Raw genomic sequence first — 54,502 nt, forward strand, 5'->3', positions numbered from 1 at the left:
AGTACGCCCTGCTGCCCTGCGGCGGCGCGCTCGGCCGCGGCTGCGGGCCCCTGGTGCTGACCCGTGAGGCGGGAGTGGACCTCGCGGGCAAGACCGTCGCGGTGCCGAGCGAGAAGTCGACGGCGTATCTGCTGTTCCGTCTCTGGGCGGCGGACACGCTGCCGGGCGGTGGCGTCGGCGAGATCGTGGTGCTGCCCTTCGACGAGATCATGCCCGCGGTGCGCGACGGCAAGGTCGACGCGGGCCTGGTCATCCACGAGGCGCGCTTCACGTACCAGAACTACGGTCTGCACCGCCTCGCCGACATGGGCGAGCACTGGGAGGCCACGACCGGCCTGCCGATCCCGCTGGGCGCGATCATCGCCAGGCGCTCGCTGGGCGCGGACGTCCTGCGCTCCCTCGCCGAGGCCGCGCGCACCTCGGTCCGCATGGCCTGGGACGCCCCGGAGGCGTCGCGTCCGTATGTCATGGAGCACGCCCAGGAGATGGACCCGACCGTCGCCGACCAGCACATCGGGCTCTACGTCAACGAGTTCACCGCCGACCTCGGCGAGGACGGCTACGCGGCGGTACGTGGACTCCTGACGCGGGCGGCCGCCGAGGGGCTCGTGCCCGCCCTGCGGCCGGGGGCCCTGGCGTTCCCGTGAGGGTCCCGGGGGCCGCGGCCCCCGGGGTCTCACACGTCCAGCTGGTCCGCCACCGCGCGCAGCAGGCCCGCGATCTTCGCGCCCGACGCCTTGTCGGGGTAGCGGCCCTTCTCCAGCATCGGCGTGATGTTCTCGAGCAGCGTCGTGAGGTCCTGGACGATCGATGCCAGTTCGTCCGGCTTGCGGCGCTGCGCGGCCGCCACCGAGGGTGTCGGGTCGAGAATCACCACGGACAGGGCCTGGTCGCCGCGCTGACCGGCGACGACTCCGAATTCCACACGCTGTCCCGGCTTGAGTGTGTCGACGCCGGCGGGCAGTACTGAGGAGTGCACGAAGACGTCGCCGCCGTCGTCGCGGGAGAGAAAGCCGAAGCCCTTCTCGCTGTTGAACCACTTGACCTTGCCGGTAGGCACGTGAAGTCCTCGTCCTCGTACTCGTCGTACTTCGTCTGTGCCGCTCCGCCCAGCGGAAATGGCAGGGCGAAAACGGCTCTGGATAGCACTACAGCGGGTCGCTCGACCCGCCGGACCCAAGACTATTGGTCCGGGAGCCGGTGACAAGACGTCCCCGGATTCTTCCTTCGCGCTGGGAACTACCCTGGTGGGGTGCGTGACAAAACCCAAGCGAATTCCGCCGGACCGGGCGATGGAATGGTCCGGACCGGAGCAATCATCTTTTTCGTCGGTGCCGTGGCCACTCTGGTCACGGTGGCCCCGCTGTTTCTGGGCACCGACCCCTTTCCCTCCGTCGCCTACGCGGTGTGCATGCTGATGGGAGTGGGGTTCCTCGTGGCGGCGGCCGGAGTGCTGCGCGGCGTCGCCGTGCAGCGCCGGCAGGCCAGGTCCGCGGCCGGGGCTAGCTAGCGGCGGCGCCCGTGGTGTGGGCGGCGAGCCAGGCGGCGAACTCCGTCAGGTCGCCGAGGACCACGTCGGCGCCCGCTTCGCGCAGTTCCGCCGCGTCGCACGGCCCCGTCGCCACGGCCACGGAGAGCGCGCCCGCCGTACGCGCGCCGCGTACGTCGCCGGTGTGGTCGCCGACGTACACCGACGCGTCGTGCTCGCGCAGCGCCACCGCCTTCGCCTCCGCCCAGAGCGAGCCGATGACCGCGTCGGCCTCGATGCCCAGGTGCGCCAGGTGGAGCTTCGCGTTGGGCTCGTGCTTGGCGGTCACCACTATCGTGCGCCCGCCGGCCGCCCGGACCGCCGCCACGGCCTCGCGCGCGCCGGGCATCGCGAGCGTCGGCTCGATGGCGTATGTGGGGTACATCTCACGGTAGCGGTCGGCGGTCTCCGCGATCTTCTCCTCGGGGAACCAGTGCCGCAGCTCCTGCTCCAGGGGCGGTCCGAGCCGGGTGATGGCCAGGTCGGCGTCGATGTGGGTGCCCGTCTCCGCGGAAAGGGCCAGGAAGGCGGCCCTGATGCCGGGGCGGGAGTCGATCAGGGTCATGTCGAGGTCGAAGCCGACCGTCAGCGCGCGAGAAGTCATGCCCCCATTCTGCCGAGGACGGGTGTCCGCGCCGCGCGGTGGCCCAGGTGGCGATACGCCCGCGGGACGCGCCCGCGTCAGCGGCGGTGCCGCTGGGAGCGCCACAGGAGGAACAGCGCGGAGGCGATGGCCGCGGCGCGCACCACCCAGGGCCAGGTCTCGGCGATGGCGTCGCTCATGTGGCCGTCCCGGATCTCGTCGCCCCAGTGACGCTCGCCGCGGCCCCACAGCCAGGTGAGCCCGGCGGCCACCGTGAGCACCGGGATGCCGATGGCCGCCGCTTTCGCCTCGACGCGGGAGAGCCTGCGGGAGGCGTAGGCGATGAGCCAGCCGACGCCGAGGGCCAGCCAGTTGCCGATGACGGCGCCCACGACGAGCAGGGCGGCGGCGAGCAGGAGCAGCGGGTTGCTGAACCCTCCCCCGGCGGCGGGCCGCAGCCGGGGCCGCCACCGCCGGCGCCCGCCCGCCTCCACGGCCTCTTCCTCGTACTCCTCGTGGTCCTCCTCGTCCTGCGCGGGCGCGGTCGCCGCGCGGGCGTCCGGGTCCTTGGCGAGGCGGGGGCGGGGGACGTCGGCGGGGTCGTCCGGGGAGCGCGGGGGTTTCAGGAGCTCGGGGATCTCCACGCCCCCGACGAAGCCGGGGACGCTGTCGGCGACGCCGAAGGGGCTGCTGTCATGGCGCCACCAGTCGGGCTCGGAGCCGCTGGGCCCCAGCTCGTCGGTGCCCGCGAGGTGCGGGGGCGAGGCGTACGGGCCCGCAGGGCCCTGCGGCGGCTCGTCCGGCTCCGCCGGCTCGGCCGTCCGCTTGCGGAGCTTGGGGCGGCGGCCGGTCCGCTGCGTGGGCACGGCCGGCCTCGCCGCACTCGCCTGCGCCTGCGCCCGTGTCGGTACGTCGTCGGGGGCATCGCCCGCCGCTTCGACGATCTCTTCCGGGGTGCCGAGGCGGGTCAGGATGCGGCGGATGGCCGCGGGACTCTCGACCACGGCCTTGGAGCGGCTGCGGTCGATCTCGTTCCGCAGCTCCGAGACCAGGCGCATTCTCGTGCCGGACGGCAACTGCCGCTGCTGGGCCAGGTCTCCGACCCTGCTCAGGTAGTCGTAGACCAACTGATCACTTTCGATCCCCACGGACCGACCGTACCGGTTTTCCGGGCTTTCCGGGCCGCCGCCCGGCGGTGGAGGCCCACCACCGGCCGCCCATTCCGTCGCTCTTGTCCACTAATGTCGCGCGCGTGACACCACGGACCGCGTTCAGCCGCTCACTTGTCGGGGCCCCCGCCGCATCCTTCGTCCTGCTGGCCGTCTCGCTCGGCGCCATGGCCACGCTCTGCGTCGTCCAGCACGTGCCGATGGCCGACACCCTGGTCTACCGGGCGGAGGGCGCCGCCGTCGCCGACGGCGGCGATCTGTACGGGTTCACGGTCACCGAGTGGGAACTGCCCGCGACCTACCCGCCGTTCGCCGCGATCCTCTTCGTGCCGACCACCTGGCTCCCGCTGGCCGCCCTGAAGGCCGTCTTCCTCGCGGGGAACGTCGCCCTGCTCGCGCTCCTCGTACGCCTCTCCTGCCGCCTCGCGCACCACCCGGCCCGCGCGCCGCTCGTCCGCACCGCCACCGCGCTCGGACTCTGGCTCGAACCCGTCTTCCAGACCGTGCTGTTCGGCCAGATCAACCTCGCCCTCGCCTGCCTGGTCCTCTGGGACCTCACCCGGCCGCCGGGCGCCGTCGGCAAGGGCTTCGCGGTCGGTGTCGCCGCGGGGATCAAACTGACCCCCGCGTTCTTCATCGCGTATCTGCTGCTGCGGGGGCGGGTGCGCGAGGCCGGGACCGCCGTCGCCGCCTTCGCCGGGACCGTGCTGCTCGGCGCGCTCGTCCTGCCGTCCGCCAGCGTCGACTTCTGGACGCGGCGGCTCTTCGAGACGGGGCGGGTCGGCAAGGCGTGGATCGTCGACAACCAGTCGCTCCAGGGCCTCGTCGCGCGGGTCCTGCACGATCCGGAGCCGGGGCTCGCGTGGGCCGGTGCGGCGGCTCTGGCGGGCGCGGCCGGGCTGTGGGCGGCACGGCGTGCCCGCCGCGAGGCGCACGGCCTGCTCGCGGCCGCGCTCACCGCCCTGCTCGTCTCCCCCATCAGCTGGTCCCACCACTGGGTGTGGTGCGTACCGCTGCTCGCCCTGCTCGTCGCCGACGGCAGGCCGCGCCTGGCGGCCGCGGTGGCCCTGCTGTTCACGGCGCGCACCTTCTGGCTGCTGCCGCACCAGGGCGACCTGGACCTGCGCCTGCCGTGGTGGCAGCAGCCGCTGGCGTCTCCGTACGCACTCCTGGCACTCGCGCTGCTGCCGTACCTCGCCCTGTCCGGCGCCCGCCCCCGGGCACGCGACGGCGCGGTGCCGCCGCCACGCGGGGAGAGCGGCGGACCACGCGACGGGAGCGGGTATCAGCCCCCGGCGAGCAGCTCGTCCGCGTCGACGATCCGGTAGGCGTACCCCTGCTCGGCCAGGAACCGCTGGCGGTGCGCGGCGAAGTCCTGGTCGATGGTGTCCCGTGCCACGACCGAGTAGAAGCGGGCCTCGTGCCCGTCGGCCTTGGGCCGCAGGACGCGCCCGAGCCGCTGCGCCTCCTCCTGCCGGGAGCCGAACGTGCCCGACACCTGGATGGCGACCGTGGCCTCGGGCAGGTCGATGGAGAAGTTCGCGACCTTGGAGACGACGAGGACGGAGATCTCGCCCTGCCGGAACGCGTCGAAGAGCTTCTCGCGCTGCGCGTTGCTGGTCTCACCCTTGATGACGGGCGCGTCCAGGTGCTCGCCCAGCTCGTCGAGCTGGTCGATGTACTGCCCGATGACCAGGGTCTGCTCACCGGCGTGCTTCCTGACCAGCGCCTCCGTCACCTTCCGCTTGGTGGCGGTGGTGGCGCAGAAGCGGTACTTCTCCTCCGCCTCCGCGGTGGCGTACGCGAGCCGCTCGCCGTCGGTGAGGTTGACCCGCACCTCCACGCAGTCGGCGGGCGCGATGTAGCCCTGCGCCTCGATCTCCTTCCACGGGGCGTCGAACCGCTTCGGCCCGATGAGCGAGAAGACGTCCGACTCGCGGCCGTCCTCCCGTACGAGGGTCGCGGTGAGCCCGAGGCGGCGGCGCGCCTGGAGGTCGGCGGTGAACTTGAAGACGGGCGCGGGCAGCAGGTGCACCTCGTCGTAGATGACCAGACCCCAGTCGCGCGAGTCGAACAGCTCAAGGTGCGGGTAGATGCCCTTCCGCTTCGTCGTGAGCACCTGGTACGTGGCGATCGTGACGGGCCGGATCTCCTTCCTGGTCCCGCTGTACTCGCCGATCTCTTCCTCGGTCAGCGAGGTGCGCTTCACCAGCTCGTGCTTCCACTGGCGGGCCGAGACGGTGTTGGTGACGAGGATGAGCGTCGTGGCCTGGGCCTGCGCCATGGCACCCGCGCCGACCAGCGTCTTTCCTGCACCACAGGGCAGCACGACGACACCGCTGCCGCCGTGCCAGAAGCCCTCGACGGCCTGCTGCTGGTAGGGCCGCAGGGACCAGCCCGCCTCGTCCAGGTCGATCTTGTGCGCCTCGCCGTCCACGTACCCCGCGAGGTCCTCGGCGGGCCAGCCCAGCTTCAGCAGCGTCTGCTTGACCTGGCCGCGCTCGGAGGGGTGCACGGCGACGGTGTCCGGGTCGAGCCGCTCACCGACGAGCGGCTGGACCTTCTTGGACCGCAGGATCTCTTCAAGGACCGGCCGGTCGGTCGTGGTGAGCACGAGGCCGTGGGTGGGGTGCTTGGAGAGCGTGAGCCGCCCGTACCGCGCCATGGTCTCGGCGATGTCCACGAGCAGCGCGTGCGGCACGGGGTAGCGGGAGAACTCCACGAGGGCGTCCACGACCTGCTCGGCGTCGTGCCCCGCGGCCCGCGCGTTCCACAGGCCGAGCGGGGTGACGCGGTAGGTGTGGATGTGCTCCGGGGCGCGCTCCAGCTCCGCGAACGGGGCGATGGCACGCCGGCAGGCCTCGGCCTGCCCATGGTCGACCTCCAGCAGGAGAGTCTTGTCCGACTGGACGATGAGGGGACCGTTCACGCAAGCGCCCTTTCAAGAGGCCAAACACCCAGTGTGCCGCATCCGGCGCCGGTGGGCGTCCTGGGCCGTTTGCGGGAAAGTCCCGGCGACACGCCGCACGCCACGGCGTGTCGCCGGGACTTTCGTGCGACGGCCCGCGCGCCCCGGCGTCCGGGCGGGCGTGGCAGCGGGGGGTCTGTGGCGGGGGCAAGCGCTAACGTGGGCCGGATGAGCACCGACGAGCCGCAGCCCACGGACAGCGCCAGCGCGAGCGTGACCGCACCGCCGCGCGCCGCGGACACGCCCCGTTCCCTCGCCGAAGCGCTCCGTTCACGCGGCGACGAGCAGATCGCCGCGCTGCTGCACGCCCGCCCCGACCTGCTCAGCCCCGTCCCCACCGACCTCACCCAGCTCGCCGCCCGGGCCGGGACCCGCGCCTCCGTGGTGCGCGCCCTTGAGCGGCTCGACCGGTTCTCGCAGCAGGTCGCGGAGGCGCTCGCCGTGGCCCCGGAGCCCGCGGCGTACGGGGAGGTGCTCGCGCTGCTGGCGGGGGACGACGGCGACCCCGCCGTCGAACCGGCCTTCCGGCGCGCCCTCGCCACCCTCCACGAGCAGGCCCTCGTCTGGGGGACCGACGAGCGGCTCCGCCTGGTGCGGACCGCCCGCGAACTGCTCGCGCCGGCCCCGCAGCACCCCTCGCCGACCGGGCTCGGGCCCACCGTCGCCGAGGCCACGTCGGGCATGTCGCCGACCCGGATCCAGGACATCGTGGCGGCCGCCGGGCTGCCCACGACGCACGACCCGGTGTCCGCAGTGCGGTCGCTGACCGCCCTCTTCACCGACCGGGAGCGCATGTCGGCGCTCCTCGACGAGGCGCCCGCCGAGTCCGTGGAGGTGCTGTCGCGGCTGGTCTGGGGTCCGCCGTACGGGCAGGTCACCGCCGAGCCCGCCCGGCATCTGCGCTGGCTCATCGACCGGGGGCTGCTGCTTCCGACCGCGCCCGGCACGGTCGTCCTGCCCCGCGAGGCCGCGCTGCACCTGCGGGCGGGGCGCGCGCACCGCGTCCTCGTACCGGAGCCGCCCGCGGTGGGGGTCGCGCGTGAGCACCGTCCACAGGTTGTGGACGCGACGGCGGCGGGGCAGGCGTACACGGCGCTCGCCACCGTCGAGGAGCTCCTGAAGGACTGGGACGAGGGCGGTCCCGCGGTGCTGCGCGCGGGCGGGCTCAGCGTGCGCGACCTCAAGCGGACGGCCGCGGCGCTGGACCTGCCGGAGCCGCTGGCCGCGTTCTGGGTCGAACTGGCCTACGCGGCGGGGCTCCTGGCCTCCGACAACGAGGCGGACGAGCGGTACGCGGCGACTCCCGCGTACGACGACTGGCAGGCGCTTCCCTCGGCCGAGCGCTGGGCCGCCCTGGTCACCGCCTGGCTCCCGGCGACCCGCACGGCGGGGCTCATCGGCGGGCGTGACGGCAAGGACCGCACGCTGTCCGCGCTGGGACCGCACCTGGACCGCTCGGTGGCCCCCGAGGTGCGCCGCCGGGTGCTCACCCTGCTCGCCACGCTCCCCGAGGGCGCGGCGCCGGACCCCGACACCCTCCTGTCCCGCCTCCGCTGGGAACGCCCCACGGCCTCCCGCCGCCCCGCCGACACCTCGGAGCCGGAAGACCTCCGCTCCCGCATCGCCCGCTGGACCCTGAACGAGGCGGAACTCCTCGGCATCACGGGCCGCGGAGCGCTTTCCTCGCATGGGCGGATGCTGCTGGGGGCGCCGGGGACGGCTGCTGCGGCTGGCGCTTTCGCAGCCGCGGGCGGCGCTTCCGGAGCCACGGGCGGCGCGAGCGGCGCTTCCGCAGCCGCGGGCGGTGCTTCGGGAGCCGCGAGCGGCGCTTTCGGAGCCGCCGGGAGCGCTTCCGCAACCGTAGGTGACACGGGGGACGCAGCCGCAGCCGGCGCGAGTGGTGCCTTCGGAGCCGCCGGTGGCTCTCGTGCTGCCGTCGAGTCCGCCCCCGTGGCCGTGGTCACGCCCGCCGAGCAGGCCGTCCTCGCTGCCCGTGCCGCCGGGCTTCTCGCGCCGCTGCTGCCCGAGCCCCTCGATCACGTACTCCTCCAGGCGGACCTCACCGCCGTGGCGCCGGGGCCGTTGGAGCGGCCGCTGGCCGAGGCGTTGGCCGTCCTCGCCGACGTGGAGTCGAAGGGCGGCGCGACCGTCTACCGGTTCACGCCCGGCTCCGTGCGGCGCGCGCTCGACTCCGGGCTGTCGGCCTCCGACCTGCACGCCTTCCTCGCCGCCCACTCCCGCACCTCCGTCCCGCAGCCGCTGGCCTATCTGATCGACGACGTGGCGCGCAGGCACGGGCACCTCCGTATCGGCGCCGCGTCGGCGTACGTACGCTGCGACGACGAGGCGCTGCTCGACGAGATCCTGGCCGACAAACGCGCCCAGAGCCTGCGGCTGCGCCGCCTCGCGCCCACCGTGCTCGCCGCGCAGGCCGACCCCGGCTCGCTCCTCGAAGGGCTGCGGGGCATGGGCTTCGCGCCCTCGGCGGAGTCCCCGGAGGGCGATGTCCTGATCACCCGGGCCCACTCCCACCGCACCCCGCCCCGCTCGGCCCCGGAGCCCGTTCCGGAGGGCCCGCCGGTGCCCGACGCCACGCTGCTCGGTGCGGCGGTGCGGGCAATCAGGGCGGGCGACCTGGCGTCCACGGCACCCCGGAAGGCGGCGCCCGCGGCCAACGGTGAACTGCCGCGCACGACAGCCGCCGAGACGCTGGCCACGATGCAGGCGGCGGTCCTGACGGGCGAGGCGGTATGGATCGGCTACGTCAACGCCGAAGGCACCGCGAGCCAACGCGTGATCGCCCCCGTCCGCGTGGAGGGCGGCTTCGTCACGGCCTACGACCACACGGCGGACGAGGTCCGCACGTACCCCTTGCACCGCGTAACGGGCGTAGCAGAACTGGCCGACGACTGACCCACCGCGCCCGACGCGACAGGACAACCGGCCCACCGATCACGCCGGGCATACCCGACTCACGCGGCCGACCCTGCGCCCCCCACCGCCCGGCGTGACCGGCGTGCCCCGCACACAGGACGCGACCGGCCGCCGCACGGCACGGCCGGCCGACGGGACAACCGGCCCGCCGAGCGTGACGGACACGGCCGGCCCACACGGCACGACTGGCGCACCCGACGAACCCGCCCCGCCCCGCACGGCCGACCGCACAGCAAAACCCAGCCCACCCGCCGAACCCGGGCTGCCGCCTGCCCGGCGTGCCCCGCACACAGGACGCGACCGGCCGCCGCACGGCACGGCCGGCCGACGGGACGACCGGCCCGCCGAGCGTGACGGACACGGCCGACCCACGCGGCACGACTGGCGTACCCGGCGAACCCGACCCCACGGCGTGACCGGCCCGCACGCCTCCCCGGCGTGCCCCGCACACAGGATGCGACCGGCCGCCGCACGGCACGGCCGGCCGCCGGGACAACCGGCCCGCCGAGCGTGACGGACACGGCCGACCCACACGGCACGACTGGCGCACCCGACGAACCCGACCCGCCCCGCCTGCCCGGCGTGACCGGCGAGCCCCGCACACAGGACTCAACCGGCCGCCGCACGGCACGACCGGCGCACCCGCCGAACCCGCCCCGCCCGGCACGGCCGACCGCACAGCAAAACCAGCCCACCCGCCGAACCCGGCCTGCCCCGCCTGCCCGGCGTGCCCCGCCCCCCGGCGAACCCGCCCCCCACGGCGTGACCGCCCCGCACGCCTCCCCAGCCTGCCCCCCCACCCCGACGCGAACGGCGCGCCCCGCCTCCCCCCGCGAAAACCATTCGCCCCGCCCCGCCCCCCGCGCCTAAGATGCCTCCTTCCCCGGCCTCCCTCGTGGAGTGCCGCTGCCCGGACGGGAACCGGGTGGCCGCAAGAGGCAGGGTCGAACAGTCGTGGCGGTGGACCGCAGCGGCGGCTGTGGCGGCCCGCGCCACGACACCGCAGAACCGCCGGAGGCATACGTGTACGCGCACGACCAGACCGACCCCCTCGCCCGCGAGCGGGGTCACCTCGACGCGTCCCGTTCCGCGCTGCGCGCCATGCGCGCGGACGCCGAGGCCCTCGACATCCGTGACGTCACCGCGAACTGGGTGAACGCCGCCGTCCTCGAAAGGCAGATCGAGGACCGCATCAAGTCCCTCGCCGACCTCGCCCACACCCCGCTGTTCTTCGGCCGCCTCGACTACCTGCACGCCCCGGGCGCCGAGCAGGCGGAGGGCGCGGGGGGCGAGCGGTTCTACATCGGGCGGCGCCACGTGCACGACGCCGACGGCGACCCGATGGTCGTCGACTGGCGCGCGCCGGTCTCCCAGCCGTTCTACCGGGCCTCGAAGAAGGCCCCGATGGACATCGCGCTGCGCCGCCGCTTCGGCTACACCGGCGGCGACCTCACCGCGTACGAGGACGAGCACCTCAGCGACGCCGACGAGGTGGAGCGGACCAGCGCGCTGCTCCAGCGCGAGATCGAGCGGCCCCGCGTCGGCCCGATGCGGGACATCGTCGCCACCATCCAGCCCGAGCAGGACGAGATCGTGAGGAGCGGGCTGAGCGGCAGCGTCTGCGTCCAGGGCGGCCCCGGCACCGGCAAGACCGCCGTCGGCCTGCACCGCGTCGCCTACCTCCTGTACGCCCACCGCGAGCGGCTGGCCAGGACGGGGACACTTGTCATCGGGCCGAACGCCTCGTTCCTCCACTACATCGAGCAAGTGCTGCCCGCGCTCGGCGAGTTGGAGGTCAAGCAGGCCACCGTAGGCGACCTCGTCTCGCACGTGGAGGTGCGCGGCGCGGACGAGCCCGCCGCAGCCGTCGTCAAGGGCGACGCCCGCATGGCCGAGGTGCTCCGCAAGGCCGTGCGCTCGCACGTCTCCTTCCCCACCGAGCCGGTCGTCGTGGTGCGCGGCTCACGGCGCTGGCGCGTCCCCGCGTACGAAGTGGAGGAGCTGATCCGGGAGTTGCTGGCGCGCGACATCCGGTACGGCGCCGCGCGTGACGCCCTGCCGCAGCGCATCGCCCACGCCGTCCTGGTCCGCATGGAGCAGTCGGGCGAGGCCCCCGACGACCGCGTGCAGGACGCCGTGGCGCGCAACCCGGCGGTGAAGGCGGCCGTCAAGGCCCTGTGGCCGCCGGTCGACCCGGCGAAGCTGGTCCTGCGGCTGCTGTCGGACGCGGAGTTCCTCGCCGCGCACGCGGACGGGGTACTGACGGAGGAGGAGCAGCGGACGATCCTCTGGGCCAGGCCCGCGAGGAGCGTGAAGTCCGCCAAGTGGTCGGCGGCGGACGCGGTGCTCGTCGACGAGACGGCCGACCTGGTCTCGCGCACGCACTCGCTGGGCCACGTGGTGCTCGACGAGGCGCAGGACCTCTCCCCCATGCAGTACCGCGCGGTGGGCCGCCGCTGCACGACGGGGTCGGCGACCGTGCTCGGCGACCTCGCGCAGGGCACGACGCCCTGGGCGACGCGGAGCTGGGCCGAGGCGCTGGGCCATCTGGGCAAGGGCGACGCGGTGGTGGAGGAGCTGACGGCCGGTTTCCGCGTGCCGCGCGAGGTCATCGCGTACGCCTCCCGGCTGCTGCCCGACATCGCGCCCGGCCTCGCCGAGGTCAACTCGGTGCGTGAGTCGCCGGGTTCGCTCGTGGTGCGGCGCGCCGACGGTGCCGGGGCGCTGGACGCGGCCTGCCTCGCCGCGTGCGAGGAGGCGCTGCTGCGGGAGGGTTCGGTGGGCCTGATCGCGGCGGACTCCCGGGTGCCGGCGCTCGCGGAGGCGCTGAAGGCGGCGGGGGTCACGCCACTGTCGCCCGGCGAGGAGACGACGCCCGACACGCGGCTGACCCTGGTGCCCGCCTCCCTCGCGAAGGGCCTGGAGTACGACTACGTGGTGCTCGACGAGCCCGCCGCCGTCGTCGACGGCGAGCCCGACCAGCGGACCGGCCTGCGCCGCCTGTACGTGGCGCTGACGCGTGCGGTGTCCGGGCTGACCGTCGTGCACGCGGCGGACCTGCCCGCGCAACTCGCCTAGGAGTCCCGCTTGCCGCCGTCCGCCGGGCCCGCGGCGGACGGCAGGTGGGTCACGAGGAGCACCAGGCCGGCCAGGGTCACGACGCGGGTCGCCGAGTCCAGGCCGTTCCAGTCCTCCGACTGCCACATGGAGAACCACTCGCCGCCGATGCCGATGAACCCGGCGCCGAACAGCAGCAGCACCATCAGCAGGCCGAGCGTGCCGAGGCGGCGGGCGCGCGGGTAGCCGGAGCGGCGCCGCAGGGCCCCGGTCCACAGGGCTGTCGCGGCGATGAGCACCAGCGCGGCGACGGTCTCCCAGACGATGATCGCGACGTACGCCGCGTCCTGGAGCCCGGTGGACGTCACCGCGCGCCACATCAGGTCGTCGTCCTTGAAGGTGGTGTCCATCGCCAGGACATGGCGTACGAACTGCTGGTTGGTGCCGAAGTCGGTGATGTTCCCGAAGGCGACGAGCGTGATGTAGAGCGCGACGGTCCCGGTGAGCAGGGCAGCGGCGGCGGGCAGTGCCCGGTCTGACGGTGCGGTATTCATAATTCCCCTCCCTAGGGCACCAGTTCTACCCCGAGGGCTCGGGAGGCGCCCCGCCAGGGGCGGGGCGCCGCGCTACTCCCGCCCGTCGACGGCCCGGCGCCACTGCGCCACGGCCTCCGCGGAGACCGGCGCCGTCCACCCGGAGGGCCGCGCCGCGCCGCCGATGTGGAAGGCGTCCACCCCGGCCGCGCGCAGTCCGGGCAGGTGGTCGAGGCGGAGGCCGCCGCCGACCAGGAGCCGCTGCTCGTAGCCCGGGTCGCCGCGGCGGGCCGCCTCGGCGACCAGCGTGGGCAGGCCGTCGTCGACGCCGCCCGCGGCGCCCGCGGTGAGGTACGTGTCGAGCCCCGGCAGGTCCGCGAGCTGCTTGCGCAGGGCGTCGCGGTCGGCGGCGCGGTCGATCGCCCGGTGGAAGGTCCACCGGCAGCCGTCGAGGGCGGCCACCAGCGGCTCCACGGCCGCCAGGTCGGGGGCGCCCGCCTCGTCGAGGAAGCCGAGCACGAACTCGTCGGCGCCCTCGCTCCGCAGCTCACCGGCCCTGCGTACGAGCTCGTCGACGTCCCCGGCGGCGAAGCCGTCGGCCAGTCGCAGCATGACGCGCAGCGAGATGTCGACCCGGGAGCGGATCGCGGCGAAGGTCTCACGCGAGGGGGTGAGGCCGTCCGCGGCCATGTCGGTCACCAGCTCGAGCCGGTCCGCACCTCCGTCCCTGGCGGCGACGGCGTCCTCGGCGTCGAGGGCGATCACCTCCAGCACTGCACGCTTGCTCATGGATGTCTCTTCCTTCTCATCACGGCCCGGTCCGTCTCCAGGCCCACACCGATGCACAGGTCTAGTCCAATTACCAGCCTACGCGCAGAACACCCCGGCGCGAGGCGACTCCCTCGTACCGGGGTGATCCGCTCGGCGTCGCGGCGGTTCAGACCAGCGGCTTGAACCCCCTGAGACGCAGGCTGTTGCCGACCACGAAGACCGAGGAGAAGGCCATGGCCGCCCCGGCGATCATCGGGTTGAGCAGGCCGGCCGCGGCGAGCGGCAGCGCGCCGACGTTGTAGGCGAAGGCCCAGAACAGGTTGGTCCTGATCGTGCCGAGGGTGCGGCGCGAGAGCCGGATCGCGTCCGCCGCGGCCCGCAGGTCCCCTCGTACGAGAGTCAGGTCGCCGGCCTCGATGGCGGCGTCCGTCCCCGTGCCCATCGCCAGGCCCAGGTCGGCCTGGGCGAGGGCCGCCGCGTCGTTCACGCCGTCGCCGACCATGGCCACGCTGCGGCCCTCGGCCTGGAGCCGCTTGACCACGTCGACCTTGTCCTGCGGCAGCACCTCGGCGATGACGTCCTCGGGGGCGATGCCGACCTCTGCGGCCACCGATGCCGCGACCGCCTTGTTGTCGCCGGTCAGGAGGATCGGGGTCAGACCGAGCGCGCGCAGCCGCCGGATCGCCTCGGCGCTGGTGTCCTTCACCGCGTCGGCGACCTCGAGGACCGCCCGCGCCTCGCCGTCCCAGGCGACCGCGACGGCCGTACGCCCCGCTTGCTCGGCCTCCGCCTTGGCCCGCTTCAGCTCGGCCGGCAGGTGGATCTCCCACTCGGCGAGCAGTTGTTCGCGGCCGACCAGGACCGCGTGGCCCTCGACGACGCCCTGCACACCGAGCCCGGCGACGTTCGCGAAGTCCTCGGGGGTGGGTAGCGGGCCCGCCTCAGCGGCGGCCCCGGCGGCGATGGCCCGCGCCACGGGGTGCTCGGAGGAGTGCTCCAGTGCGCCCGCGAGCCGCAGGGCCTCGGCGGCGGTGGTGCCGGGGGCGGTGTGCGTGGCGAGCAGGGTCATGGTGCCGGTGGTGACGGTGCCGGTCTTGTCCAGGACGATGGTGTCGACCCGGCGGGTGGACTCCAGGACCTCCGGGCCCTTGATCAGGATGCCGAGCTGGGCGCCGCGCCCGGTGCCGACCATGAGGGCGGTCGGGGTGGCGAGGCCCAGGGCGCACGGACAGGCGATGATCAGCACGGCCACGGCCGCGGTGAAGGCGGCGGTGAGCCCGGCGCCGTTGCCGAGCCAGAAGCCGAGGGTGGCGAGGGCCAGGCCGATGACGACCGGCACGAAGACCGCGGAGATCTTGTCGGCGAGGCGCTGGGCGGCGGCCTTGCCGTTCTGCGCGTCCTCCACGAGCCGCGCCATGCGGGCGAGCTGGGTGTCGGCGCCGACGCGGGTGGCCTCGACGACGAGGCGGCCGCCCGCGTTGAGCGTGGCCCCGGTGACCGCGTCGCCCGCGCCGACCTCGACGGGCACGGACTCGCCGGTCAGCATGGAGGCGTCGACGGCCGACGCGCCCTCGACGACCCGTCCGTCGGTGGCGATCTTCTCGCCGGGCCTGACCAGGAAGCGGTCACCGGTCTTCAGCTCGCTCACCGGCACGGTCTCCTCGCGCCCGCCGTCGCGCAGCACGGTGACGTCCTTGGCGCCGAGTTCGAGCAGCGCCTTGAGGGCGGCGCCCGCCTTGCGCTTGGAACGGGCCTCGAAGTAGCGCCCCGCGAGGATGAAGGCGGTGACGCCGGCCGCGGCCTCCAGGTAGATGTTCCCGGCGCCGTCGGTGCGCGCGATGGTCAGCTCGAAGGGGTGGGTCATGCCGGGCGTGCCCGCGGTGCCGAAGAACAGCGCCCACAGCGACCAGAGGAACGCCGCCGACGTGCCGACCGAGATCAGCGTGTCCATGGTGGCCGCGCCGTGCCGGGCATTGGTGAAGGCGGCCTTGTGGAAGGGCCAGGCGGCGTACGTCACGACGGGCGCGGCCAGGGTCAGCGAGAGCCACTGCCAGTACTCGAACTGCCAGGCGGGGACCATCGCCATGGCGATGACGGGCACGGCGAGCAGCACCGCGGTGACGAGCCGCTCGCGGAGCTGCCGCAGTCCGTCGCCGTCCCGCGCCCCGGCCCCGTCGCCGCCCGGGTCGGCGGCTCCCTCGCGCATGTCCCGTACGGGGGCGGGCTCCTGCGCCGTGTAACCGGTGGCCTCGACGGTGGCGATGAGGTCGCCCACGGAGATGTCGGCGCCGCGGTAGCTGACCTTGGCCTTCTCGGTGGCGTAGTTGACGGTGGCCTCGACGCCGTCCATGCGGTTGAGCTTCTTCTCGATCCGCGCGGCGCAGGAGGCGCAGGTCATGCCACCGATGGCGAGCTCTACCTCTGCCGCCTCGGTATGGCCGGGGGTGGTGGTGGACATGTCGCAGGCTCCTCGTGAGACTTCGCGGCTCCGCTTCGGATACCCGGGCCGGGTACCCCTGACGAGATCCACGTTATACCCAGGGGGGGTACCCAGCGCAAGGGCGATCCGGGCTTGACTTAGTACCCCCCAGGGGTATCGTCGTCCCTAAGTCGAGCCGAGTGCCGCCGAAGAAGCCAGGAACGCCAGGGAGCCGTCATGAACACCGCGCTGAAGATCACCGCCTTCACCACCGCCGTCGCCGCCACGTTCGGCACCGCGTACGGAGTGGGCCAGGCCGTCGACCCCGTCACGGACAAGCCACCGGCCGCCGCCCCGCACCAGGAACACGGCGAGGCGGACCAAGGGAAGACAGGGGCCGACAGCACCCCCGGCGGCCTGCGGATCTCCGAGGGCGGCTACACCCTCGACCTCAGGACGACCCGCGTCGAAGCAGGCCAGAAGGAAGAGCTCCGCTTCGCCGTCGTCAAGGACGCGACCGGCCGGAACGTCACCGCGTACGAGAAGGAGAACACCAAGGAGCTGCACCTCATCGTCGCCTCACGGGACCTGACCACCTACCGCCATCTGCATCCGGAGCGCGCGGCGGACGGCACCTGGTCGACCCGGGTCACGCTCCCCGAGGCGGGCGGCCACCGCGTCTTCGCCGACTTCCACCCCCGGGGCGCCAAGGAGTCCCTGACGCTCGGCGCCGACCTGGCGGTGGCGGGGAAGTCCGCACCGAAGGAGCTTCCGGCCAAGAGCGCCAAGGCCACGGTGGACGGCTACGACGTCACGCTGAAGGGCGACCTGAAGTCGGGCAGGGCCGAGGACCTCACCCTGAGCGTGGCGAAGAACGGCAGGCCGGTAACCGACCTCCAGCCCTACCTCGGCGCCTACGGCCACCTGGTCGCCCTGCGCTCCGGCGACCTCGCCTACCTCCACGTCCACCCGAACGGCGAACCGGGCGACGGCGCGACGAAGCCGGGCCCCGGGGTCTCCTTCACGACGACGGCACCGAGCGCGGGCGCGTACCGCCTGTTCCTGGACTTCAAGCACGAGGGCGAGGTCCGCACGGCGGCGTTCACGGTGTACGCGGGGGACCACGAGGGCGGCGGCGGGGGCGCGGAGAAGAGCGACGGCGGCGGCCACGGACACTGAGGCCCCCCCGGCCGCCCCCCGGGCCCCGCGCCCCGGCCCCGCCGGCCCCGCGGTCGGCGCCTCAGCCGAAGAGGACCAGCTCGTCCTCGCTCGCCCCGGCCAGTTCGTACCGCGTGCCCGTGAGCGGGCGGCCCGCGCAGAGGCGGATCAGGGTCGGCGCGTCGCCGATGTAGCGGGCCGGGGGCCGCCGGCCGTCCGTGGCGCCGAGGGTCAGCGGCTCGTCCCGCCCGTCGATGTCGGCGTGCACCGCGAGACCCGGCCTCGCCCTGGCGAACGCACCCCTGCTGAACTGCCCGAGCAGCGGCAGCGCGTCCGCCAGCGTCGCACCCGCGTACGCGCCCGGCCTGCCCCAGGCCTCCCGTACGTCACCGGCGTGCACCCACTCCCCCAGGGCGACCCCGTCGAGCTTCCCCTTGGCCGCGGCGAGCACGGGCCCCACTTCGGTGAGGCCGCGCTCCAGCTCGTCGACGACGCGCGAGTTCGGCCAGTCGGCGCGCTCGGCGATGTCCCTCTCATTGCTCTCGGCGGAGAACACGCCCTCCTCGAAGCGGCTCTCGACCACCCGCATCAGCGCGGCACCGCAGTGCGCGAGCGCGTGCCGCACGGTCCAGCCGGGACAGCAGGTGCGGATCGCGTACGCGTCGTCGGGCGCGTCCCTCAACAGCGGTATCAGGGCGTCGCGTTCGGCGATGAGCAGCCGTCCCGCGCGCTCGGGCTCGTACGTCTCGTCGGGCGTCGTGGTCGTCATGGACCGAGCCAACCGCCCGCGGCGGCTCCTGGCAAGGCACGGTCGCCGTGGGCCGCGGCCGGTCATGGCACAGGCTCTAGGGGGTTTCTGATGGATCTCCCGCGACGCCGCGGAGATCCATCAGAAACCCCCTAAGGTCGAGGCATGGCACCCACGGCTGACCACGGCGACACCGACCTCCGCGCCCGCTGGCTCCGGACGCTGCTGCGCGCGCGGAACACCGAAGAGTGCGTCTTCGACCCGTACCGGATCGCCGACAACCTCATCGAGCGCTGGGCCGAACCGCAGCGGCGGTATCACACCACCGCCCACCTGACGGCGGTCCTCGACCACATCGACGTACTGGAGGACCACGCCGAGGACGCCGAGCTCGTCCGCCTCGCCGCCTGGTTCCACGACGCGGTCTACCTCCCCGACCGCTCGACGAACGAGGAGCGCTCCGCCCGCCTGGCCGAGCGCGCGCTCCCCGAGGCGGGCCTCACCGCGGCGCAGATCGCCGAGGTGGCCCGTCTGGTCCGCCTCACCGTCAGCCACGACCCGGCCGACGGCGACCACAACGGCGAGGTGCTCTGCGACGCCGACCTGGCGATCCTGGCGTCGGAACCGGCCGCCTACGCCGCCTACGCGGCGGCCGTGCGCGAGGAGTACGCCTTCGTGCCCGACGAGGCGTTCCGCGCCGGACGGGCGGCGGTCCTCCACCAACTCCTGGCGCTGCCACGCCTGTTCAGGACACCGCACGGGGCGGCCCACTGGGAGGCCGCGGCGCGCGAGAACCTCTCAACGGAGCTGGCCCTGCTCGCCCCGTAATTCAGAGGCCCGTCGACCCGGCCCTCCCGTACGCTGCGCGCATGCTTCTCATGGGCGGGGACCGGGTCGAGGAAGCCGTGGCGCATGCGGCGAAGGTGCTGCGTACGGTCGTGGACCGGGACTGGGACGGACCGGCGGGCGGACTCGAATGGAGCTGCCTGGAGACGGCGGAGCACGCCGCGGGCTGCCTCGTCGCGTACGCGGGGCAGCTCACCGGGCGGGCCGCCGGTGACTGGGTGCCCTTCGAGGTCTCCTTCGACGAGGGTTCGGGCCCCGAGGACGCGGTCCGGGTGATCGAGGCGACCGGGGGGCTGCTGGCCTCGGTGGTCCGCACGACGCCCCGGGGGGTCCGCGGATTCCATCCCTTCCCCAGCGGCAGTGCGGACGCGGCGGGGTTCGCCGCGATGGCGGCCGCCGAGCTCCTGCTCCACACGTACGACATCGCCTCGGCGCTCGGCGCCGAGGCGGAGCCGCCCGCACCGCTCACCGAAGCCGTCCTCGCGCACCTCTTCCCGCATGTGTCGCCCGCCGCCTCGGGGGCGAGCCCCTGGGAGGTCCTGCTCTGGGCCACCGGGCGTGGCGAGCTGCCGGGGCGGGCCCGGCGGACCTCGTGGCGGTGGCACAACGCGGCCTCGCTGGACGCGGGGCCGCTGGCGCTGCGTGAGGTCCCTCCGGCCGCCGCCGCGGATCTCGCCGAGGGCGGCACCGGTGGGCTCACGTGGATCGAGGGCGGGCCCTTCGGGGGGACGCGGGGCGCGGCGGGGAAGCTCGTGAAGGGGTACGTGTCCGGGGTGCACCGCCCCGGGTTCGGCGTCTACGCGATCGTCCGCACCGCGGACGAGGTGGCCGTCGGAGCCATCGGTTTCCACGGGCCGCCGGACGACGAGGGCAGCGTGGAGATCGGCTACGACCTCGCCGAGGCCGCGCGGGGCCGCGGCTACGCCACAGTGGCCCTCCGGGCGCTGGCCGCCTGGGCCCTGGCGCGCCCCGACGTCACGTCCCTCCTGGCCCAGGTGGAACCCGGCAACCTCCCCTCCCAGGCAGTCCTGACCCGCGCGGGCTTCACGCCCCTGCCCATGCGCGAGCCGAACCTCGCGTACGGGTTGCGTTAGCCGCCGGAACCGCCGAAGCCGCCGGGTCAGGAATGCGGCGGCTTCGCACCGCGTTGACGCCGGTTATGCCGATCTCCGCCCAGACCGCGAAGCCGAACGCCAGCGGTACCCGTATGCCCGTAGCCGTCTACATGCTCGGCCTCGCCGTCTTCGCGCTCGGCACCAGTGAGTTCATGCTCAGCGGCCTGCTGCCGCCCATCGCCGACGACATGGGCGTCTCCATACCCAGCGCGGGGCTCCTCATCTCCGCCTTCGCCATCGGCATGGTCATCGGCGCCCCCCTCCTCGCCGTGGCGACCCTCCGCCTCCCCCGCCGTACGACACTGATCGCGCTGATCACGGTGTTCGGCCTGGGCCAGGTGGCCGGTGCCCTCGCGCCGAGCTACGAGATCCTCTTCGCGTCCCGCGTCATCAGCGCCCTCGCCTGCGCCGGCTTCTGGGCGGTCGGCGCCGCCGTAGCCATCGCCATGGTCGACTTCAACCAGCGTGCCCGCGCCATGGCGGTGATGATCGGCGGCCTCTCCATCGCGAACGTCCTCGGCGTCCCCGCGGGCGCGTTCCTCGGCGAGAACTTCGGCTGGCGCTCGGCGTTCTGGGCGGTCGCCGCGGCCTCCGCCGTCGCCCTCATCGGCGTCCTCACGCTCATCCCCCGCATCCCGCTCCCCGAGGAGAAGCCGCAGCTCAAGAAGGAGCTGTCCATCTACGGCGACCGTCAGGTCTGGCTCTCGATCGCCGTCACGGCCCTCGCCGCGGGCGGCGTGTTCTGCGCGTTCTCGTACCTCTCCCCGCTCCTCACGGACGTGGCCGGCCTCTCCGAGGGCTGGGTTCCGACCGTCCTCGGCCTCTTCGGGGCGGGCGCGCTGGTCGGCACGGTGATCGGCGGCCGCGTGGCGGACGCGCACCTGTTCGGGGTGCTGCTCAGCGGCATAGCGGCGTCCACCGTCTTCCTGGTCTCGCTGGCCCTGTTCGCCGCGACGCCCGCCGCGGCGATCACCCTCTCGTTCCTCCTCGGCCTCTCCGCGTTCTACACGGCCCCGGCCCTCAACGCCCGCATGTTCAACGTCGCGGGCGCCGCCCCGACCCTGGCGGGCGCGACCACCACGGCGGCGTTCAACCTCGGCAACACCGGCGGCCCCTGGCTCGGCGGCACGGTGATCGACCTCGACTTCGGGTACGCGGCCACGGCGTGGGCGGGCGCGGCGATGACGGCGGTGGCGATCGTGGGAGTGGCGCTGTCGCTGCGCCTGCACCGCGGGGCACCGAGCCGCGTGGTCGAGACGTCGGCGGCCGTGCCGACCCCGCCCGAGGCGACACCGGCCGTGACGCGCCCCGCGTCGGAGACCGCTGCCGAACCCCGCTAGGCCGGCCGCCCCTTCGGCCTCCGCAGCCCGGCCTCCGTGAGCCTGCGCACCAGTTCCTTCGGGCCGATCTCGACGGCCCCCGCCCGCACCGCGTCCTCGTACCGGTGGGAGGGGATGTCGTAGTGGTCGCGTTCGAAGGCGCGCGGCGGCGCGCCGATGGCGGCGGCGAAGGCGTGCAGTTCGTCGTACGAGACGTCGCTGACCAGGTGCGACCACATGCGCCCGTGGCCGGGCCAGGTCGGCGGATCGATGTAGACCGTCACGTGAGCCGGCCCACGGGGGCCACGACGACCCCCGCCTTCGCGCACACCCAGTGCGGGTCGGGCCCCAGCTCCGGCTCGACGTCGAGGGCGTGCGGGTCCCCGGAGCCGCAGACGGGGCAGAGCGGCCACCGCCCGTACCGTTCGAGGAGCGCGTCCTGCACGTCCTGGGCGACGAGCCCGGCCACGTAGTCGATGCCTTCGGGCCACTGCTCGACCCACCAGCGCCGGTGCGCCACCGACTGCTCGACGAGCGAGACGACCTCGGCCTCGGCGACCTGCCGGGCCACGAGGTCGGCGAGGACGAGTGCGCGGGCGGCGTGCAACGCCTGCTCCAGTGGGTCGATCGTGTCCATGCCCTCCATTGTCGCCCCGTGGGTGGCGCACGGAAAAAGATCACGGTCGACGAGCGAGTACCCGCACACCGGAATCCGACCTCCGGGGTCTTGACCGCCCCCAGGGCTGAAAATATCTTTCAGACGTGACCAATGACGTGAAGGAAATTTTCACGGGCGCGGCACCCCCCGCCCCCGCCGCCCTCGCGGCCAAGGTGCGGACCCTGGCGCCCTCGATGACGCGGTCCATGCAGCGGGTCGCCGAGGCGGTCGCCGGCGACCCCGCCGGCTGCGCGGCCCTCACGGTCACCGGCCTGGCCGAGCTCACCGGGACCAGCGAGGCCACGGTCGTCCGCACCGCCCGCCTCCTCGGCTACCCGGGCTACCGCGATCTGCGGCTCGCGCTCGCCGGGCTCGCCGCCCAGCAGCAGTCGGGGCGCGCGCCCGCCGTGACCGCGGACATCGCCGTCGACGACCCGATCGCGGACGTCGTCGCGAAGCTGGCCTACGACGAGCAGCAGACCCTCGCCGACACGGCCGCGGGGCTCGACACGGTGCAGCTCGGCGCGGCCGTCGCCGCGCTCGCGGGCGCCCGGCGCGCGGAGATCTACGGGGTCGCCGCGTCCGGCCTGGTCGCGCAGGACCTCGCCCAGAAGCTGCTGCGCATCGGGCATGTCGCGCACGCCCACTCCGACCCGCACCTGGCGGTCACCAACGCGGTGACGCTGCGCGCCAAGGACGTGGCGATCGCGATCACCCACTCCGGTTCGACGGGTGACGTCATAGAACCGCTGCGCGTCGCCTTCGAGCACGGGGCCACGACGATCGCGATCACCGGCCGCCCGGACGGCGCGGTCTCCCAGTACGCCGATCACATACTGACCACGTCCACCGCGCGGGAGAGTGAGCTGCGCCCGGCCGCGATGTCGTCCCGTACGAGTCAGCTGCTCGTGGTGGACTGCCTGTTCGTGGGCGTAGCCCAGCGGACATACGAAACGGCGGCCCCAGCACTGGCCGCCTCCTACGAAGCGTTGGCCCACCGCCACAGCCCCCGCAACGTCCGCTAGCCCTGGCCCCTGGGCCCTGACCACTGACCCTGGCCCCTGACCACTGCCCCCTGACCGCTGGCCCTGACCGCTGGCCCTGGCCCTGGTCCCTAGACCCTGACTACTGAGCCTGGGCCCTGACCGCTAGACCCTGACCGCCGGCCCTGACCGCTGGGCCTGGCCCCTAGAGACTGCCCCCTAGGGTCTGACCGCCACGCCCCGACCACTGGGACCTCATCCCTAGACCCTGATCCCTAGACCCCGATCCCTAGTGCCTGACCGCTGGGCCCCGGCCGCTGGGCCCCGCCAGGCCCAGCCGTCGGCCCTCAGCGTCGGCCGGTCCGAGCGGGCTCGCTCGGAACGGCCAACCCCCAACCCCCCTCACCCACGAGACACGGAAGAGCCGCAGACGCCATGACCTCCACCACCGACGCCACCCCCTCCCACCCCGGTGACCGCGAGCACGGCACCTCCCGGCTCGGCGACACCCCCCGGCACGGGGACTACGGAGAGCTCCGCGCCCAGCTCGCCACCCTCACCACCGAGGCGTTCCGGCCAGAGCTCTCGGAGATCGACCGGCAGCCCACCCTGGAGATCGCACGGATCATGAACGGCGAGGACGCCACCGTCCCCACGGCCGTGGCCGAGCAGCTCCCGGCGATCGCCGCCGCCATCGACGGCACCGCCGAGCGCATGGCCCGCGGCGGCCGCCTGATCTACGCGGGCGCGGGCACCGCCGGCCGCCTCGGCGTCCTCGACGCCTCCGAGTGCCCGCCCACCTTCAACACCGACCCGGCGGAGGTCGTCGGCCTCATCGCGGGCGGCCCGAGCGCCATGGTCAAGTCGGTCGAGGGCGCCGAGGACAGCAAGGAGCTGGCCGCCCAGGACCTGGACGGCCTCGGGCTCACCGAGGACGACGTCGTCGTCGGCATCTCGGCCTCCGGCCGCACCCCGTACGCGATCGGCGCCGTCGAACACGCCCGCGCCCGCTACGGCGCCCTCACCATCGGCCTGTCCTGCAACGCGGACAGCGCCCTCGCGGCAGCGGCCGAGCACGGCATCGAGGTCGTCGTGGGGCCCGAACTCCTCACCGGTTCAACCCGGTTGAAGGCGGGCACGGCCCAGAAGCTCGTCCTCAACATGATCTCGACGATCACGATGATCCGCCTCGGCAAGACGTACGGGAACCTGATGGTGGACGTAAGGGCGTCGAACGAGAAGCTGCGCGCCCGCTCCCGCCGCATCGTCGCGCTCGCGACGGGCGCCTCCGACGAAGAGATCGAGGCCGCCCTCGCCGCCACCGACGGAGAGGTGAAGAACGCCATCCTGACCATCCTCGGCAAGGTGGACGCCCCCACCGCCGCCGAACTCCTGACCACATCCAACGGCCACCTCCGAGCAGCCCTGGACAACACCCACCCCAGCTAGCCCCCACACCAGTTCGGGCCACCACTCGATCCGGCGAAGCGCGTGACTGGAGCTCCTCACCGATCGGCATCACCGCAAGATCGAGGAGTACGCGGCCCTGCCCATCTGACGTACGACCGAGCCAAGGACGGAGACGCGAAATGAGCCACACCCGCTGGAAGCCGGCCCGCGAGAGGAAGCTCCTTGAGGGGCACTCGGAGTCACCGGAGGCCGAGACCGAACGCGCTGAGATCCGCCTCGCGATGGCCTTCGCCAGGGCCGTCTACGACCGCCGCGTCGAGCTCGACCTCACCCAGGCAGAGGTGGCCGAGCGCGCGGGCCTCACTCAGGCCAAGATCTCCCGCATCGAAGGCGCGGACGCGGTCCCCACACTGCCCCTCCTGCGCCGCGTGGCCACGGCCATGAACGCCTCCCTGAACATCGCCCTGGACGCCGACCACGAAGAGGTCAGATTCACCGGCCACCCGGCGGCCTGATCTCACCGTCAACGGCAGCCGGGCCGAATCCCCGCGCAGGTGTACACACTCCTGCGTACACTCGGAGTATGAGCGAGAACGTCACCATCCGGGAAGCCCGTGCTCACCTCGCCGAGGTCGTCGACAAGGCCGAGGCCGGCGAGGTGACCGTGCTGACGCGTAAGGGAAAGCGCGTAGCCGCCCTGGTGCCCATAGAGGTCCTGGACGCCCTGGACGAGGCCGCCGACGAGCTCGCCGCACGCGAGGCCGAGCGCCACCGTGACGACCCCACCGTCGGCATGGCCGAGCTGCTGGCGGACCTGTTCGAAGGCGATGGCAAGGACGACGGCGCCAAAGCCAAGGGCGACGCCGCGTGAAGTACGCCTTCCGCTTCACCACCCACGCCCAGCGCCAGCTCCGCTCCATCGACCGCCAACAGGCACTGCGCATCCTGACGGCCCTCGCCTCACTCGGGGACGACCCCCACCGGGACGACGCCGACACGAAGAAGCTCACCGGCCACGACGGCCTGTACCGGTTGCGCGTCGGAAGCTTCCGCGTCGTCTACGAGATCCAGGACGACGTCCTGGTCATCCTCGTCGTCCACGTCGGCAACCGCCGCGACGTCTACCGCAGCCTGTAAGCCCGGCCGGAGACCCGGAACCCCGCGCACCCGGCAGCCCGGCGCCACCGGCCACGCCACGGCCACGACCACGGCCAAGGCTGCGGAACGATCACCGCGGCCTCGACTGGGCCTGACGGTTCAGCTCCCGCACCCGTTCCCGCAGGACCTCCATCGTCGGCGCCCGCCCCACCTCCCCCGGCGGGCAGTCCCACTCCCGGCCGCCGCCGATCGGCCTGAGCTGGACGAGGCCGCCCTCACAGCCCATCACCTCGCCCACGCTGCCGTCCCTGTGGTCCACGGCGTACGTCCCCGCCTCCGGCACCTCCGGGTCCTCGCTCATCGCGCGGCCCCCTCAAGGACCGCCGCGAGCCGCAGCGCCGTGTCCAGGTTGCAGCGCCCCAGCTCCACCAGCGGCAGCGCGCCCGCCACGCTCAACGGGTCCACCCGCAGCGACGGCAACGTCACCCCGACCTCCGCGAGCCCCGCCCTGACCTGCCGGACCACCTCCTCCGCCGCCCGCAACCGCTCTTCCGCCGTCAGCGCCATGATCTCTGCCTCTCACACCCAGTGTTGCTCTTCGCTCACTTAGCGTGGCCGACTCTGCGTACGCTGAGAAGCGCAGGCCACCCAACAACCCCCCGTGTCGGATGGATAGTTGCCCATGACGCGACCCAAGGACCTGGACCCGTCCTCCAACCCCCGAGCCCTCCTCGGCGCCGAACTGCGCCACGCGCGCGAACGGGCCGGCCTCAGCCAGGAGGCGCTGGGCGCGCCGCTGTTCGTGAGCGGCTCGTTCATCGGCCAACTGGAGGCCGGGACGCGGCGGATGCACCTGGAGTACGCGGTGCACTTCGACGAGGTACTCGACACGGGGGGCTTTTTCGCCCGCAACTGCGGGGCTCTCGCCAAGTCCCGGTATCCCGACCACTTCGCCGAAGCGGCCGAGGCGGAGGCGGTAGCCACGGAGATCCGGGAGTACGCAACCACCTTGATCCCGGGGTTGCTCCAGACCGGGGCGTACGCGGACGCGGTTTTCCGCGCCTACCACCCAACAGCCCGGGGCGAGAAGATCGACACCCTCGTCGCAGCCCGCCTTGAACGTGCGTCTCTTCTCGACGACCCAACAACCCCTTTGTTGTGGGTGATCCTCGACGAAGCCGCCGTCAGGAGACGGACTGGAGGCGACGCGGTGATGGCCGAGGCCCTCCGCCATGTGGCGGCTCTCGCGCACACGCACCGCGCCATCGTGCAGGTACTGCCCTTCGACGCAGGGGCACACGCCTCCATGACCGGATCTCTGAAGCTCATGGAGTTCGAGGACGCTCCCCCGCTTTCCTTCGTCGAAGGGCCAGACATGGGCAAGCTTCTTGACGACCCGGGCACTGTCAGCCGACACACCTTGACGTTCAACCTCCTCCAGGCCGCAGCACTCTCCCCGAAGGAATCCCTGGCTCTGCTTGAGTCAGTGGCGCAGGATTACGCGCATGGAGAACTTCACCCGTGAGTACGAGTACGACCTGAGCACCGCTGTCTGGCACAAGTCCAGCTACAGCGGCGGTAGCGGCAGCGACTGCGTGGAGGTCGCCACCTGGCGCAAGTCCACGTACAGCGGCGGCGAAGGCGGCAACTGCCTAGAGGTCGCTGACGGGCACCCCGGAGTCGTTCCGGTCCGTGATTCCAAGAACCCCGAGGGCCCCCGGCTCACGTTCCACGCGACCGCGTGGTCCGCGTTCCTCGGCGCGGTGAAAGCACCCTAGGAACGGCGGACGCGTCGCGCGGGGGGCCTATTCGTCCCCGCACCCCTCCCAGAAGTCGGGAGTCCCGTGGGAGACGACAAGCCCGTACGACTCGACCACCTCGCAGTCGTGCTGCTCGACCCACTGGTAGGCCAGGACGCTCCAGACCACGGCCAGGATCACCGCCACCACGCCCGGCACGCTCCAGCGAGAGCGGGGGCGGGAGGGCCCTCCGGGAGGGCGCCCGCCGTCCCGGGGCGGCCCGCCGCCAGGTCCCTTGGGTGGTTCCCAACCCGGGCCGGTGTACCCCCGGGGCCGCCACCCTTCCTCGTCATTCGGCATGCCGCCAGTATCCAGGGACGTACGCGCAACTACACGTGTCCGGACGGGAGTTGTTCGGTCGGAAGTTGCTGGGACGCCGCCCATACGGCGGCGCCACCGAAGCTCAAGCCGCAAGCCCCGAGCCCTCATTCTGCGGAAGGGGAGGTGGGCCTCAACCCACCCTCCCTCCCCGGCCGTTGACATGGCCGCGCACATTCCGCGTTCGGCTTGCCACGCAGGGTTACGAAGCTCTAGCGTGCCCACATAACGAACAACCCCCGCCCGGTGCTGCGAACACCTGCGGGGGTCTGACCACGAAGATCGAACCCACTAGAAAAGCGATCCCATGGCTGAGCCCAAGAGTAGTACCGACCCCATCGCCCCGCATACGACCCCACACCCCCTGGCAGGACCCGGCTACGGAAAGCGCTCGGCGCCCGGCCAACTCCCCAGGACTAACCAGGACTTCCCGCACCTGCCGCCCCGCGAGGCGGCCATCGCCGCGTACGTGGACCGGCTCCCCGACGGCACGGACATCTCCGTGAAGACCCTGGCCAAGCACCTCCCGTACGGGCAGTGCGCCCTCCGCACGGCCCTCAACAGGCTCCAGGCCGCAGGCCACTTGCGGCGCGGCAGGGAGCACGTACGAGGAGAGGGCACCGCCCGCTGGATCACCCGGACGTGGTTCTCGCGTACCGCGCGGGACGACACCTGGTGGGCGGCGTTCACGCGCGGCGACGTGCCCGAGGCGGAGCCGGACGGCCCCCGGCATCCCACCAGGAGCCGCGCGTTCATCCTGCTGGCAGCCCTCGGCCGGACGGCCCCCGCGCTGTCCCTGTCGTACGCCGACTGCGTGGCACTGGAACCGCGGGTCACGCCGTGGTTCGAGCGGGGCGCGACGGAGCCGGAGATCCTGCGGGCCCTCACCAGCGGCCTGCCCACCCCCGTACACAGCCCCGCGGCCCTGGTCCGCAGCCGCCTGACCTCCAAGCTGCCCCCGGAACCACCGGTCCGCCCGCGGGCCCTGCGCGTCCTGGAGTGCTCCAGATGCGGTGCCCCTGGCAGCGCAAAGGCCCTCCCGGGCGGCACCTGCGGCCCCTGCCGAGGCAATCCGACCCCGCCCCGCACGGCCCCCCTGCCCCCCGAGGCAGTCAGGGCCCACGCAGCAGCGGCACGTACCGCCGCGGGCAACCCGAGGGAAAGGACACACGCATGACCGTTCCAACGGTCCGGCGGCACAGGTCCGGGGCACGATGGGAGCGAGGAGGCACCACCATGACCCCTGGCACCGATGAACGCCCCCAGATGTCCGCCGAGGAATTCGAGGAGCTGGCACGCCGCGCCCCGGAGGCCGTGTCGCTCGCGTTCCTCGGCGGCAAGGTGAGCGTCAAGCACGGCCCGATCAGCGTCGAGGACTTCGAGGAGCTCGCACGCGTGGCCCCCGAGACCGTCACGCTCGAACTCATCGACGGAAAGCTAGAGGTCAAACCCGTGCCGGACGGCGACCACGGCGAGATCATCATGTGGGTGCTCCGGCAGTGCATGATGCAACGCCCCGAGCTGGCCCTGTATCCGGAACAGGGCCTGCGCATCGACACGTACCGGAGGGGCTGCGTCAGGCCGGACGGCGCCCTGGCCCCTGTCGGCTACTTCGCCGGGCAGGAGGAGTGGGCCTCCGCCGACGGAGTCCTGATGACCGTCGAGGTCACTTCCGGCGACCGCGACACCGAGCGCCGCGACCGGCAGGAGAAGCCGCGCGCCTACGCTTGCGCCGGCATCCCGGTCTACCTCCTCATCGACCGCGACAACAACACGGCCGTCGTGTACAGCTCCCCGGAGAACGGCAGCTATCAGAGCCGCCACCCGTACCACTACGGCTCCACCGTCCGCCTCCCCTCCCCCGTCGCCATCACCCTCGAAACCGAGAAGCTCAAGGACTACACGACCTGACCCCGGCTCCGCTCCCGGCCCCGCCCCCGCCCGGCCCCCGGGTCCGCTTCGCGACAGACTTGGCTCGCTCCGGGGGGGGCGTCGCAGGACCGGCCGTGCGGTGAGTTGGCCGACGCGCCGCCACCGGGCGGGCCCTCCTCCGCCGCCGCCGTCCGCGCACCCCTGGCCAGGAAGCCGTACTCCCCCACGCCCCACGCGTAACCGGCCGAAGCCGCGCTGTCCGAAAGGACCTGACCGCCCGCGCGATTCGGGCGCTCGCCCTACCCCGCGTCCACCCGACGTACCAAAGATGGCACCGCACGTGACCGGCACGCGGACGTCACCGCAGCGGCACGACCGGAGGGGACCCTTCATGACCGAGTACGGCACGACTGACGAACCGCACGAGCCCACCGACCCGAGAGTCTCCGAGGCCCTGGGCTCCGCCGCCCGCATCACCCTGGCCCCCGGCCCGAGAGAAGCGAGGGAAGCCCCGGCCGAGGCACCGGCTCCGGACGACGAGTGGGCCCTGCCCGGCGGCACGGCCTGGGTGTACCTCGCCAACCCCAAGCTGGGCCTGACCCGCCCGGTGATCCTCGGCGACGGCTTCAACTCGGGACCCAGCGAGCTGGCCTTCTCCTGGGAGATCCTGGAGCGCGGCCCGTACCCGTTCCTCAGCGAGCTCCGCGCCCGCGGGTACGACGTCATCCTGCTCGGCTTCGACGAGCGCAGCGCCTCGATCCTGGAGAACGCCGACGTCGCCAGGGCCGCGATCATCGAGACGATCGCGCGGCGCAAGGGCAGCCACCCGCTGACCGTCGGCGGCTTCAGCATGGGCGGCCTCGTCACGCGGTACGCGCTGGCCAAGATGGAGCACGACGGCGGCGAGGAGAACGACCACCAGACCGGCCTGTACTTCTCCTACGACAGCCCGCACCGCGGCGCCTGGATCCCCCTCGCCCTCCAGTCGTTCGCGCACTACATCCGCAAGCTCAACGGGGCCTTCTCGAACCAGATGAACAGCCCGGCCGCCCGCCAACTCCTGTGGCAGCACATCACCGAGTGGGACGACACCCCCGAGACCGACAAGGACCGCGTCGAGTTCATCGCCGAACTGGACCGCGTCGGCGGCTGGCCGTCACGGCCCAAGAAGATCGGCGTCGCCAACGGCGTGCGCACCGGCGAGGGCAACGGCATCCGCGGCGGTGAGAAGGCCTTCCACGGCAAGGGCCTCGCCATCACCGGCACCCGGCTGCACACCCAGTCCGCGGGCGAGAACCAGCTCGTCGCACAGCTGCGGGTGGTGACCCTGCGCAAACCGCAGATCCACACCTCGGACATCCCCGAGATCGACGGCGCCCCCGGCGGCACCCTGGAGGGCTTCGGCATCCTCGCCGACGAGCTGGACAAGATCCCCGCCCTCATCGGCCTCGGCTCCCAGGCCGACATCCGCGCACACTGCTTCGTCCCGGCGGTCAGCGCGATCGCCCTGCGCGACATCGACACCCACGAGAAGCTGTACGGGCCGGTCACGGCCTCCGCCGCCGAGGACAGCGAACTGGACGAGTTCCTCTGCGCCTCCCGGAACGAGGGCCACACCCTGGTCACCGAGGAACTCTGCACCTGGCTCATGGACCGCCTGCCGTAGCGCCGTAGCGACACTCGGAAACGCCCGAAGGCGGCACCCCTTCGTGAGAAGGAGTGCCGCCCTCGGTTCGCGTGAAGCGATGAACCGCTGATCCGCGAGGGATCAGAAGTCCATGTCACCGCCCGGCATGCCGCCGCCGGCCGGGGCGGAGCCCGCCTTCTCCGGCTTGTCGGCGATGACGGCCTCGGTGGTGAGGAACAGCGCGGCGATGGACGCGGCGTTCTGCAGGGCAGAGCGCGTGACCTTCGCCGGGTCGAGGATGCCCTCGGCGATCATGTCGACGTACTCACCGGTCGCGGCGTTCAGGCCGTGGCCGATGGGAAGGTTGCGGACCTTCTCGACGATGACGCCACCCTCAAGGCCGGCGTTGACCGCGATCTGCTTCAGCGGGGCCTCAAGGGCCAGCTTCACAGCGGCGGCACCCGTGGCCTCGTCGCCCTCGAGCTCAAGCTTCTCGAAGACAGCGGCGGCCTGGATGAGGGCCACGCCACCACCGGCGACGATGCCCTCTTCGACGGCGGCCTTCGCGTTGCGAACGGCGTCCTCGATGCGGTGCTTGCGCTCCTTGAGCTCGACCTCGGTCGCGGCACCGGCCTTGATGACCGCAACACCGCCGGCGAGCTTCGCCAGGCGCTCCTGGAGCTTCTCGCGGTCGTAGTCCGAGTCGCTGTTCTCGATCTCGGCGCGGATCTGGTTGACGCGACCCTGGACCTGGTCGCTCTCACCGGAGCCGTCGACGATCGTGGTCTCGTCCTTGGTGATGACGACCTTGCGGGCACGGCCGAGCAGGTCGAGACCGGCGTTCTCCAGCTTGAGGCCGACCTCCTCGGAGATGACGGTGCCACCGGTGAGGATGGCGATGTCGCCGAGCATGGCCTTGCGGCGGTCACCGAAGCCCGGAGCCTTGACGGCGACGGACTTGAACGTGCCACGGATCTTGTTGACGACCAGGGTCGACAGGGCCTCGCCCTCGACGTCCTCGGCGATGATCAGCAGCGGCTTGCCGGACTGCATGACCTTCTCGAGGAGCGGAAGGAGGTCCTTCACGTTCGAGATCTTCGAGTTGACGATCAGGATGTACGGGTCGTCGAGCGACGCCTCCATACGCTCCATGTCGGTGGCGAAGTACGCCGAGATGTAGCCCTTGTCGAAGCGCATGCCCTCGGTGAGCTCAAGCTCGAGCCCGAAGGTCTGCGACTCCTCGACGGTGATGACGCCTTCCTTGCCGACCTTGTCCATCGCCTCGGCGATGAGCTCGCCGATCTGGGTGTCGGCGGCGGAGATGGAGGCCGTCGAAGCGATCTGCTCCTTGGTCTCGACATCCTTGGCCTGCTCGAGGAGAGCGCCCGAGACGGCCTCGACGGCCTTCTCGATGCCGCGCTTCAGAGCCATCGGGTTGGCACCGGCGGCCACGTTGCGCAGACCCTCGCGCACCAGGGCCTGGGCCAGGACGGTCGCGGTCGTCGTGCCGTCACCGGCGACGTCGTCCGTCTTCTTCGCGACCTCCTTGACCAGCTCGGCGCCGATCTTCTCGTACGGGTCCTCGAGCTCGATCTCCTTGGCGATGGAAACACCATCGTTGGTGATCGTGGGGGCGCCCCACTTCTTCTCGAGGACGACGTTGCGACCCTTGGGGCCCAGGGTCACCTTGACGGCGTCGGCGAGCTGGTTCATGCCGCGCTCGAGGCCGCGCCGTGCCTCCTCGTCGAACGCGATGATCTTGGCCATGTGAAGTGGTCCTCCCGGACAGGGGTGGCATGCTTCCGGATCGCGCCAGCGCCCGCGACGGACGGCCTGCAAGCCTTGTGGTTCCTTGCCCCACCCGGCCTGCGGGCCTCACCGACCCGATCCAAGTTCTGTCACTCTCACTGGGAGAGTGCTAAGCCCAATGATTAGCACTCGACCCCTGCGAGTGCAAGCGCCTCTCACGGTCTCGGACAGACTCCGCCCCGGAGCAGGACGCACATGAGGGGCCCGTACCCCCATGGGATACGAGCCCCTCACGATGCTTGCGTCGGTGGCCGTTCGCGCCGAGCTAGACGGCGAGCTTGACCATGTCCGCCTGCGGACCCTTCTGGCCCTGCGAGATCTCGAACTCGACTCGCTGACCTTCTTCCAGGGTGCGGTAGCCGTCCATCTGGATCGCGCTGTAGTGGACGAAAACATCCGCACCACCGTCGACCGCGATGAAGCCGTACCCCTTCTCCGCGTTGAACCACTTGACGGTGCCCTGAGCCATGCCGAACTCCCCTATTTCTGGCCCTTGCACAGGACCGCACTTCGCGGACCCGGGTCAGACCTCACCCCCCATTGATTGGGGGTGTGCGCCGGAACGCGTCGACCGCCGCTGAATGTATCTGCCCAACTGCCCTCTGCAACAGGTCAATCGGACGAGAATTCTGGGCATGACTGATCGGAGATTTGCGGAGAGTTCCCCGGATTCCAGGGCAATTCGGGCCGGGCAAAAGCCACAGAAGACCCATAAAGGCAGCACGCATTGGCTACTTCTTGTCGACTCCGGGCCGACTTCGGATATGCACTCGACACTGACGGCGAAGCGCGTTTCCCAACTGTACCGCGCTCAACCATGCTGAATTGCCCCCTCCGCTTCTCTCGCGGAGGGGGCAATTCAGCTCATGCGGGCTGTTCGGACAAATGATCAGCCACCGGCGACGGCGGGAATGATCGAGATACCGGCGCCGTCCGGGGTGGCCGTTTCGAGACCCTGCTCGAAACGGACGTCGTCGTCGTTCACGTACACGTTGACGAAGCGGCGCAGCTTGCCCTGGTCGTCGAGGACGCGCGCGGCGATGCCGGCGTGGTTCTTCTCCAGATCGGCGATGACCTCACCGAGGTTGCCCCCCTCGGCGGCGACCTCGGCCTTCCCGCCGGTGTAGGTACGGAGAATGGTGGGGATACGGACGTTCACGCTCATGGGATTCACCTCAGAGGTACGGGCCCCGTCAGGGGCGCGGGGAACTGCGCGAGGACGGACCACGGCCCGCGGCCGACAGCGGACCACGGGCCCTGCGGCGGCTATTCGGCCAGACCCGCGGCGCGAAACGCCTCAAGGCTGGGCGGAATCGTGGCGGTCGCCTGAGAGGTCTCGGCAACGGCGTCAAGCGTCTTGAGCCCGTCCCCCGTGTTCAGCACGACCGTGGTGAGGGCCGGGTCGATGAGCCCCGCCTCGACGAGCTTCTTGGTGACGCCCACCGTCACCCCGCCGGCGGTCTCCGCGAAGATGCCCTCGGTGCGGGCGAGGATCTTGATCGCCTCGACGACCTGCTCGTCGTTCACGTCCTCCACCGCGCCGCTCGTGCGACGCGCGATGTCCAGGACGTAGGGCCCGTCGGCGGGGTTGCCGATGGCCAGCGACTTGGCGATGGTGTTCGGCTTCTGGGGGCGCACGACGTCGTGCCCGGCCTTGAACGCGGCCGACACCGGCGAGCAGCCCTCGGCCTGGGCGCCGAAGATCTTGTACGGCTTGTCCGCCACGAGACCGAGCGCGATCAGCTCCTTGAGCCCCTTGTCGATCTTCGTGAGCTGCGATCCGGAGGCGATCGGGATGACGAGCTGGTCGGGCAGTTCCCAGCCGAGCTGCTCGCAGATCTCGTACGCGAGGGTCTTGGAGCCCTCGCCGTAGTAGGGCCGCAGGTTGACGTTGACGAAGCCCCAGCCCTCGCCCAGCGGGTCGCCGATGAGCTCGGAGCAGAAGCGGTTCACGTCGTCGTAGTTGCCCTCGATGCCGACGAGCTCGCCGCCGTAGACCGCGGCCATGACGACCTTGCCCTGCTCCAGGTCGTGCGGGATGAACACGCAGGAGCGGAAGCCGGCGCGGGCCGCGGCGGCACCGACGGCGCCCGCGAGGTTGCCGGTGGAGGAGCAGGAGAGCGTGGTGAAGCCGAAGGCGCGCGCGGCTTCGAGGGCCTGCGCGACGACGCGGTCCTTGAAGGAGTGCGTCGGGTTGCCGGAGTCGTCCTTGACGAACAGCTTGCCCTGCTCGACGCCGAGCTCACGGGCGAGGTTGTCGGCCTTGACGAGCTTGGTCCAGCCCGGGTTCAGGTTCGGCTTGTCGGCCACGTCGGCGGGGACGGGCAGCAGCGGGGCGTAGCGCCAGATGTTGGCGGGGCCCGCCTCGATCCGCGCGCGCAGTGACTCAGGGTCACCGAGAGGCAGGTCGTACGAGACTTCGAGAGGCCCGAAACACTCGACGCAGGCGAAAATGGGGCCGAGGGGGAACGTGGTGCCGCACTCGCGGCACACGAGGCCGGAGGCCGGTCCGAGGTCGACGGTGTGGGTCGTTTCGGTGGCGACGGTCTGAACAGCCATGGAGGCGAGGCCCTTTCTCCTCATCTTCCTCGCGACGCATCTCGCCGCGAGACGGAATTGGCACCTTCCCCGCCGTGACCTCGCGGTCGGCGGAATGGTTGCCGGGGCTTCAACGGGCCGTTTCCCTCTGCCCCTCTGGATGAGCGGTTTTCGATTATGGGTTTCAGTTGTTGGTCGGAACGCGGCGGTGACCCCGACATGCGATGGCCACCGACGTTGTTCAAGACTGTAACCGAAGCCCCGGACCCCTGAGATAGTCGTCCGAACCGCGAGATGGATCACATATGGGAGGACCCTGACCGTGCTGGAAGAGGCCGAGCGCTGGCTGAGCAGGCGTTCCTGGTCGGTCGCCGACCGTCCGGCGGACCGGCTGGCCGCGGCCAAGCGCGCGTCCGGCGCGACGGTGAGCGTCGTCCTGCCCGCCCTCGACGAGGAGCGGACCGTCGGCGCGATCGTCGCCGAGATCCGCCGCGAGCTGATGGAGCGGGTGCCGCTGGTCGACGAGCTCGTGGTGATCGACTCCGGCTCGTCCGACCGCACCGCCGAGGTCGCGCGGCAAGCGGGCGCCAGGGTCGTCCACCGGGACGCGATACTGCCGCGCCTCCCGGCCGTGCCGGGCAAGGGCGAGGTGCTGTGGCGCTCACTCCTGGTCACCGACGGCGACATCGTGGCGTTCGTCGACGCGGACCTGAAGGAGTTCTCCGCCGACTTCGTGACGGGGATAGTGGGCCCGCTCCTGACCGAGCCCGACGTGCACTTCGTGAAGGCGATGTACGACCGCCCCCTCGGCGCCGAGCCCGACCCGACCGGTTCCGGGGGCCGGGCATCCGGCCAGGGCGGGCGGGTCACCGAGCTGATGGCGCGCCCCCTCCTGAACATGCACTGGCCACTGCTCGCCGGGTTCGTCCAGCCGCTCGGCGGCGAGTACGCGGCCCGCAGATCCCTCCTCGAACGGCTGCCCTTCCCCGTCGGATACGGGGTGGAGCTCGGGCTGCTCGTCGACGCGCTGCACACCGTCGGGCTCGACGCGCTCGCGCAGGTCGACGTGGGGGTGCGCAGGCACCGGCACCAGGACGGGCAGGCGCTCGGACGGATGGCGGCGGCCATCTACCGCACGGCGCAGCTGCGGCTCGCGCGCGGACACCTCGTACGCCCGGAGCTGACGCAGTTCGAGCGGGGCGAGCACGGGTTCGTGCCGCGTACCTACGCGGTGGACACGGAGGAACGGCCTCCGATGACCGGGATATCCGAGTACGCGCACCGGCGTGTGGCGTAAGCGCTCGTCCGTCGTGTCTGGCGGAGTCCGGTCGGCATACGTTTGAGCGTTTCCGGTACGGGCTACGTTTTGCCACATGGTTCCAGAGCCCCGTTCGTCGACAGCAGCGCAGGTACTCGTCGCGTCCAACCGCGGCCCCGTCTCGTACTCCGTGGGAGAGGACGGGGAGCTCACCGCCAAACGCGGCGGCGGCGGACTGGTCTCAGGACTGAGCGCCATCGGTGACGAGGCGGACGCCCTGTGGGTGTGCGCGGCGCTCGGCGAGGGCGACCGGGAGGCCGTGCGGCGCGGGGTCTCCGAGCCGGGCGTGCGGATGCTCGACGTCGACGCGGGCGCCGGTGAGGGCGTGCACGCGGCGGCCTACAACGGCATCGCCAACTCGGTCCTGTGGTTCGTCCACCACATGCTCTACCAGACGCCGCTCGAACCGTCCTTCGGCCCGGAGTTCCGCGCCCAGTGGAAGGCGTACGAGACGTACAACCGCGCGTTCGCCGAGGCGCTCGCCGCGGAGGCGGCGCCCGGGGCCGCGGTCCTCGTGCAGGACTACCACCTCACGCTCGTCCCCGGCATGCTGCGCGAACTCCGCGGCGACCTGCGGATCGGGCACTTCTCGCACACCCCGTGGGCGCCCGCCGACTACTTCCGGATGCTCCCCGACGACGTGGCGGAACAGGTTCTCCGGGGCATGCTCGGCGCCGACCGGCTCGGGTTCCTCACCGGGCGGTGGGCCGACGCCTTCACGGAGTGCTGTGTGCGGCTGCTCGGCGGCACGTCGGGCACGCGCATCGGTGTGCACGGCCTCGGCGCCGACGCGGACTTCCTGCGGGAGCGGTCACGGCGTGACGACGTCGAGGAGCGGATGCGGGCGCTGCGCGAGCAGATCGGCGAGGGCCGCAAGGCGATCGTGCGGGTGGACAGGACCGAGCTGTCCAAGAACATCGTGCGCGGCCTGCGGGCCTACCGGCAGTTGCTCCAGGAACGCCCCGAGTGGCGGGAGCGGGTCGTCCACGTCGCCTTCGCCTACCCCTCGCGGCAGGATCTCGCCGTCTACCGCGACTACACCGCGGAGGTCTCGCGCGTCGCCGAGGAGATCAACTCCGAGTTCGGCACGGCGGGGTGGACGCCGGTCGTCCTGCACGTCAAGGACGACTTCGCGCGGTCGCTCGCGGCGTACCGTCTCGCCGACGTGGCGCTGGTCAACCCCATCCGCGACGGGATGAACCTCGTGGCCAAGGAGGTGCCCGTCGTCTCCGACGAGGGGTGCGCGCTGGTGCTCTCGCGGGAGGCCGGGGCGTACGAGGAGCTGGCCGAGGACGTGCTCGCGGTGAACCCCTACGACGTCTCGGCCACGGCGGCGGCGCTGCACGCGGCGCTGATCATGGCCCCCGAGGAGCGCGCGGAGCGCACCAAGCGCCTCGCGGCGGCGGCCACGGCTCTGCCCCCTGCGCAGTGGTTCCTCGACCAGCTGCACGCGCTGACCGGCGAGGGGTCCTAGCCGCCGCTTCGCGGCGATTCTTTCCCACCCACCCGCCCGTTGCCCCGCGTCACGGGGGATGGGTGGGCCGGGGGTCAGCGTGGTGCGTCGAGGTTCGCCGTGATGGCCGTCAGGAGAGTGATCACTCCCTGGGGGCCGTCCACCACCAGGTCCGCGCGGTCCGCGAGCTCCGTGACCTCCGCGCTGCCGCTGCACACCAGGAGGCCCGCGACGCCGTCCGAGCGGAGCTTCTCCACCGCCCCGAAGGCCGGCAGGTCGCCCAGGTCGTCGCCCGCGTAGAGAACCGACTCGGCGCCCACCTCGCGGAGGTACTCCGCCAGGGCCACGCCCTTGTCCATGCCGGGCGGGCGCAGCTCAAGGACCATGCGGCCGGGCTCGACGATCAGGCCGTGGCGTCCCGCCAGCTCCGCCAGCGGCTCGCGCAGGGCGTCGAACGCCGCCTGCGGGTCCTCCGCGCGGCGGGTGTGGACGGCGACCGCGCGGCCCTTCTCCTCCGTCCAGGTGCCGCGCCAGGCCCCGATCGCGTCGAGGAAACCGGGCAGCTCGGCCCGGACCGCGGCGACGCCGGGGTGCTCCTCGGCGGCCTGCACGGTGCCGGTGACGGCGTCCCAGCGCTCGGCGCCGTAGTGCCCGAGCACCACCAGGCGCTCAAGGCCCGGCACGCCCGCGAAGCCGCCGTAGCGCACCGCGACGCCCGCCGGGCGGCCCGTGACCACGGCGACGGACCGCAGGCGCGGGGCGAGCGCGGCGAGCGCGGGCACCGCGTCGGGGTGGGCGCGGGCCTGCTCGGGGTCGGGCACGATCGCGGCGAGCGTGCCGTCGAAGTCGAGGGCCACGACGGCCCGTTCCGGCCGCGCCACAATCGCGGCGAGCCCGTCACGGCCTGCGGGCGTGACGGGCTCGGGCAGTCCAGGACGTGCCGGCTCGGCGGGCTGCGCGTACGTAGGGTCACCCATGGGCCCGACCCTAACGGGATCAGCGCTCCTCGCGCCGTGACTCCCGCACCCGGCGCAGCCGATTGACCGTAATCGGATCGTGCGCGAGGGCCCGCGGATCGTCCAGAAGGGCGTTCAGGAGCTGGTAGTAGCGCACCGGCACCATGCCGAGCTCCTCACGCACGGCACGTTCCTTCGCGCCGGGACCCGGCCAGTCGCGCCGCTCCAGGGCGAGCACGGCACGGTCCCTGTCCGAAAGTTCCTGTCCGGTCATGCCAGACACGCTATTCCGCGTTCTCCGCGGCCGCCGCCTTGTTCTGGATACGGCCGAGCACCGAGGCGGGGTTGCCGTTCCTCTCGACGGTCTTGCCGATGTCCTTCTTGATGTCGGCGGAGACCTGCGCCCAGGACGTCTTGCCCACCGGGTAGAGCTGCGAGGTCGGCAGCTCCTTGAGGAACTTGCCGAGCTCGCTGTCGCCACGCTCCTCGGCCATCGTCTCGGACGCCGACGTCGTCACGGGCAGGATGTCGTACTCGTTGGAGAAGTCGAGCACGTTCTTCTTGCTGTACACGTAGTCGAGGAACTTGCCGGCCTCCTCGCGGTGGCCGTTCTGCTTGAACGCCATCATCCAGTCGGCGACACCCATCGTGGCCTGCGCCTTGCCGTTGACGCCGGGCGCCGGCACCATGCCGAACTTCACGCCCTTCTTGGCGGCCATCTTCATCAGCGTGGGGTGGCCGTTGAGCATGCCGACCTCGCCGCGCGAGAACGCCGCGAAGGCCTCGGCGCGGTCCAGCTTCCCCGGCGCCTTGGGGCCGGTCAGGCCCTTGCCGACGAGCTCGTCCCGCAGCCAGGCGAACGTCTTGGTGTTCTGGGCGGAGTCGATGCTGTAGGAGCTGACGTTGTCGGTGTAACCGCCGCCGCCGCTGAGCATCCAGATCAGCGTCTCGGCGGGCGCCTCCTCGGGTCCGAGGGGCAGCGCGTACGGGATCTTCACGCCGCGCGCCTTGAGGACCTTCGCGTCGGCCTGGAGCTCGCTCCAGGTCTCCGGCGGGGTGAGGTTCGCGTCCTTGAAGATCTTGGTGTTGTAGAACAGCAGGCGCGTGGAGGAGGCGAACGGCATGCCGTACTGGGTGCGGTTGACCTCACCGGCCCGGGCGAGCGGGGTCAGGAAGTCGGCCTGGGTCGCGATGGAGAGGACCTCGTCGGCCTCGTACAGCTTGTCCTGGTCCGCGTAGTCGGCGTAGGCGCCGATCTGGGCGAGGTCGGGGGCCTCGTCCTTGTCGACCATCTCCTTGACCTCGCGGTCCACGTCGTTCCAGGAGTGGACGGTCACGTCGACCTTGATGCCGGGGTTCTTCTCCTCGAACCCCTTGATGACCTTGTCCCAGTACTTCTTGGAACTGTTCGCCGCGGAGTCGCCGTAGTCCGCTGCCACCAGCTTCAGGGTGACGTCGCCGGAGTCGCCCGGACCGCCGCAGCCGGCGAGCACGCCCGCCATGCCCAGTACGGCCACCGCCGCGGTCAGTCCTGTCACGCGCCGCTGCACAGCTGTCCCACCCTCATTGCTTCCAGGTAACTCGGGGCTTGCCACCCCATAGCTCTTGAACTGCGAGTTTCTCTCGCACCCGGACACAAGGTCTACACCACCCGAGTATCACTTGTGCAACGGCGGCCACAAGGGGTCCGGCGGGCGGGCCTGCGTTGCCGCGTGCGCCCCGCGGCTGCTATGCACGTCACGTTCGTGCAGAGCCGTACTGACGAGGAGCCCTGGCGCATGTCGCGTACCGCAGCAGAAATAGCCACACAGCCCGCCTGCTGGCAGCGGGCGGTGGAGGCGGCCGCCGCCTTCGAGAGCCTGCCGGAGCCGGGTGAGCGGGTCGCCGTCACCGGGTGCGGGACCTCGTGGTTCATGGCCATCGCGTACGCGGCGCTGCGGGAGGCGGCGGGGCAGGGCGAGACCGATGCCTTCGCCTCCTCGGAGTTCCCTGCCGGGCGGAAGTACGACCGGGTGGTCGCGATCACCCGGTCCGGTACGACGACGGAGGTCCTGGAGCTGCTCCGGCGGCTCAAGGGCGCGGTGCCGACGGTCGCGCTGACCGCCGACCCGAAGACGCCGGTCATGGACGCGGCGGACGCGGTGGCCGTCCTGGACTGGGCGGACGAGGAGTCGGTCGTGCAGACCCGCTTCGCGACGACCGCGCTGGCGTTCCTGCGGGCCGGCCTCGGGGACATCCCTGGCGTGAAGCCGGTGGCCGACGCCGCCGTCGACGCCGAGCTCGCGGTCTCGGAGCCGCTGCCCGCCTCCGTGGTCGGGGCGGAGCAGTGGACGTTCCTCGGGCGCGGCTGGACGTACGGGCTCGCTCTCGAGGCGGCGCTGAAGATGCGGGAGGCGGCGGGTGCCTGGACGGAGTCCTACCCGGCCATGGAGTACCGGCACGGGCCGATCTCCATCACGGGGCCCGGCCGGGTGGCCTGGATGTTCGGTGCGCTGCCGGAGGGCCTCGCGGGGGATGTCGCCCGGGTCGGCGGCGAGCTGGTGGCCCGTCAGGAGGCGGACCCGCTGGCCGAACTGATCCGCGCACAGCGGCTCGCGGTCGCCCTCGCGGAGGCGCGAGGCTTCGACCCGGACCGCCCCCGCAACCTCACGCGAAGCGTGATCCTCGACTGAGGCGGGTGGGGGGACCCGTCAGAAGCCATGAAAGCGATTACCGCGAGTGGACTAGACCTTTCATGGGGTGACGCGCGAGACTGGGGGGCGTGAGACACGTCATCGCCCTCGATGTGGGCGGCACCGGAATGAAGGCCGCCCTGGTAGGGGCGGACGGCACCCTGCTGTACGAGGCGCGCCGCCCGACGGGCCGCGAGCGCGGGGCCGAGGCCGTCGTGGAGACCATCCTCGGCTTCGCCGAGGATCTGCGCGCCCACGGCATCGCCCACTACGGAGAACCGGCCGCGGCGGCAGGCGTAGCCGTACCCGGCATCGTCGACGCGGACCGGGGCGTCGCCGTGTACGCGGCCAACCTCGGCTGGACCGACGTCCCCCTGCGGGACCTCCTCAGCGCCCGCCTGGCAGGCGTCCCCGTGGCCCTGGGCCACGACGTGCGCACCGGCGGCCTCGCCGAGGGCCGCATCGGCGCGGGCCGGACCGCCGAGCGCTTCCTCTTCGTACCGCTCGGCACGGGCATCGCGGGCGCCATCGGCATCGGCGGCGCCATCGAGCCCGGCGCCCACGGCTCGGCCGGGGAGATCGGCCACATCGTCGTACGCCCCGGCGGCCCGCCCTGCGGCTGCGGCCAGCGCGGCTGCCTGGAGCGCCTGGCGTCCGCGTCCGCGGTCAGCAAGGCCTGGGCCGAGGCCAGCGGCGACCCCGAGGCGGACGCCGCGGACTGCGCCAAGGCCGTGGAGTCCGGCGACCCGCGGGCCCTGGAGGTCTGGCGCACCGCCGTCGACGCCCTGGCCGACGGGCTGCTCACCGCCCTCACCCTGCTGGACCCGGACACGCTGATCATCGGTGGCGGTCTCGCCGAAGCCGGGGAAACGTTGTTCACGCCGCTGCGGGCCGCCGTCACGGAACGCGTCGTGCAGTTCCAGACGCTGCCGGACATCGTCCCCGCGGCCCTCGGCGACACCGCGGGCTGCCTGGGCGCGGGCCTCCTCGCCTGGGACCTCCTCGACAACCCGAAGCCCGGCACCACAGACCCAGGCACCACAGACCCCGATCCCACGAACCCCGATCCCACGGAGGTAACCGCCTGATGGCCGCCAGCAAGGTTCTCACCGGTGCCCGAGTGGTACTGCCGACCGGGACGGTCACCGCCGGCCGCGTCATCGTCGACGGCGCGCGCGTCGCGGGCAGCGCCCCCGGGTCCGCCGAGACCGTCGACCTCTCCGGCCACTGGCTGGTCCCCGGCTTCGTGGACATCCACAACCACGGCGGCGGCGGGGCCTCCTTCACCTCCGGCACCGTCGAGGACGTCCTCAAGGGCGTGCACACCCACCGGCTGCACGGCACGACCACGATCGTCGCGTCGACCGTCACCGGTGAGATGGACTTCCTCGCCCAGCGCGCCGGCCTGCTCAGCGAACTGGCCGAGCAGGGCGACATCGCCGGCGTCCACTTCGAGGGGCCGTTCATCTCGCCGTGCCGCAAGGGTGCCCACAGCGAGGCGCTCCTGCGCGACCCCGACCCCGCGGACGTCCGCAAGCTGATCGACGCCGCCCGCGGCCACGCCAAGATGCTCACCCTCGCCACCGAGCTGCCCGGCGGCCTCGACTCCGTACGGCTGCTCGCCGAGCACGGCGTCATCGCGGCCGTCGGCCACACGGACGCCACGTACGAGCAGACGGTGGCGGCGATCGACGCCGGTGCCACCGTCGCCACGCACCTCTACAACGCCATGCCGGGCCTCGGCCACCGCGCCCCCGGGCCGATCGCCGCCCTCCTGGAGGACGAGCGGGTCACCGTCGAGCTGATCAACGACGGCACGCATCTGCACCCGGCCGCCCTGGAGCTGGCCTTCCACCGCGCGGGCGCGGACCGCGTCGCCTTCATCACCGACGCGATGGACGCGGCGGGCTTCGGCGACGGCCGGTACATGCTCGGCCCGCTGGAGGTCGAGGTGAAGGACAGCGTGGCGCGGCTCGTCGAGGGCGGCTCCATCGCGGGTTCCACACTGACCCAGGACCGCGCCTTCAAGCGCTCGGTGACCGTCGACGGGCTGTCCGTCGAGGACACCGTCCGGGCCCTGTCCGTCAACCCCGCCAAGCTCCTCGGGATGTACGACACGGTCGGCTCCCTGGAGCCCGGCAAGGACGCCGACCTGGTGGTCCTCGACGCGGAGTTCGACCTCAAGGGCGTCATGCGCAAGGGCGAGTGGGTGGTTGCGCCCGATTAGGGCCGACCGGTGCTTTTTTGAGAAGGCGGTTGACCCGCGCCTCTGGGCCAACCGCCTTCTGTTTGGCATGATCAGAGCCGTAGAGGGGTGCGTCGGCAAGCGCGTTCCCCAGGGCACGGGGACGACTTCGGGGGTGGCACGGGTGATCCTCACCGTCACGCTGAACACCGCCCTCGACCTCACCTACCGCGTGCCCGCCCTCACCCCGCACGCCTCGCACCGCGTGACCGGCGTGACCGAGCGCCCCGGCGGCAAGGGCCTCAACGTCGCCCGCGTCCTCGCCGCCCTCGGCCACGACGTGACCGTCACCGGCTTCGCGGGCGGCGACACCGGACGCGCCCTGCGCGACCACCTGGCCGCCGGCGAGCCCCGCGTCACCGACGCGCTCGCGGAGGTCGCAGGGACCACCCGCCGCACCCTCGCCGTGGCCGACGCCGCGACCGGCGACACCACCCAGTTCAATGAGCCCGGCCCCGCGATCACCCCCGACGAGTGGACCGCCTTCCTCGACACGTACGAGGAGCTGCTCCGCGCCCCCGGGACCGGCGCCGTCGCGCTCTGCGGCAGCCTGCCGCCCGGCGTGCCCGTCGGGGCGTACGCACTTCTCGTACGCGCCGCACGCGCCGCCCGCGTGCCGGTCCTGCTCGACACCAGCGGGGAGCCGCTGCGCCGGGGCGTCGCCGCCCGCCCCGACATCGTCAAGCCCAACGCCCACGAGCTGGCCGAGCTGACCGGCTCCCACGAACCCCGGCAGGCCACCCGCGACGCCCGCCGCAGGGGCGCGCACAGCGTGGTCGCCTCCCTGGGCGCCGAGGGCGTCCTCGCCGTCACGCCCGAGGGCACCTGGCAGGCCCGGCCCCCGGCCATGGTCCGCGGCAACCCCACGGGAGCGGGCGACTCGGCGGTCGCCGGGCTGCTCTCCGGCCTCGCCGAGGGGCTGCCGTGGCCGGAGCGCCTGGCCCGCGCCGTCGCCCTCTCGGCGGCGACGGTGGCCGCCCCGGTGGCGGGCGAGTACGACGTGCCCACCTATGAGGACCTGCTGCCGCGCGTCACGGTGACCGACCGGACCGCGGCGTGAACGGACCCGCGTAACACCGCACAACGGGGCGCCGCGCCCTGGGAACTGGGGAGCACCGTGCCACTGGTCAGCACCGGCGATCTCGTCACGGAGGCCCGCTCCGCGGGTCACGGCGTCGCCGCGTTCAACGTCATCACCCTGGAGCACGCCGAGGCGATCGCCCTCGGCGCCGAGCGCGCCGGGGTCCCCGCGGTCCTCCAGATCTCCGAGAACGCCGTGAAGTTCCACGGCGGGCGCCTGTCGGCCATCGCGGCGGCGACCGCGGCGGTGGCCCGCGCCTCCTCGGCCCGCCTCTCGCTCCACCTCGACCACGTCATGGACGTCGAGCTGCTGCGGGCGGCCCACCCGGAGGGCTTCAGCTCCGTCATGTTCGACGCCTCGAAGCTGCCGTACGAGGAGAACGTGCGGGCCACGGCCGACGCGGTGCGCTGGGGTCACGAGCGGGGCATCTGGATCGAGGCGGAGCTCGGGAAGGTGGGCGGCAAGGAGGGCGAGGCCCCGCTGGACGCGCACGCGCCCGGGGTGCGCACCGACCCGGCGGAGGCCGCGGCGTACGTGGCGGACACCGGCGTCGACGCGCTCGCGGTGGCGGTCGGCTCCTCGCACGCGATGACGGAGCGCACGGCGGCCCTGGACCACGCCCTGATCGCGTCCCTGGCGGCGGCCGTCCCCGTCCCGCTGGTCCTGCACGGCTCCAGCGGCGTACCGGACGACGAGATCCGCAGGGCCGTCGCGTCCGGCATGGTGAAGATAAACGTGGGCACGGCCCTGAACACGGCGTTCACCGGCGAGGTCCGCGCGTACCTGGCGGCGGAGTCCAAGGGCGTCGACCCCCGCAAATACCTCGCCCCGGCTCGCGAGGCGATGACCGGGACGGTGGCGGACTTCCTGGGACTGCTGCGGTGATCTCCTGGGTTCAGGCCTAGCCCTGGTCGCCCTTGACGAGCCACATCTGGTCGATGTTCGCGCCGACCGACCCGCAGAGGTTGCTCTGGTCGCAGGTGAGCGTGACGGTGTTGGTGCCCTTGGTGAGCTGCACCACGGCCCAGGTGTTCGTCCAGCCCTTCTCCCAGTCGCCTTCCTTGGCGCCGGAGAAGTTCTTCATGTTCAGCGGGCGGGTCTGCTTCTTGCCGTTGACGAGGATCGAGGCGTTGGAGTCCTTGCCGGGGACGCCGTAGTTCACGCGCAGGCTGTACGACCCGGGCTTGTCGATGCCGTTGACCGTCCACGTCACCTGGGCGCCGACCTTGTCGAAGCCCGCGACGTACACGCCGCCGTCGGCCTTCGCGCCGTCGATGTCGGACGCCGTGCTCGTGCCGCCCTCCAGCTTCAGGGCCTTCGCGTCCGTCTTCGGCAGCTCGACGTCCTTCTTGGGCTTCTTCGTCGGCTTCTCGCTCGGCTCGACGGTCTGGGCCTGCGACGGCTTGCCGCCCGCTTCCCCGCCGTCGTCGCTCTTGTCCCCGTCGCCGCCGAAGAGCAGGGCGGCGCCGATCCCGATGGCGACGACGGCCACCACCGCTATCGCCGCGATGAGCAGCCCCTTGTTGTTCGGGCCGCGGCCCCGGCCCGAGGGCGCGTACTGCGGGTTCGCGACGGGGGCGCCGCCGGGCTGCGCCTCGGGCGCGGTGTAGTGCGCGTTCGGCCGGCCGTAGGCCTGCTGGGGCTGCTGCGGGGCCTGCTGGCCGTACGCCTGCTGCCCTTGTGTCTGCTGGCCGTACGTCTGCTGTCCATAGGCGGGGCGGCGGTCGCCGACCGCTCTGACGTGGTTGTACGAGGAGCGCGGACCGGGGTACCCATAACCGCCCCCACCGTTGGGTGGGGTCGCTCCGGCAGCCTGCCCGTCCTCGTACAGGTAGCCGAACGGATCGTCGTCGCCCTGCGGCGCGCTCGGCGTGTTCTCGCCGTTATTGCCGGGCGTCATTCCCAGGTCACTCCCTCATATCGCTGACGCGGGGAGCCTACCCGGTCCAAGTGGGGCCAAGAGGTGGCGTTGACCTCATCGAGACCGCTAACCGGCCCGCCTGTGCTGCTTGGCACGTGAGCGTTTCTCCACGTACATCCGCTGGTCAGCCGAGTGCAACACTTCGTCCGCCGACATCCCGCAGTGTGCCCAGCCGATGCCGAAACTCGCCCCCACCCGGACCGCCCGCCCGTCGACGCGGATCGGCGGGATGATCGCGTTCCGCAGCCGCACGGCGAGGTCCTGGGCGTCGGCGCGGCCCAGACCGTCCGCGAGGACGACGAACTCGTCACCGCCGAGCCGCGCCACCGTGTCCCCGTCCCGCACGCCGCTGGTGAGGCGCCTGGCCACCTCTATGAGGACGGCGTCGCCGGTGTGGTGCCCGAAGCGGTCGTTGATCGACTTGAAGCCGTCGAGGTCGCAGAAGAGGACCGCGAGGCCCTTGGTGCCGTCGTCCACGTCCCCCTCGCCCTCGGGCGCGACGGTGTGGACGTGGCGGTCGAAGCCGTCGTCCGGCTGACGCGACGCGGGCCCGAAGTCGAAGCCGTGCTCGTAGGCGGCGTCGAGGGAGTCCACGGCGCTCGGCTGCCCCGCGTGGGGCCTGCGGCAGAGCCGGGCGCCGAGCCTGGCCCGCAGCTCGGCGGAGTTCGGCAGGCCGGTCAGCGAGTCGTGGCTGGCCCGGTGCGCCAACTGGAGCTCGCGCCGCTTGCGCTCCTCGATGTCCTCGACGTGCGTGAGCAGGAAGCGGGGCCCGTCGGCGGCGTCGGCGACCACGCTGTTGCGCAGGCTGACCCAGACGTACGTGCCGTCGCGCCGCGCGAGCCGCAGCTCGGCCCGGCCGCCCTCGGCGGAGGTGCGAAGGAGGGTGCCGATGTCCTCGGGGTGGACCAGGTCGGAGAAGGAGTAGCGGCGCATGGCGGACGCGGGGCGGCCGAGGAGGCGGCAGAGCGCGTCGTTCGTGCGCAGGATGCGGCCGTGCTGGTCCCCGCCCATCTCCGCGACGGCCATGCCGGAAGGCGCGTACTCGAAGGCCTGCCGGAAGGATTCCTCGCTGGCGCGCAGCGCCTGCTGCTCCCGCTCCAGGCGGACGAGTGCGCGCTGCATGTTGGCCCGCAGCCGGGCGTTGCTGATCGCGATGGCGGCCTGGAAGGCGTACATCTGAAGGGCCTCGCGGCCCCAGGCGCCTGGCCTGCGGCCGTTGCGCGGCCGGTCCACGGAGATCACGCCGAGCAGCTCGCCGCCGGCGCCGGACGCGTACATGGGGGCGAAGAGGCGGTCCGCCGGGTGCCACTCGTCCTCGAAGCGCGGCTCGGGGCCCTCGGTGTACCACTGCGGGACGTCGTCGTCGTCGAGGACCCAGCCCTCGGTGAACGAGATGAAGCGCAGGGCGCCCCAGGACTCACCCATCGCCAGGCGGCGCTCCCAGGCGTCGCGGGAGCCCACGCGTCCGGTGATGAGCGCCTCGGCGGAGGAGTTGCCCGCGAAGGCGGCGACCACGAGGTCACCGTCCGGGCGCACGAGATTGACGCACGCCAGCTCATAGCCAAGGCCGTTGACGACGCCGTCGGCGACCGTCTGCAGCGTGTCCGCCAGGCTCCGGGCCGTGTTCAGCTCCGCAACCACCTGATGCAGCTGCCGCAGGGTCGCAAGACGGACGTACGGCTCCGACTCGGTCTCCATGCTCGTTCTCCCCGAGACCTCGACAGCAACTCCAGGATGCGCAGCGCCCGCAGTGTCTTCGTCTGCTTCCGTGCCCGTGTGTTCTGTGCCCTTGTGCCCTCAGTGTCTTATTGCCACCGTCACTGAATCACAGCGAGCTGCTCACTCGGTACACAGGGTCAACAAAATATGGGTCCTGTGACTCAAGTCACAGGTGAGGCACTGCCGTTGGTCCAGACCCTTCAGGATCGGCGGCGTCCGGCGGCACTGCGTGCCACCTCCGGGTTTCCCGCTTCCGTACGGCTCCGCACGCCCGCGCGGGGCCCATCTCGGCCCTCGGTCCTAGGACCGGTCTCGGCCCAGGGCCCGATGTGACCGGGGAGCCGCGCGGGCTAGCGTCGGCACCGTGGCTCACGTACTGAAGACTCCCCCCGCCCCGTCCACCCCGCGCCACCCGTCACAGGATGGGCATGCTGAGGGGGTGAGCAACGACGAGTTCCGCGCGGCGATGTCCCGCCTGGCCGCCGGCGTCGTCCTGGTGACGGCGCGCGAGCCGGGCCTTGACCCGGACGACCCGAGCGCCCCGGCGGGCGAGGACGTCGGCATGACGGCGACGTCCTTCCTCTCCGTCTCGCTGGACCCGCCCCTGGTCCTGGTGAGCCTGCGCGAGGGCTCCCGGATGGACGACCTGCTGGCCGAGCAGCCGATATGGGCGGTCTCGGTGCTCGCAGAGAGCCAGCGCCACATCGCGGGCCGCTTCGCCATGAAGGGCCGGATCAGCGACCGCCTGCTCTTCGAGGACATCCCCTGCGTACGGGGCGAGAGGTCCGGCGCCCCGCTGGTCGGCGGCGCGCTGGCGGCGCTGGAGTGCCGCACGGAGCAGACGGTGCGGGCCGGTGACCACACGCTGGTGATCGGCAGGGTCCTCACGGCGTCCGTGCCGGGCGGCGACGGGGCGCCGCTGGCGTACTTCCGGGGCCACTACCGGCAGCTCGGCTAGCGGAACGGGGGGTCAGCCCCAGCCCGGTCCTATTCAGCCCCAGCCCTGGCTGGGGTCATCCCCAGCCCTCGCCCGAGCGGCCGCGCTTGGTCTCGCTGCGCTGCTTCTTGTTGCGCAGCCTGCGTTCGTTGATGCCGCGCGGGATCTTCGTGGCGCGGCGCGGCTTGGGCGGCGGGGCGGTGGCCTCGGCGAGCAGCGAGACGAGGCGGGTGACGGCCATCTCCCTGTTGCGCCACTGGGAGCGGTGCTCGCTCGCCCGTACGCCGATGACACCGCCGACGAGCCGGGAGTCGAGCCGCTCCATGGCCCGCTCCTTCCAGACGTCGGGCAGCGCGTCGGTGTTCGCGAGGTCGAACCGCAGCTCGACCTGGGAGTCACTGGTGTTGACGTGCTGGCCGCCGGGACCGGAGGACCGCGAGAAACGCCACATGAGCTCGGCCTCCGGCAGGGAGACCGAACCGCGGATACGGAGCTTTTCCGGGGAGAGACCCCCGGACCCCCTGCTGAGACCGGACATGCCCCTATGGTCCCGCGCCTGTCGGGCTCACGTCACGCTCTTTTTCCGGGGACGGCCCCCGGCGCTCCCGGCGCCCCCGGATCACCGGGTAAAGAAAGTAAAGGGAACTGGAACCTGGGGACGCTGGACGTCGTTGGTACCGATGACGGTAGCTTCGTCCCCAGTACGAAGCGCCGGAGTGCACCGTGCGCACGCAAACGAGGGAAGGACTCCCAAAAAATGGCAGTAAGCCTGTCCAAGGGTGGCAACGTCTCGCTGACCAAGGAGGCTCCGGGCCTGACCGCCATCACCGTGGGCCTCGGCTGGGACGTCCGTACCACCACCGGCACCGACTTCGACCTGGACGCCTCCGCGATCGCGGTGAACCCGCAGGGCAAGGTCTTCTCGGACCAGCACTTCATCTTCTTCAACAACAAGGCGACGCCGGACCAGACCATCGTCCACACCGGTGACAACGTCACCGGCCAGGGCGAGGGCGACGACGAGCAGATCACCGTCAACCTCGCGGGTCTGCCGGCCGACATCGAGAAGATCGTCTTCCCGGTCTCCATCTACGACGCCGAGAACCGCTCGCAGAACTTCGGCCAGGTCCGCAACGCGTTCATCCGCATCGTGAACCAGGCGGGCGGCACCGAGATCGCGCGCTACGACCTCTCCGAGGACGCCGCCACCGAGACCGCCATGGTCTTCGGCGAGCTGTACCGCAACGGCGCGGAGTGGAAGTTCCGCGCCGTCGGCCAGGGCTACGCCTCGGGCCTGGTCGGCATCGCCCAGGACTTCGGCGTGAACGTCTAAGTCCCCGCGACGCCTGGCCGAGGCCGATAGCGCCGCCGGTCGGCGAAGCACTCAAAAGTCCCACCGACACGCCGTTCACAGCGGCGTGCCGGTGGGACTTTTTTGCGCCCTGCTGTCCTGATCCGCTAGCGGAAAGGCGGACTAGTATGGATACTGGACTAGTGGGCCCGGGCGAACTAGTCGGTCGGTCGGGACGGGTCGGTTCAGGTCGGGTGAGGGAAGGGATGTGCGTGCCGTGGGTGTCGTGAACGGTTCCTGGGTGCGCGCCGCGCTGCCCCTGTGCCTGCTCGGAATCCTCGAAGGCGAGCCGAAGAGCTACGGATACGCGCTGCTCAGCAGGCTCGCCGACGCGGGACTCACGGGCGTGAAGGCCGCGACCCTCTACCCCGCCCTCACCCGCCTCGAAGAGGAGGGCGCCGTCGAGGTCGAGTGGGGCGCCGGCGAGGGCGGACCCGGACGGAAGTACTACCGGATCACCGAGGAGGGGCGAGCGAGGCTGCGGCGTGACCAGGCCGCGTGGGGTGACTTCACCCGGACCGTCGACTCGCTCCTCACAGAGGGGGACGCATGAACAAGACGCGGGGCGAGAGCCTCAGCTGGGTCAGGGAAGAGGACGAGGACTGGGCCGCGACGTTCGAGCTGCGGCTCGTCCTGCGGCACGACGCGCCCGCCGGGCTCGCCGACGAGGTGCTCGCCGAGGCCCACGAGATCGTGGGCGAGGCGGGGCGGCCCGCGCTGGAGGTCCTCGGCGATCCGGAGGCGTACGCGGAGACGGTCGCCGCCGAGCGCATCGGCGAGGCGCACCGGGCCCGCGTCGACACGGGCGGCCTGACGCCGGGCGAGCGGATCGTCGCCGCGCAGGTGTCGCTCGGCTTCGTCGGCCTGGTCCTCTGCCTGCTCGACTGGGTCAGGGACGGGCTCTGGGTGGACGTGACGCCGTCCGCCGCTGCGGCCTTCGCGGCGGTCACGCTCACCGTGGCGTGCGCGGCCGTCGCCGTGGTGGCCGGTGCGGCCGGGCGGGCGCGGGGCATGTGGGGTTTCGCGGCGGGGTCCTTCGTCGCCGTGGCCGGAGGCGGCGTGCTGGCGCTCGTCCTGCCCGACGACCGGCTGTTCAGCGTGCCCGCGCCCGTGCTCGCCGTCGGCTGCGCGGCCGTCATGGCGGCGGCCGTGGCACTGCCGGAGGCCCGTATCGACCGGTGGTTCACCGCGCCGCCCGCGACGGGCAACGACGAGGCGTGGCTGACCCGCCTCGGCAGCCTCCTGCGCGGCCGGCACGCGATGCGGGCGGCCGAGGCGCGAGGCCACGTACAGGAGGCGCGGCAGCATCTGGCCGCCGCGCCGGAGGGAGAGCGGGCCGAGGACGCCTTCGGCGACGTGGAGGTGTACGCGCTGCGGCTGGCCGAAGGCCCCGCGAGGGCGGGCCGGCTGGCACGCAGGAAGCTGTACGGGACGGGCGCCGCGATCCTGGTGTTCACGGTGCTGCTGGTGGACGACCTGGTCGGCGACGCCGACGGCTCACCGTTCTGGGCGGCTCTCTACGTCGGCGTCATGGGCTTTCTGATGTGGACCTTCTGGACGGAGTGGCGCGAGGTCCGCGGCGAGGGACGGGGCGCGGCGGAGCGTCCCGCGGACTGACCCCGGCGGGCTGGGCCTCACCGGGCCGGTGACCATGTACCCGGTGACCCGGTGGCCGGTGGCCGGTCAGGGCTGGTCGGGCCTGCCGTTCCCGTAGAGCCAGTCGCCCCAGATGCGGCTGACCCGCGTCCGGGCCTCGTCGCCGCCCGCGTGTTTCTCGACGTACTCGGTGAAGTCCCGCGTGCTCGCGTTGCCGTGGCGGTGCGTCTTGGCCCAGCCGCGCACGATGTCGTGGAAGGTGCCGTCGCCCACCGCCCGGCGGATCTTGTGGATGACCATCGCGCCCCGCTCGTAGACGGGCGGGTCGGAGATGTGCGCGGCGCCGGGCGGCCTGCCGGGCGGGAAGGCCCAGATGGCCGCGTTGTCGGAGGCTTTCACGTAGCGCGTGCCGGCGTAGAGCTGGTCGAAGACGCGCTGGGCGCTGTCGCCGCCGTGGTCCTCCGCGTACAGCCACTCGGCGTACGTCGCGAAGCCCTCGTTGAGCCACATGTCCCGCCAGGACATCGGCGTCACGGAGTCGCCGAACCACTGGTGGGCCAGTTCGTGGACGAGGAGGCCGGTAGTGGGAGCGCCGGCGAAGACCGGGCGGGTCTGCGTCTCCAGGGCGTATCCCGCGTCCTCCTCGCGGTCGACGACGGCGCCCGCGGCGGAGAAGGGATAGGGACCGAAGCGGCCCTCGCCCCATTTCAGGATGTCCGGGATCTTCGCGAGGGCCTCGCGGCCCGCCTTGGCCTGCGTGGGGTCGACGGCCGTGATGACCGGCAGCCCCGCCTCGGTCGTCGAGGACCGCATCTCGTACTTCCCGACGGCCACGGTCGCCAGATAGCTGGCCATCGGTTCGGCGCTGTGCCAGACGAAGGTGGTACGGCCGTCCTTCTCCGACTCGCGGGTCAACTCACCGTTGGAGACGGCTTGGACCCCCTTCGGGACCGTGATCCGTATGTCGTACGAGGCCTTGTCGCTCGGGTGGTGGTTGCCGGGGAACCAGGCCATGGAGCCGGTCGGCTGGCCGAGCGCGAGCGCCCCGTCGGCGGTCCTGAGCCAGCCCTCCTTGGAGCCGTCGGGGTCGGTGATGGTCTCGGGAGTGCCGGAGTAGCGGACGCTCGTGCGGAACGTCTTGCCCCTGGCCGGCCCGTCGTCCGGCCGGACCGTCAGCTCCTGGCCCGCGCGGCGGAAGCGGGCGGGCTCGCCCTCGACGGTGACGCCGGAGACGTCGAGTCCCCGCAGGTCGAGGTTGAAGGCGCTGAGGTTCTTGGTGGCGCGGGCGGTGATCTCGGCGGTGCCCGTGAGGTGCCGGGAGGCGGGTTCGTAGCGGAGGGTCAGGTCATAGTGCGTCACGTCGTAGCCGCTGTTCCCGAGCTTGGGGAAGTACGGGTCACGGACACCGTCACCGCCCGGGGTGCCGCCCGAACCCGTACCCCCACAGGCGCCGACGGCCACGGTGGCGAGCAGGACGGCTGCGCCTGTGGCGAGGGCTCGGGCAGCGGCTCGGGCGACGGCTCGGGCGGCCGGGAGTCTTCGCGGGTCCACGCGGTGATCTTATGCGGCATATGTTCTGTACGGGGGGTTGTCCCGTCGGGGGTTGTCCCTTACAGGGGCCGCCACGTCTCGGGGGCTGTCCCGCTCAGCGGTTGAGGGCTGCGACGCCTGCCCGCGCGAACTTCTCGTCCAGGTCACCGCTCGGGGCGCCCGCGACGCCGATGCCCGCGACGGGCGCGCCCTTGGCGGTCACAGGAACGCCACCGGCGAGGAACAGCGTGCCCGGGATGTCCTTGAGGTTCGGCGCCTTGTCCAGGCGCTCGGCGAGCTCGGAGGTGGGGGCGTTCCAGGAGACGGCGGTGTAACCCTTCTTCTCGGCGGACTCGTAGGACTGCGGCCCCGCGCCGTCGCCGCGCAGCGTGACGACGGTGTTGCCGTTGCGGTCGACGACGGCCACGGAGACCCGCTGGTTCTCCTTCTTCGCGGCGTCGAG

Annotated in this window: 55 protein-coding genes and 1 riboswitch (2 of these 56 running past the window's edge); of the genes, 30 read left to right on the forward strand and 25 right to left on the reverse strand. The window is 72.3% G+C overall.

Annotation, left to right across the window (positions count from 1 at the left end):
* Positions 1 to 647, forward strand: the 3' portion of a protein-coding gene (locus tag ACZ6JY_RS14515) for a 1,4-dihydroxy-6-naphthoate synthase (protein WP_469195799.1). Its footprint begins 253 nt before the window's first position; 647 of the gene's 900 nt are visible here — the last part of the coding sequence; its start codon lies beyond the left edge, outside the window; the stop codon is at positions 645 to 647.
* 29 nt (positions 648 to 676) lie between these two features.
* Here the strand turns inward: ACZ6JY_RS14515 and ACZ6JY_RS14520 are convergent, their stop codons facing one another.
* Positions 677 to 1,060 (reverse strand): cold-shock protein, encoded by a 384-nt coding sequence (locus ACZ6JY_RS14520; protein ID WP_362999596.1) that lies wholly within the window; start codon positions 1,058 to 1,060, stop codon positions 677 to 679.
* Positions 1,061 to 1,252: 192 nt separating this feature from the next.
* Between ACZ6JY_RS14520 and ACZ6JY_RS14525 the strand changes: the two genes are divergently transcribed.
* Positions 1,253 to 1,510, forward strand: a complete 258-nt coding sequence (locus tag ACZ6JY_RS14525) for a hypothetical protein (protein ID WP_469195801.1) — start codon at positions 1,253 to 1,255, stop codon at positions 1,508 to 1,510.
* Here the strand turns inward: ACZ6JY_RS14525 and ACZ6JY_RS14530 are convergent.
* A complete protein-coding gene (locus ACZ6JY_RS14530; RefSeq protein WP_469195803.1) occupies positions 1,503 to 2,132 on the reverse strand; it encodes an HAD family hydrolase in 630 nt (209 codons plus the stop codon). The genes ACZ6JY_RS14525 and ACZ6JY_RS14530 overlap by 8 nt on opposite strands.
* 77 nt (positions 2,133 to 2,209) lie before the next feature.
* Entirely contained in the window at positions 2,210 to 3,259 is a 1,050-nt protein-coding gene (locus tag ACZ6JY_RS14535) for a hypothetical protein (protein WP_469195805.1), read from the reverse strand.
* 188 nt (positions 3,260 to 3,447) lie between these two features.
* Here ACZ6JY_RS14535 and ACZ6JY_RS14540 point away from each other — a divergent pair, with 188 nt between their 5' ends.
* Positions 3,448 to 4,608, forward strand: coding sequence for a glycosyltransferase 87 family protein (locus ACZ6JY_RS14540; protein WP_469196148.1), 1,161 nt, complete (start codon positions 3,448 to 3,450; stop codon positions 4,606 to 4,608).
* On the opposite strand, the gene ACZ6JY_RS14545 is transcribed toward ACZ6JY_RS14540, so the two are convergent.
* Positions 4,566 to 6,209: a DNA repair helicase XPB gene (locus ACZ6JY_RS14545; protein ID WP_469195806.1), complete on the reverse strand. Its 1,644-nt coding sequence runs from the start codon at positions 6,207 to 6,209 to the stop codon at positions 4,566 to 4,568. The genes ACZ6JY_RS14540 and ACZ6JY_RS14545 overlap by 43 nt on opposite strands.
* Before the next feature lie 207 nt (positions 6,210 to 6,416).
* Here ACZ6JY_RS14545 and ACZ6JY_RS14550 point away from each other — a divergent pair, with 207 nt between their 5' ends.
* Positions 6,417 to 9,161, forward strand: a complete 2,745-nt coding sequence (locus tag ACZ6JY_RS14550) for a helicase-associated domain-containing protein (protein WP_469195808.1) — start codon at positions 6,417 to 6,419, stop codon at positions 9,159 to 9,161.
* Between the two features lie 1,044 nt (positions 9,162 to 10,205).
* Positions 10,206 to 12,260 carry a HelD family protein gene (locus tag ACZ6JY_RS14555; protein ID WP_469196150.1) on the forward strand — a complete coding sequence of 685 codons (2,055 nt, stop codon included), beginning with the start codon at positions 10,206 to 10,208 and terminating at the stop codon, positions 12,258 to 12,260.
* On the opposite strand, the gene ACZ6JY_RS14560 is transcribed toward ACZ6JY_RS14555, so the two are convergent.
* From ACZ6JY_RS14560 to ACZ6JY_RS14570, 3 genes are all read right to left on the reverse strand, one after another.
* On the reverse strand, positions 12,257 to 12,793 hold the full coding sequence (locus ACZ6JY_RS14560; protein WP_469195810.1) for a DUF2165 domain-containing protein: 537 nt from the start codon (positions 12,791 to 12,793) through the stop codon (positions 12,257 to 12,259). The two genes, ACZ6JY_RS14555 and ACZ6JY_RS14560, sit on opposite strands and share 4 nt — an antisense overlap.
* A 72-nt stretch (positions 12,794 to 12,865) precedes the next feature.
* Complete coding sequence (locus ACZ6JY_RS14565; RefSeq protein ID WP_469195812.1) at positions 12,866 to 13,561, reverse strand: copper homeostasis protein CutC; 696 nt, start codon at positions 13,559 to 13,561, stop codon at positions 12,866 to 12,868.
* 148 nt (positions 13,562 to 13,709) lie between these two features.
* On the reverse strand, positions 13,710 to 16,001 hold the full coding sequence (locus ACZ6JY_RS14570; protein WP_469195814.1) for a heavy metal translocating P-type ATPase: 2,292 nt from the start codon (positions 15,999 to 16,001) through the stop codon (positions 13,710 to 13,712).
* A gap of 198 nt (positions 16,002 to 16,199) precedes the next feature.
* Between ACZ6JY_RS14570 and ACZ6JY_RS14575 the strand changes: the two genes are divergently transcribed.
* Positions 16,200 to 17,141 carry a hypothetical protein gene (locus ACZ6JY_RS14575; protein ID WP_469195816.1) on the forward strand — a complete coding sequence of 314 codons (942 nt, stop codon included), beginning with the start codon at positions 16,200 to 16,202 and terminating at the stop codon, positions 17,139 to 17,141.
* A gap of 61 nt (positions 17,142 to 17,202) precedes the next feature.
* On the opposite strand, the gene ACZ6JY_RS14580 is transcribed toward ACZ6JY_RS14575, so the two are convergent.
* Positions 17,203 to 17,889 (reverse strand): maleylpyruvate isomerase family mycothiol-dependent enzyme, encoded by a 687-nt coding sequence (locus ACZ6JY_RS14580; protein ID WP_469195818.1) that lies wholly within the window; start codon positions 17,887 to 17,889, stop codon positions 17,203 to 17,205.
* 144 nt (positions 17,890 to 18,033) lie between these two features.
* Between ACZ6JY_RS14580 and ACZ6JY_RS14585 the strand changes: the two genes are divergently transcribed.
* The 3 genes from ACZ6JY_RS14585 to ACZ6JY_RS14595 all read left to right on the forward strand — a co-directional run bounded on the left by ACZ6JY_RS14585 (position 18,034) and on the right by ACZ6JY_RS14595 (position 21,169).
* Positions 18,034 to 18,696: an HD domain-containing protein gene (locus tag ACZ6JY_RS14585; protein WP_469195819.1), complete on the forward strand. Its 663-nt coding sequence runs from the start codon at positions 18,034 to 18,036 to the stop codon at positions 18,694 to 18,696.
* 41 nt (positions 18,697 to 18,737) lie between these two features.
* Positions 18,738 to 19,808, forward strand: coding sequence for a GNAT family N-acetyltransferase (locus tag ACZ6JY_RS14590; RefSeq protein WP_469195821.1), 1,071 nt, complete (start codon positions 18,738 to 18,740; stop codon positions 19,806 to 19,808).
* Between the two features lie 113 nt (positions 19,809 to 19,921).
* Entirely contained in the window at positions 19,922 to 21,169 is a 1,248-nt protein-coding gene (locus ACZ6JY_RS14595; RefSeq protein WP_469196152.1) for a Cmx/CmrA family chloramphenicol efflux MFS transporter, read from the forward strand.
* On the opposite strand, the gene ACZ6JY_RS14600 is transcribed toward ACZ6JY_RS14595, so the two are convergent.
* Both ACZ6JY_RS14600 and ACZ6JY_RS14605 read right to left on the reverse strand, forming a co-directional pair.
* Positions 21,166 to 21,432 carry a DUF4031 domain-containing protein gene (locus ACZ6JY_RS14600; RefSeq protein ID WP_469195823.1) on the reverse strand — a complete coding sequence of 89 codons (267 nt, stop codon included), beginning with the start codon at positions 21,430 to 21,432 and terminating at the stop codon, positions 21,166 to 21,168. The two genes, ACZ6JY_RS14595 and ACZ6JY_RS14600, sit on opposite strands and share 4 nt — an antisense overlap.
* Positions 21,429 to 21,785: a hypothetical protein gene (locus ACZ6JY_RS14605; RefSeq protein ID WP_447038991.1), complete on the reverse strand. Its 357-nt coding sequence runs from the start codon at positions 21,783 to 21,785 to the stop codon at positions 21,429 to 21,431. Before ACZ6JY_RS14605 ends, ACZ6JY_RS14600 begins: the two co-directional genes overlap by 4 nt.
* A gap of 125 nt (positions 21,786 to 21,910) precedes the next feature.
* Between ACZ6JY_RS14605 and ACZ6JY_RS14610 the strand changes: the two genes are divergently transcribed.
* From ACZ6JY_RS14610 to ACZ6JY_RS14630, 5 genes are all read left to right on the forward strand, one after another.
* A complete protein-coding gene (locus ACZ6JY_RS14610; protein WP_469195825.1) occupies positions 21,911 to 22,831 on the forward strand; it encodes a MurR/RpiR family transcriptional regulator in 921 nt (306 codons plus the stop codon).
* A gap of 393 nt (positions 22,832 to 23,224) precedes the next feature.
* Positions 23,225 to 24,238: an N-acetylmuramic acid 6-phosphate etherase gene (murQ, locus tag ACZ6JY_RS14615; RefSeq protein WP_469195827.1), complete on the forward strand. Its 1,014-nt coding sequence runs from the start codon at positions 23,225 to 23,227 to the stop codon at positions 24,236 to 24,238.
* A gap of 140 nt (positions 24,239 to 24,378) precedes the next feature.
* Positions 24,379 to 24,714: a helix-turn-helix domain-containing protein gene (locus tag ACZ6JY_RS14620; protein ID WP_469195829.1), complete on the forward strand. Its 336-nt coding sequence runs from the start codon at positions 24,379 to 24,381 to the stop codon at positions 24,712 to 24,714.
* A gap of 68 nt (positions 24,715 to 24,782) precedes the next feature.
* The gene (locus ACZ6JY_RS14625) at positions 24,783 to 25,070 is read left to right on the forward strand and encodes a type II toxin-antitoxin system Phd/YefM family antitoxin (RefSeq protein ID WP_469195831.1); all 288 of its coding nucleotides are present in this window, start codon (positions 24,783 to 24,785) and stop codon (positions 25,068 to 25,070) included.
* Positions 25,067 to 25,336: a type II toxin-antitoxin system RelE family toxin gene (locus tag ACZ6JY_RS14630; RefSeq protein WP_469195833.1), complete on the forward strand. Its 270-nt coding sequence runs from the start codon at positions 25,067 to 25,069 to the stop codon at positions 25,334 to 25,336. The genes ACZ6JY_RS14625 and ACZ6JY_RS14630 overlap by 4 nt, the downstream gene beginning before the upstream one ends.
* A 91-nt stretch (positions 25,337 to 25,427) precedes the next feature.
* Here ACZ6JY_RS14630 and ACZ6JY_RS14635 read toward each other — a convergent pair whose 3' ends face one another.
* Both ACZ6JY_RS14635 and ACZ6JY_RS14640 read right to left on the reverse strand, forming a co-directional pair.
* Entirely contained in the window at positions 25,428 to 25,658 is a 231-nt protein-coding gene (locus tag ACZ6JY_RS14635) for a hypothetical protein (protein ID WP_469195835.1), read from the reverse strand.
* Positions 25,655 to 25,864 carry a hypothetical protein gene (locus ACZ6JY_RS14640; protein ID WP_469195837.1) on the reverse strand — a complete coding sequence of 70 codons (210 nt, stop codon included), beginning with the start codon at positions 25,862 to 25,864 and terminating at the stop codon, positions 25,655 to 25,657. Before ACZ6JY_RS14640 ends, ACZ6JY_RS14635 begins: the two co-directional genes overlap by 4 nt.
* Positions 25,865 to 25,979: 115 nt before the next feature.
* Between ACZ6JY_RS14640 and ACZ6JY_RS14645 the strand changes: the two genes are divergently transcribed.
* Both ACZ6JY_RS14645 and ACZ6JY_RS14650 read left to right on the forward strand, forming a co-directional pair.
* Entirely contained in the window at positions 25,980 to 26,822 is an 843-nt protein-coding gene (locus ACZ6JY_RS14645; protein ID WP_469195839.1) for a helix-turn-helix domain-containing protein, read from the forward strand.
* Positions 26,803 to 27,075, forward strand: coding sequence for a DUF397 domain-containing protein (locus ACZ6JY_RS14650; RefSeq protein ID WP_469195841.1), 273 nt, complete (start codon positions 26,803 to 26,805; stop codon positions 27,073 to 27,075). The genes ACZ6JY_RS14645 and ACZ6JY_RS14650 overlap by 20 nt, the downstream gene beginning before the upstream one ends.
* Positions 27,076 to 27,102: 27 nt before the next feature.
* On the opposite strand, the gene ACZ6JY_RS14655 is transcribed toward ACZ6JY_RS14650, so the two are convergent.
* Positions 27,103 to 27,246, reverse strand: a complete 144-nt coding sequence (locus tag ACZ6JY_RS14655) for a hypothetical protein (protein WP_469195843.1) — start codon at positions 27,244 to 27,246, stop codon at positions 27,103 to 27,105.
* A gap of 475 nt (positions 27,247 to 27,721) precedes the next feature.
* Between ACZ6JY_RS14655 and ACZ6JY_RS14660 the strand changes: the two genes are divergently transcribed.
* The 3 genes from ACZ6JY_RS14660 (at position 27,722) to ACZ6JY_RS14670 (ending at position 30,952) form a co-directional block, all read left to right on the forward strand.
* The gene (locus tag ACZ6JY_RS14660) at positions 27,722 to 28,591 is read left to right on the forward strand and encodes a hypothetical protein (protein ID WP_469195845.1); all 870 of its coding nucleotides are present in this window, start codon (positions 27,722 to 27,724) and stop codon (positions 28,589 to 28,591) included.
* 59 nt (positions 28,592 to 28,650) lie between these two features.
* Positions 28,651 to 29,325: a Uma2 family endonuclease gene (locus tag ACZ6JY_RS14665; protein ID WP_469195847.1), complete on the forward strand. Its 675-nt coding sequence runs from the start codon at positions 28,651 to 28,653 to the stop codon at positions 29,323 to 29,325.
* A 352-nt stretch (positions 29,326 to 29,677) separates the two neighbouring features.
* Positions 29,678 to 30,952: an esterase/lipase family protein gene (locus ACZ6JY_RS14670; protein WP_469195849.1), complete on the forward strand. Its 1,275-nt coding sequence runs from the start codon at positions 29,678 to 29,680 to the stop codon at positions 30,950 to 30,952.
* 102 nt (positions 30,953 to 31,054) lie between these two features.
* Here the strand turns inward: ACZ6JY_RS14670 and groL are convergent, their stop codons facing one another.
* From groL to thrC, 4 genes are all read right to left on the reverse strand, one after another.
* Positions 31,055 to 32,680: a chaperonin GroEL gene (gene groL, locus ACZ6JY_RS14675; protein ID WP_469195851.1), complete on the reverse strand. Its 1,626-nt coding sequence runs from the start codon at positions 32,678 to 32,680 to the stop codon at positions 31,055 to 31,057.
* 307 nt (positions 32,681 to 32,987) lie between these two features.
* Complete coding sequence (locus ACZ6JY_RS14680; RefSeq protein ID WP_005315736.1) at positions 32,988 to 33,191, reverse strand: cold-shock protein; 204 nt, start codon at positions 33,189 to 33,191, stop codon at positions 32,988 to 32,990.
* 420 nt (positions 33,192 to 33,611) lie between these two features.
* Complete coding sequence (locus ACZ6JY_RS14685) at positions 33,612 to 33,887, reverse strand: MoaD/ThiS family protein (protein ID WP_447038979.1); 276 nt, start codon at positions 33,885 to 33,887, stop codon at positions 33,612 to 33,614.
* 101 nt (positions 33,888 to 33,988) lie between these two features.
* Positions 33,989 to 35,305, reverse strand: coding sequence for a threonine synthase (gene thrC / locus ACZ6JY_RS14690; protein WP_469195853.1), 1,317 nt, complete (start codon positions 35,303 to 35,305; stop codon positions 33,989 to 33,991).
* A riboswitch (SAM riboswitch) is annotated at positions 35,299 to 35,427 on the reverse strand. Its footprint overlaps the gene before it by 7 nt.
* Positions 35,428 to 35,582: 155 nt before the next feature.
* Here thrC and ACZ6JY_RS14695 point away from each other — a divergent pair.
* Together ACZ6JY_RS14695 and ACZ6JY_RS14700 are read left to right on the forward strand one after the other, a co-directional pair.
* A complete protein-coding gene (locus tag ACZ6JY_RS14695) occupies positions 35,583 to 36,557 on the forward strand; it encodes a glucosyl-3-phosphoglycerate synthase (RefSeq protein ID WP_469195855.1) in 975 nt (324 codons plus the stop codon).
* A 76-nt stretch (positions 36,558 to 36,633) separates the two neighbouring features.
* The gene (locus ACZ6JY_RS14700; RefSeq protein ID WP_469195857.1) at positions 36,634 to 38,052 is read left to right on the forward strand and encodes an alpha,alpha-trehalose-phosphate synthase (UDP-forming); all 1,419 of its coding nucleotides are present in this window, start codon (positions 36,634 to 36,636) and stop codon (positions 38,050 to 38,052) included.
* 74 nt (positions 38,053 to 38,126) lie between these two features.
* On the opposite strand, the gene otsB is transcribed toward ACZ6JY_RS14700, so the two are convergent.
* From otsB to ACZ6JY_RS14715, 3 genes are read right to left on the reverse strand one after another with little or no spacing between them, the layout of a single operon-like run.
* A complete protein-coding gene (gene otsB, locus ACZ6JY_RS14705; protein ID WP_469195859.1) occupies positions 38,127 to 39,008 on the reverse strand; it encodes a trehalose-phosphatase in 882 nt (293 codons plus the stop codon).
* A gap of 19 nt (positions 39,009 to 39,027) precedes the next feature.
* Positions 39,028 to 39,261, reverse strand: a complete 234-nt coding sequence (locus ACZ6JY_RS14710) for a DUF3263 domain-containing protein (protein WP_469195861.1) — start codon at positions 39,259 to 39,261, stop codon at positions 39,028 to 39,030.
* Between the two features lie 10 nt (positions 39,262 to 39,271).
* Complete coding sequence (locus ACZ6JY_RS14715; protein ID WP_469195863.1) at positions 39,272 to 40,537, reverse strand: ABC transporter substrate-binding protein; 1,266 nt, start codon at positions 40,535 to 40,537, stop codon at positions 39,272 to 39,274.
* Positions 40,538 to 40,765: 228 nt separating this feature from the next.
* On the opposite strand from ACZ6JY_RS14715, the gene ACZ6JY_RS14720 reads away from it, so the two are divergent.
* From ACZ6JY_RS14720 to ACZ6JY_RS14740, 5 genes are all read left to right on the forward strand, one after another.
* The gene (locus tag ACZ6JY_RS14720; protein ID WP_469195865.1) at positions 40,766 to 41,659 is read left to right on the forward strand and encodes an SIS domain-containing protein; all 894 of its coding nucleotides are present in this window, start codon (positions 40,766 to 40,768) and stop codon (positions 41,657 to 41,659) included.
* Between the two features lie 89 nt (positions 41,660 to 41,748).
* Positions 41,749 to 42,747, forward strand: a complete 999-nt coding sequence (locus tag ACZ6JY_RS14725; RefSeq protein ID WP_469195867.1) for an ROK family protein — start codon at positions 41,749 to 41,751, stop codon at positions 42,745 to 42,747.
* On the forward strand, positions 42,747 to 43,886 hold the full coding sequence (nagA, locus tag ACZ6JY_RS14730; RefSeq protein ID WP_469195869.1) for an N-acetylglucosamine-6-phosphate deacetylase: 1,140 nt from the start codon (positions 42,747 to 42,749) through the stop codon (positions 43,884 to 43,886). The genes ACZ6JY_RS14725 and nagA overlap by 1 nt, the downstream gene beginning before the upstream one ends.
* 142 nt (positions 43,887 to 44,028) lie before the next feature.
* Positions 44,029 to 44,964: a 1-phosphofructokinase family hexose kinase gene (locus tag ACZ6JY_RS14735; RefSeq protein WP_469196154.1), complete on the forward strand. Its 936-nt coding sequence runs from the start codon at positions 44,029 to 44,031 to the stop codon at positions 44,962 to 44,964.
* A 57-nt stretch (positions 44,965 to 45,021) separates the two neighbouring features.
* The gene (locus ACZ6JY_RS14740; RefSeq protein ID WP_469195871.1) at positions 45,022 to 45,870 is read left to right on the forward strand and encodes a class II fructose-bisphosphate aldolase; all 849 of its coding nucleotides are present in this window, start codon (positions 45,022 to 45,024) and stop codon (positions 45,868 to 45,870) included.
* Between the two features lie 16 nt (positions 45,871 to 45,886).
* On the opposite strand, the gene ACZ6JY_RS14745 is transcribed toward ACZ6JY_RS14740, so the two are convergent.
* Both ACZ6JY_RS14745 and cdgB read right to left on the reverse strand, forming a co-directional pair.
* The gene (locus tag ACZ6JY_RS14745; RefSeq protein WP_469195873.1) at positions 45,887 to 46,885 is read right to left on the reverse strand and encodes a carbohydrate-binding protein; all 999 of its coding nucleotides are present in this window, start codon (positions 46,883 to 46,885) and stop codon (positions 45,887 to 45,889) included.
* A gap of 87 nt (positions 46,886 to 46,972) precedes the next feature.
* Entirely contained in the window at positions 46,973 to 48,604 is a 1,632-nt protein-coding gene (gene cdgB / locus ACZ6JY_RS14750) for a diguanylate cyclase CdgB (RefSeq protein ID WP_469195875.1), read from the reverse strand.
* Positions 48,605 to 49,091: 487 nt separating this feature from the next.
* Here cdgB and ACZ6JY_RS14755 point away from each other — a divergent pair, with 487 nt between their 5' ends.
* Positions 49,092 to 49,583 (forward strand): flavin reductase family protein, encoded by a 492-nt coding sequence (locus tag ACZ6JY_RS14755; protein WP_469196156.1) that lies wholly within the window; start codon positions 49,092 to 49,094, stop codon positions 49,581 to 49,583.
* 55 nt (positions 49,584 to 49,638) lie between these two features.
* Here the strand turns inward: ACZ6JY_RS14755 and arfB are convergent, their stop codons facing one another.
* Positions 49,639 to 50,100, reverse strand: a complete 462-nt coding sequence (gene arfB, locus ACZ6JY_RS14760; protein WP_469195877.1) for an alternative ribosome rescue aminoacyl-tRNA hydrolase ArfB — start codon at positions 50,098 to 50,100, stop codon at positions 49,639 to 49,641.
* Positions 50,101 to 50,319: 219 nt separating this feature from the next.
* Here arfB and ACZ6JY_RS14765 point away from each other — a divergent pair, with 219 nt between their 5' ends.
* The 3 genes from ACZ6JY_RS14765 to ACZ6JY_RS14775 all read left to right on the forward strand — a co-directional run bounded on the left by ACZ6JY_RS14765 (position 50,320) and on the right by ACZ6JY_RS14775 (position 52,530).
* On the forward strand, positions 50,320 to 50,895 hold the full coding sequence (locus ACZ6JY_RS14765) for a TerD family protein (protein WP_447038962.1): 576 nt from the start codon (positions 50,320 to 50,322) through the stop codon (positions 50,893 to 50,895).
* 235 nt (positions 50,896 to 51,130) lie between these two features.
* Positions 51,131 to 51,466, forward strand: coding sequence for a PadR family transcriptional regulator (locus ACZ6JY_RS14770; RefSeq protein ID WP_469195879.1), 336 nt, complete (start codon positions 51,131 to 51,133; stop codon positions 51,464 to 51,466).
* Positions 51,463 to 52,530 (forward strand): hypothetical protein, encoded by a 1,068-nt coding sequence (locus tag ACZ6JY_RS14775; protein WP_469195882.1) that lies wholly within the window; start codon positions 51,463 to 51,465, stop codon positions 52,528 to 52,530. The genes ACZ6JY_RS14770 and ACZ6JY_RS14775 overlap by 4 nt, the downstream gene beginning before the upstream one ends.
* 66 nt (positions 52,531 to 52,596) lie before the next feature.
* Here the strand turns inward: ACZ6JY_RS14775 and ACZ6JY_RS14780 are convergent, their stop codons facing one another.
* Complete coding sequence (locus ACZ6JY_RS14780; RefSeq protein WP_469195884.1) at positions 52,597 to 54,060, reverse strand: M1 family metallopeptidase; 1,464 nt, start codon at positions 54,058 to 54,060, stop codon at positions 52,597 to 52,599.
* 94 nt (positions 54,061 to 54,154) lie between these two features.
* A protein-coding gene (locus tag ACZ6JY_RS14785; protein ID WP_469195886.1) for a GlcG/HbpS family heme-binding protein crosses the window boundary here: on the reverse strand, positions 54,155 to 54,502 show its 3' portion. The gene runs 210 nt beyond the window's last position; 348 of the gene's 558 nt are visible here — the last part of the coding sequence; its start codon lies off the right edge, out of view — the gene reads right to left on this strand; its stop codon occupies positions 54,155 to 54,157.

It is taken from the genome of Streptomyces sp. NPDC046335 (genome assembly GCF_055587985.1).

Bases quoted from the DNA above. Each gene is read 5' to 3' on its own strand.
- ACZ6JY_RS14530 (WP_469195803.1), bottom strand. From the start codon at position 2,132: ATGACTTCTCGCGCGCTGACGGTCGGCTTCGACCTCGACATGACCCTG.
- ACZ6JY_RS14540 (WP_469196148.1), top strand. From the start codon at position 3,448: ATGGCCACGCTCTGCGTCGTCCAGCACGTGCCGATGGCCGACACCCTG.
- ACZ6JY_RS14550 (WP_469195808.1), top strand. From the start codon at position 6,417: ATGAGCACCGACGAGCCGCAGCCCACGGACAGCGCCAGCGCGAGCGTG.
- ACZ6JY_RS14560 (WP_469195810.1), bottom strand. From the start codon at position 12,793: ATGAATACCGCACCGTCAGACCGGGCACTGCCCGCCGCCGCTGCCCTG.
- ACZ6JY_RS14565 (WP_469195812.1), bottom strand. From the start codon at position 13,561: ATGAGCAAGCGTGCAGTGCTGGAGGTGATCGCCCTCGACGCCGAGGAC.
- ACZ6JY_RS14570 (WP_469195814.1), bottom strand. From the start codon at position 16,001: ATGTCCACCACCACCCCCGGCCATACCGAGGCGGCAGAGGTAGAGCTC.
- ACZ6JY_RS14575 (WP_469195816.1), top strand. From the start codon at position 16,200: ATGAACACCGCGCTGAAGATCACCGCCTTCACCACCGCCGTCGCCGCC.
- ACZ6JY_RS14580 (WP_469195818.1), bottom strand. From the start codon at position 17,889: ATGACGACCACGACGCCCGACGAGACGTACGAGCCCGAGCGCGCGGGA.
- ACZ6JY_RS14585 (WP_469195819.1), top strand. From the start codon at position 18,034: ATGGCACCCACGGCTGACCACGGCGACACCGACCTCCGCGCCCGCTGG.
- ACZ6JY_RS14590 (WP_469195821.1), top strand. From the start codon at position 18,738: ATGCTTCTCATGGGCGGGGACCGGGTCGAGGAAGCCGTGGCGCATGCG.
- ACZ6JY_RS14595 (WP_469196152.1), top strand. From the start codon at position 19,922: ATGCCCGTAGCCGTCTACATGCTCGGCCTCGCCGTCTTCGCGCTCGGC.
- ACZ6JY_RS14605 (WP_447038991.1), bottom strand. From the start codon at position 21,785: ATGGACACGATCGACCCACTGGAGCAGGCGTTGCACGCCGCCCGCGCA.
- murQ (WP_469195827.1), top strand. From the start codon at position 23,225: ATGACCTCCACCACCGACGCCACCCCCTCCCACCCCGGTGACCGCGAG.
- ACZ6JY_RS14620 (WP_469195829.1), top strand. From the start codon at position 24,379: ATGAGCCACACCCGCTGGAAGCCGGCCCGCGAGAGGAAGCTCCTTGAG.
- ACZ6JY_RS14625 (WP_469195831.1), top strand. From the start codon at position 24,783: ATGAGCGAGAACGTCACCATCCGGGAAGCCCGTGCTCACCTCGCCGAG.
- ACZ6JY_RS14635 (WP_469195835.1), bottom strand. From the start codon at position 25,658: ATGAGCGAGGACCCGGAGGTGCCGGAGGCGGGGACGTACGCCGTGGAC.
- ACZ6JY_RS14640 (WP_469195837.1), bottom strand. From the start codon at position 25,864: ATGGCGCTGACGGCGGAAGAGCGGTTGCGGGCGGCGGAGGAGGTGGTC.
- ACZ6JY_RS14645 (WP_469195839.1), top strand. From the start codon at position 25,980: ATGACGCGACCCAAGGACCTGGACCCGTCCTCCAACCCCCGAGCCCTC.
- ACZ6JY_RS14650 (WP_469195841.1), top strand. From the start codon at position 26,803: ATGGAGAACTTCACCCGTGAGTACGAGTACGACCTGAGCACCGCTGTC.
- ACZ6JY_RS14660 (WP_469195845.1), top strand. From the start codon at position 27,722: ATGGCTGAGCCCAAGAGTAGTACCGACCCCATCGCCCCGCATACGACC.
- ACZ6JY_RS14665 (WP_469195847.1), top strand. From the start codon at position 28,651: ATGACCCCTGGCACCGATGAACGCCCCCAGATGTCCGCCGAGGAATTC.
- ACZ6JY_RS14670 (WP_469195849.1), top strand. From the start codon at position 29,678: ATGACCGAGTACGGCACGACTGACGAACCGCACGAGCCCACCGACCCG.
- groL (WP_469195851.1), bottom strand. From the start codon at position 32,680: ATGGCCAAGATCATCGCGTTCGACGAGGAGGCACGGCGCGGCCTCGAG.
- ACZ6JY_RS14680 (WP_005315736.1), bottom strand. From the start codon at position 33,191: ATGGCTCAGGGCACCGTCAAGTGGTTCAACGCGGAGAAGGGGTACGGC.
- ACZ6JY_RS14685 (WP_447038979.1), bottom strand. From the start codon at position 33,887: ATGAGCGTGAACGTCCGTATCCCCACCATTCTCCGTACCTACACCGGC.
- thrC (WP_469195853.1), bottom strand. From the start codon at position 35,305: ATGAGGAGAAAGGGCCTCGCCTCCATGGCTGTTCAGACCGTCGCCACC.
- ACZ6JY_RS14700 (WP_469195857.1), top strand. From the start codon at position 36,634: ATGGTTCCAGAGCCCCGTTCGTCGACAGCAGCGCAGGTACTCGTCGCG.
- otsB (WP_469195859.1), bottom strand. From the start codon at position 39,008: ATGGGTGACCCTACGTACGCGCAGCCCGCCGAGCCGGCACGTCCTGGA.
- ACZ6JY_RS14710 (WP_469195861.1), bottom strand. From the start codon at position 39,261: ATGACCGGACAGGAACTTTCGGACAGGGACCGTGCCGTGCTCGCCCTG.
- ACZ6JY_RS14720 (WP_469195865.1), top strand. From the start codon at position 40,766: ATGTCGCGTACCGCAGCAGAAATAGCCACACAGCCCGCCTGCTGGCAG.
- nagA (WP_469195869.1), top strand. From the start codon at position 42,747: ATGGCCGCCAGCAAGGTTCTCACCGGTGCCCGAGTGGTACTGCCGACC.
- ACZ6JY_RS14745 (WP_469195873.1), bottom strand. From the start codon at position 46,885: ATGACGCCCGGCAATAACGGCGAGAACACGCCGAGCGCGCCGCAGGGC.
- cdgB (WP_469195875.1), bottom strand. From the start codon at position 48,604: ATGGAGACCGAGTCGGAGCCGTACGTCCGTCTTGCGACCCTGCGGCAG.
- ACZ6JY_RS14755 (WP_469196156.1), top strand. From the start codon at position 49,092: ATGTCCCGCCTGGCCGCCGGCGTCGTCCTGGTGACGGCGCGCGAGCCG.
- arfB (WP_469195877.1), bottom strand. From the start codon at position 50,100: ATGTCCGGTCTCAGCAGGGGGTCCGGGGGTCTCTCCCCGGAAAAGCTC.
- ACZ6JY_RS14765 (WP_447038962.1), top strand. From the start codon at position 50,320: ATGGCAGTAAGCCTGTCCAAGGGTGGCAACGTCTCGCTGACCAAGGAG.
- ACZ6JY_RS14775 (WP_469195882.1), top strand. From the start codon at position 51,463: ATGAACAAGACGCGGGGCGAGAGCCTCAGCTGGGTCAGGGAAGAGGAC.